Source organism: Blastocatellia bacterium, assembly GCA_035275065.1.
Classification (GTDB): domain Bacteria; phylum Acidobacteriota; class Blastocatellia; order UBA7656; family UBA7656; genus DATENM01.
The window spans coordinates 1-57,671 of record DATENM010000028.1; the positions used below are offsets into that span (position 1 = coordinate 1).

Sequence of the window (57,671 nt, forward strand, 5' to 3'; positions counted from 1 at the left end):
ACGCACAGCTGTGCGCCGGGCTGACAGTCCGCCAGCGCTCCGGGGGACCGGTGTCTCCAAGCGCCTGACACCCACACCGATGACGGGCCGCGCGGCGCGTGTGCTGACGCGCGGTTTGACTCACCGTTTCGCATCCAATAAAATCTTTAGTGGTGTCGTCGATAGGTTTGAAGGCCGGCTGTGAGCATGCCTTTGATTAAAACTGAGCGTTTATCGTAAGCCTGCTGCCCAGGGCCGCCGAGCGCGCCCGAGGCCAGCAGGCTGATTGGTCTCTAGTTTTTCTGAAGAACCTGAGGCCGGGAACTAGAAAAAATGACCGCAATAGTAAACAAAGTCGCAACGAAGATTTTTGGCAGCGCCAACGAGCGATTGCTTAAACGCTTGTGGCCCATAGTCACCCAGATCAATCAGCTTGAGGCGGAGATGAAGGGTCTGAGCGACGACGACCTGCGCGCCCGCACAATAAAGTTCCGCGAGTTCGTCGACCGCCGCGTGAGCGAGGCCGACGTCGAAAGCGGCACGTTCGAAGAGCAGAAGAAGGCTCTCCGCCAGGCGGTCGACGAGGCGCTCGAAGAGATACTGGTCGAGGCATTCGCGGTCGTACGCGAGGCGTCGCGAAGGTCTACGGGCATGCGCCACTTCGACGTACAGTTGATCGGCGGCATGGTGCTGCACCGCGGGATGATCGCCGAGATGAAGACGGGCGAGGGCAAAACCCTCGTCGCCACGCTGCCCGCCTACCTGAACGCAGTCGCCGGGCGCGGCGTCCACGTCGTCACAGTCAACGACTACCTCGCCAAGCGCGACACCGAGTGGATGGGCAAGATTTACCGCTTCCTCGGGCTAACGGTCGGCTGCATACAGCACGACATGGACGATATGGAGCGCAAAGAGGCGTACAACGCTGACATAACCTACGGGACGAACAACGAGTTCGGCTTCGACTACCTGCGCGACAACATGAAGTTCGACCCTTCGGCGATGGTGCAGCGCGGCCACTACTACGCGATAGTCGACGAAGTTGACTCGATCCTCATCGACGAGGCGCGGACGCCGCTCATCATTTCGGGCGCGTCCGAAGAGTCGACCGAGAAATACTACGTCGCCAATGACTGCATAGTGCGGCTCAAGGCCGAGCAGCAGAAGCGCGTGGCCGAGATTAAAAAAGAAGACGGGGACATCGACCTCAAACAGGACCCGCGCCTGCTTTACCACGTCGACGAAAAACAGCACTCGGCCTCGCTCACCGAAGAGGGCGTGGAGGTGGCCGAACGGTTCACGGGCGTCTCTAACCTCTACGACCCCACGAACATGGAGTTGCTGCACTGCGTCGAGCAAGGGCTGAAGGCGCACACGCTTTACAACCTCGACAAGCAGTACATAGTCAAGGACGGCGAGGTGATAATCGTAGACGAGTTCACGGGCCGCGTCATGCCGGGCCGCCGGTGGTCGGACGGGCTCCATCAGGCCGTCGAGGCGAAAGAGGGCGTGAAGATCGAGGCAGAGAACCAGACGCTCGCCACCATCACGCTTCAGAATTATTTCCGCATGTACGCCAAGCTCGCCGGGATGACGGGTACTGCCGAGACGGAGGCTTCCGAGTTCGCCAACATTTATAAGCTCGACGTGGCGGTCGTCCCCACGAACAGGGATATGGTCCGCAAAGACCACTCCGACGTTATCTACCGGACCGCGCAAGAGAAGTACGAGGCGGTCGTGCAGGAGATCAAGGAGCTTCACCAGAAGGGCCAGCCCGTACTGGTCGGCACCGTGTCGGTCGAAAACTCCGAGATGATCTCCGCCCAGCTCAAGAAGATGCGCGTGCCGCACAACGTCTTAAACGCCAAGCCCGAGCACGCCGGGCGCGAGGCCGACATCGTCGCCCAGGCGGGGCGCAAGGGCCAGGTCACCATAGCGACGAACATGGCCGGCCGCGGCACGGACATACTGCTCGGCGGCAACCCCGAGTTCCTTGCGCGCCAGTACCTGAAAGAGAAAGAGGTCAACCCGGAGGAGGCGACCGAGCAGCAGTGGGAGCAGGCCATCGAGCGAGCGCGCAAGATCACGGACGCGGAGCACGAAGAGGTAGTATCCTTGGGCGGGCTTCACATACTCGGGACCGAGCGCCATGAATCCCGGCGTATAGACAACCAGCTCCGCGGGCGCTCGGGCCGTCAGGGCGACCCCGGCTCGTCACGATTTTATCTTTCTCTTGAGGACGACCTGATGCGCATATTCGGGGGCGAGCGCATCAAGGGGCTTATGCTCAAGCTCGGGATGGAAGAAGGGGTGCCCATCGAATCCAGGCTGGTCTCTAAGCGGATCGAGGGGGCGCAGAAGTCCGTCGAAGGCCACAACTTTTCGATACGCAAACACCTGCTTGAGTACGACGACGTGATGAACAAGCAGCGCGAGGCGATCTACACCATCCGCCGCCAGTTGCTGACCGGCTACTATGGTGAGACCCCGGAACAACAGAGCCAATCGCAGCGCGAAGACATTCTCGGCCGCGCCGAAGACTTGCTCGACGATTTGATCGGACAGTATATGCCGCGCGAGCAAGCGCCGCACGAATGGGACATCACCGGCTTCAAAGAAGAGCTGCGCAAGGTCTTCGACTTCGAGGTCGATCAGGAGCACATACGGCTTGAAGAGTTGAGCCCCGAAGGGGCGCAGGAGAAGCTCTGGCAGCGGCTCGAAGCCCGCTATGCCGAGAAGGAAGTGCAGATCGGCGTCGAGGCGATGCGCAACCTTGAGCGTTACATCATGCTCAACATCGTTGACGCGCAGTGGAAGGATCACCTGCTGGCGCTCGACCACTTGAAGGAAGGCATACACCTGCGCGGCTACGGCCAGAAAGACCCGCTGGTCGAATACAAGCGCGAGTCATTCGGCCTGTTCCAGGCGATGCTCAACCGCATAGACACGGAAACCGTGCGCTACCTGTTTAACTTTCAAGTCCAGGTGACCGCCCCGGTCGAGCAGCAACTCCTGGAGCGCCGCCGCCGCCAGCGCCGCGGCCGTGTGGCGTTCACCAAAGCCAACGAGACGGCGTTTGCGGGCGGCGAAGAAGAGGTCGCCAAGCCGATGCGCCACAAAGGCCCGCGCGTCGGGCGCAACGAGCTATGCACCTGCGGCAGCGGCAAGAAGTACAAGAAGTGCTGCGGCGCATAGCCCCCCGTAGGGCGACCGGCGGGAAGTGATTAGCCGAGGAATTTATAGCCAACGCGGTGGACGGTGATGATGTACTTGGGGTCGGCGGGCACGGCTTCGACCTTCTGCCGCAGCTTGGCGATATGATTGTCGACGGTGCGCGTGAACGGGTAATTGTCATACCCCCACACATCATCGAGCAACTGGTCGCGGGTGATCGTTTCGCCGCGATGCTGGATGAAATACTTCAACAACTCGAACTCGCGCGGCGACAGCTCAAGGGCGTTGCCGCTGCGCGTCGCTTCATAGCGCTTGAAGTTCAGCGCCACTTCTCCGAAGGTGTAGGCTTCGACCTCGGCGACCTGGCGGGTGGCGCGGCGCAACTGGGCGCGCACGCGGGCGAGCAATTCTTTAATGCTGAACGGCTTGGTGACGTAATCGTCGGCGCCCATCTCCAGGCCGATGACTTTATCGATCTCCTGGCCGCGCGCCGTCAGCATGATGACCGGCGTGTCTAATCCCTGGTTGCGCAGCTCGCGGCAGACGTCGAGGCCGCTCATCTTCGGCAGCATGATGTCGAGCAGGATGACATCGGGGCGGTCTGCGAGCGCGCGCGTCAACCCTTCGCGGCCATCGCGCGCGACCGTCACATCATAGCCTTCGTACTCGAAGTTGTCTTTCAGGCCGAGCACCATGTCGGGCTCGTCTTCAATGATTAGCACCTTCTGCAACCGGATACCCTCCGTCAAACTTCACCGTCTTTGAGGCGGCTTCGGCGCCGTTGGCCGGAATCAAAATCGTAAAGCGGCTGCCGCGCCCGGGCGCGCTCTCAAGCTGAATATTGCCCTTGTGGGCCTCGACAATGTGCTTGACCAGCGCCAGCCCCAGGCCGCTGCCCTTCGTGTCATGCACCAGGCCCGTGCTGACGCGATAGAACTTCTCGAAAATCTTTTCCTGCTCCGAGCGCGGGATGCCGATGCCGTGGTCGGCCACCTCGATGGCGACAAAGCCGTCGCGGCGGCGCAAACGCACGCTGATCTTCTTGATGTCGTCGGAATACTTCACGGCGTTGTTGACCAGATTCAACAGCGCCTGCGAGATGGCGTCGCGGTCAATGGACACGGGCGGCAGGTCCGCGGCGATGTCTGTGGTCAGCTCGAAGCCGGCGCTGGTGATCTGGTACTCGTAACTCTTCAGCACGTCTTCGGCGACTTCGGCGACGTCGGATTCAACGAACTGATATTCTTTGCGGCCCGCTTCGATCTTCGAGAAGTCGAGAATGTTGTTGATGAGCTGCGTCAGCCGCCGGCTCTCGCTGTTGATGATGCGATGGTACTCGTGCGCCTTCTCGGCGTTCTTGACGCGGCCCAGTTCGAGGGTTTCGGCAAACAAGCGGATCAAGGCGAGCGGCGTCTTCAGCTCGTGCGAGACGTTCGACACAAACGTCGACTTGGCCTCGGCCAACTTCATCTCGCGCGACGTGGCGCGCAGCGTCAGAATGATCCCCAGAATTAAGATCGATAGCAGCAGCAGGGTCAGCAGCAGGTTCTTGGTGAAGTTGTCCTTCGCCAGCTGTTCGATGGTGGTGTTCTTGTAGCCGAGCGCCAGCTTCCACTGCGGGAAGACCGGCGCGAAGCTCATCTTGATTTCGTAATCGCCCTTGTCGGCCTTGTCTGTGCGGTTGGTGAAGACCTCGTTGTTCGACTCGTCAATGATCGCCAGGGCGAGCACCGAGTCATGGTCGTCAATGTCGCAGCTGCGCAGCAGGGCGGGCATCATATCCGGCAGGTAGGTGTCGGCGACGTAGCTCGGCTTGAGCGACATGCCTGAGAAAGCGATGCAGTCTTTGGGCTCGCAGCACAGCAGCGGGCGGAAGATATACTCTTGAAACTTGCTGCCGTCTTTGTTCGGCGAATCCTGGCAACACGGGGTCTGCCAGAACAGGTAATCAGCTTTGCCATCCGGCGGGCGCGAGGCGAAGGCGCGGTTGAAGGCCTTGTAGGCGGCCAGCGCCTCCGGGCTCATCATGATGGCGGGCCAGTCGAAGCGGCGCAGCCCGCCATCGCCGTAGAACAGGCAAGAATACTCTTTCGTCCGCTCGCACAGTGAAAAGGCAAAGAGCGTTTCAATCTCCGGGTCTTCCTGCTTGATGGCGGCGAAGCGCCGTTCGAGCGCCTGCGTGTCTTTCGAATCGATCTCGGCCAGGTTGATGGCGCCGAGATTCTTGCGCGCCAGCCCTTTCAAATTCTCTTCGACCTTGCGCGACACGGTCTGCAAGGTCTGCCGCATATTCGCCTGCACAGCGACTTTGGTCTTGTCTTCGAGGTCGGCCAGCGAGCGGAACTGCATGACCGACAGCACCATCGTCGGCAGCAGCAAGGCGACGGCGGCGATGGCGATCAGCCGGGTTTTTGATGACAGATTGACTTTCGGCCACTGGCGCATCATCGAGAGTATACTACGGAAATCTCAAGAACGATGCCGCGCACGGTGTAAAAAGAAGTAAAAAGTAAAAAGGCAAAAGGCAAAAGTGCGGAGCCGGATTAAGAGATAGGCCGGACTTATCTATTTACTTCCTTAGCTAACTTTTGCCTTTTGTCTTTTTACTTTTTACTTGAAATCGGCTTATCATGCGGCGGGTAACGTCGTTCAGGGGGTAAACGAATGGGACCAGTGGGGGTCGCCAGTATCCAATCGCGGCGGATTCAGCCGGGCACCGAGAAGACGGGCGCGTACACGCCCTTGCTGCCCGGCCAGACCGTCTGCACCGCCAGGGACGAAAAGGGCAAACGCTGTCAGGCCCACGTCAAGCAGTGGCAGACGGCGCCGCCCGACGCGCTCTCAAAGGCCGCGCCCGGCAACACGCTGCACCGCTGCCAGCGCTGCTACACCATCTACGAAGGCCCGCCGCAGCAGTATCTGCACCCGACCGGCAAGAAGAAGTAGCGGGCCGCTCAACCCAAAGGTGAAACCTATGATCGCTCATCACACTCGCCGGACGCGGCAACTGCTCTTAAGCGCTCTCGTCGTGATGCTCCTCGCCGTGTGCGCCGCCGCCCGCACCGCCGACGACAAGAAAGGTCAGCCCATGATCAAGCACGACTATGCGGAAGTGAACGGCGTCCGCCTGCATTATGCGACGGCGGGCCACGGCAAGAAGCTGATCGTCTTCCTGCACGGCTTCCCGGAGTTCTGGTACGAATGGAAGAATCAGCTCCTCGAATTCGGCAAAGACTACACGGCGGTGGCCCCAGACATGCGCGGCTACAACCTGTCGGCGAAGCCCGCGGAGGTTGAACAGTATCAGGTCAAGTACCTGATCGAGGACGTGCGCGCGCTTGCTGAAAAGCTCGGCCACAAGAAGTTCATTCTGGTGGCGCACGATTGGGGCGGCGCGGTCGCCTGGGCCTACGCCATCGCCCATCCGGAGACGCTGGAAAAACTGGTCATCATCAACGCGCCGCACCCCGGCGTCTTTGCCCGCGAGCTGAAAGAGAACCCGGCGCAGCAGAAGGCGTCCGGCTACATGCTGATGTTCCGCAGCCCGCAGGCCGAGCAGACGCTGTCGGCCAACAACTATGCCACGCTGGTGCAGGTCGTTCTGGGCGAAGGCTTGAAGAACGGCACCTTCACCGAGGAAGACAAGGAAGCCTACATCGCCGCGTGGTCGCAGCCGGGGGCGCTGACGGGCGGCTTGAATTACTACCGCGCCGCCCGCGTCGGCCCGCCAACCGAAGGGCAAAAGGAGGGCGCGAGCTTTGCGACTTCCTTCCCCTCGCTCAACGTCAAGGTGCCGACGCTGGTGATCTGGGGCGAGAAGGACGCGGCGCTATTGACCGGCAACCTCGTGGGCCTCGACCAGTACGTGCCGCAACTGACGATCAAGCGCATCCCCGAAGGCTCGCACTGGGTGATTCACGAAAAGCCGCAACTGATCAACGGCTACATCCGCGAGTTCATCAACGCCAAGTAGCGATATGAGTATTCACCGCAGAGGACGCAGAGGGCGCAAAGGAGTTTTATGCCTCTGCGCCCTCTGCGTCCTCTGCGGTAAGCCACAGCCAACGACGCGCACTCAATTCGCAGCATAAGCCATGAGCGAGCAGCCGCCATCATCCGACCAGCCGCACGACGAGCCCGAGACGCGCTCGTTGCCGGCGCCCGCCGTGCCGTTTGCCAGCGGGCGCGCGTACCTCAATCAGTTGCTCTCGGAAAGGAACCAGCACGCCGAGCGCGCCGCCCAGATCGACCAGCAGATTGCCCGCACTTTCGAGCGCAAGGTGGCGATCCTGACAATGGATATGTGCGGCTTCACGCAGCTCACCATGGCCTATGGCATCATTCACTTTCTCGCCATGATTCGCCAGATGGAAGAGGTGGCGCGGCCCGCCATTCAGGGCAACGGCGGGCAGGTCATCAAGCAGGAGGCTGACGACATCTTCGCCATCTTCAATGAGCCGGCGCAGGCCCTCGAAGCGGCGCTCGACATTCTGCGCGGCTTTGCCGCCATCAACAAAGTGCTGCCGCCCGAGCGCCACCTGCACGGCAGCCTCGGCATCGGCTACGGCGACACGCTGGTCATCGGCGACGAAGACCTGTTCGGCTCGGAGATGAACGTCGCATGCAAGCTCGGCGAAGACATCGCCAGCGAGGATGAGATATTACTTACGCCCGCCGCCTACACGGCGCTGCCGGCAAATCGCTACCACTGCCGGCCGGTGCATTTCGCGCTCGGCGAGCTGGACATTCACTGCTACCGCTACGAGCAGTCGCTGTTTGGGTAACCGCTCGCGCTTCCTGCCTATCGCTTCCTATTCAGATGCCAATGCGCGCCGTCAGCTCGGCAAGTCGCGGGTCGCTGCGCAGCGGGTCAAAGACCGGGCCGACGTTGATGTAGGTGAGAAAGCCGTAATGTTCTTCGCACGCCTTTTCAAGCAAGGCGAAGGCCGCATCCAGGTCGCCTATGCCAATGTGAATCATGGCGACCAGGAAGGCCGGGATATAGTGGCACTGGGCGATGCCGGTCAGCCGATTGATGATCTCGCGGGCGCGCTCGGTTTCGCCGCTCATACCATACGCGTGGCCGAGCGCCGCCAGCGATTCCACGTCATTAGGCGCAAGCTGAAGACACCTTTCATACTCGCGCCGCGCGTCACCGAAGCGCCGCTGCGATTCGTAGACCTGGCCGAGCCGCCGGTGCGCCAGCACAAAATCCTGATCCAGCTCTAGCGCCCTGCCGAGCGTCGCCAGGGCTTCGTCATCGCGCCGCGCCAGATAATAGATCCAGCCCTTGTTTGTGATGATCGGCAGCGACAGCGGGTCGAGCTGTTCGGCGCGCTCGATTTCGGCAATGGCTTCGTCCGTGCGGCGCATCGCTGCCAGGTATAAGGCGTACCACTGGTGCGCCACCGCATAGCCGGGATTGAGATCGAGGGCGCGGCGGAATTCGCGGTCGGCCTGCGCGAAGTCCCACGAATAGCCGAAGGTGACGAAGGCCATCGAGGCGTGCGCTTCGGGCAGGCGCTCGTCGAGCTGTAACGCCTTCATCGCCGCCTCGCGCGCTTTCGGAAAGGCTTCGTCGGGCGCCAGGGCGCTGTAGCTCGCCAGGATGTTGTAAGAGTCAGCCAGGCCGGCGTAGGCCAGCGCGTAGCCTGGATCGGCGGCAATCGCCTCGTTGAAATACTCGATGCCGCGCTTGAGACTGTCCGCCGTCCGCCGGTTCCAGCAGGCGCGGCCCTTGAGATAGAGCTGATAGGCTTCGGTCTTTTCGGTGTGGCGCTTCGTCAGGCGCTTCTTCTGCGCGCTGTCGAGCCGCAGGCGGAGCTTTTCGGAGATGACGCTGGAGATATCGGCTTCGATGGCGAAGATGTCGGCCAGCGGGCGATTGTAATTTTCGCCCCACAGGTGCGAGCCGTCGCCGGTGTCGACCAGCTCGACTTTGATGATCAGCGTGTCGCCGCGGCTGAGCATGCGCCCGAGCAGCACGGCGCGCACGCCAAGCTCGCGCCCGACGCTGAGCGGATCAAGGTCGCGGCCTTTGTAACGAAAGACCGTCGAGCGCGCCATGACGCGCAGCTTGGGGATTTGCGACAGGCTGTTGATGATCGATTCGGTGATGCCGTCGGCCAGATATTCGGTTTCCGCATCAAGGCTCTCGTTGGCAAGCGGCAGGATGGCCAGCGAATCAATGGCGCGCCGCGAGCGGGTCTGCCTCCCCGTCTGGCCGCTGTAGGTTTGCGTCCGCAGGCCGGAGGTCGAAAGCGTGCCGGAATCAAGATCGCGTTTGAGGTTGCGCAGATCGATGGCCAGCTCGCGCGCCGATTGATAGCGCCGGTCGCGGTCTTTCTCCATGCATTTTCTGACCAGGCGCTCCAGCTCGGCGGGCGTGTCGGTGCTGAACTGCGCCACCGGCAATGGGTCGGTGTGCAGGATGTGATCGATGATCTCGGTGGCGGTTGTCCCTTTGAACGGCAAGCGCCCGGTGAGCATCTCGTAGAGCACCACGCCGAGCGAGAAGAGGTCGCTGCGCCCGTCGAGCTGCCGGCCCAGCGCCTGTTCGGGCGACATATAAGTGACGGTGCCGAGCACCAGGCCGGCGGCGGTCTGCTGGCCGAGCGGGGTGGTGAAATCGCCGCTGTTCGCCGTGTCGCGCAGCTCGTTCATCTTGGCCAGCCCGAAGTCGAGCACCTTCACCAGGCCGCGCGGCGTCAGGATCAGGTTGGCGCTCTTAACGTCGCGGTGAATGATCCCCAGGCCGTGCGCCTCGTCGAGCGCGTCGGCGATCTGCTCGGCAATCTCGATGACTTCGCGTGCGGGGATCGGGCCACGCTCGGTGCGCGTCTGCAAGAGCTCGCCCTCGACGTACTCCATCGCAATAAACATCGTGCCGTCATGCTCGCCGATGTCATAGATGGCGGCGATATAGGGCGAACGCAGAGCCGAAGCGGCGCGCGCTTCTTTCATAAAGCGGGCGCGGCGGTCGGGATCATACTGATAAGAGGCGGGCAGAAATTTGAGCGCCACCTGCCGGCCCAGGCGACTGTCTTCGGCGAGATAGACTTCGCCCATGCCGCCCGCGCCGAGCTTCCTGCTGATGCGATAATGAGAGATGGTTTCGGCAATCACGGCCATTCACTCCGGCAATACGGGCGGTTGAGCGTCAATGGTTTTGCTCAATCCTCGCCGGTGGTCTTTTCACGCGCCGCCGGCTTCGTCTCGGTGTCGTCCGCGTGTGACGCCGGCAGATGCACATGGGTCATCGCTTTGTGCAGAATCTCTTTGCCCTTTTCGATCATCTCTTTCTCTTCTTCAGTTTCGGCGAAAAAGGTCTTCTCTTCTTCGATCACCTGGCGCTCGAAGCGGCTGATGACGTAGACGGTGGCGATGATGATCAGCGCGATCAGCAGGATGATTTGAAAGCGGTGCAGATCGCCAATCAAAGTTTGCACGCCGGTGGCGAAGGTAAAGCCCAATCCGGCAAGCAAGCCGACCCAGACGGCGCAACTTGCTAGGGTGAGCGCCGCGAATTTCAAATAGCCGAACTGCGCCAGTCCCCAGAAGATGGCGCTCGCCGTGCGCAGCCCGTAGACGTATTTGACGATGAAGACCGACAGTACGCCGAAGCGGCTCATCAGCTTCTCGATGCGCCCGCGCGCCTTCATGAAAACTTTAAGGGTGCGGGCGCGATTGCGGAAGCGCGCGCCGATAAAGTAACTGAGCGAATCGCCGACCATGCCGCCCGCCGTGCCGACCAGCAGCGCTTCGCCGAAGCTAAACAGGCCGGCGCGCGCCAACACGCCCGCCAGCAGCAGCGTCAGGTCGCCTTCGAGCATCGTGCCGAAGAAGACCGCCCATAACCCATACTCTCTTAACAGTTCGTACATGGCTTCGCGCCGGAGCCTGTGGATTGTAGCTGAACGAGGCGAAAATTGACATCCCATTCGCGCCTTTGTTATGCTCGGTAAGCCAATTCGTTGTGCAGCTTGGGCTTCAATCACCGACCGAGTGTGTCATCCCGGGCGCGCCGTCGCCGGCCCGCGGCTGACATTCGCATCTCGACCTGGACATCTGCTTTATGACAACACTTGCGACCAACGACCCTGTCTTCATTGGCCTTGACCTCGGCGGCACGACGCTGAAGGCCGCGCTGGTTTCGGCAACCGGCGAGATTCTTCACGAAACGCGCTACGATAGCGAGCAGCAGAAGGCCGACCGGCTCTTTGCGCAGATTATCGAAGCGGCGCGCGGCTTGCGCGAGAATCCGCAGGCCGGCGGGCGAGTGGCCGGCGTCGGCCTCGGCGTCCCCGGGCTCGTCAACCGCAAGACGAATCGCATCGAAGTGCTGACGAACCTGCCTGAACTGTCTCACGTTGACCTGATCGGCGAGCTATCGGCGGCGCTCGACCTGCCGGTGGTGATGGACAACGACGCCAATGCCGCCGCCTATGCCGAATTGCAGGTCGGCGCGGCGCGCGGGCGGCGCGATGTCTTCTTCGTCACACTGGGGACGGGCATCGGCTCCGGGCTGATTATCAACGGCCAGATTTATCGCGGTGCCGCCGGGTTCGCCGGCGAATTCGGCCATATGACGATTGACCCTGAAGGCATCGAGTGCGGCTGCGGCAACATCGGCTGCCTGGAAACGATTGCCTCGGGGCCGAACATCGTGCGCCGCACGCGCGAGCGCCTGTACCGCGACCGCACCTCGTCGCTCTCAAGGCTGGCCATCCCGCGCGACCGCGAGTTTACCGCCGAAGACATCGCCCGCGCCGCTCGCGAAGGCGACGAGATGGCGCAGGTCATGATGGAGCGCACGGGCATGTTCCTGGGCATTGCGCTGGCGGCGGTCATCAACCTGCTGAACATCGAGATGGTCGTGATGGGCGGCGGCGTGATGGAGGCCGGCGATTTGATCTTGAAGCCGACGATTAAAGAAACGCGCCGGCGCGCCTTCCCGCCCTCGTTCAACAGTTGCGAGATCGTCATCGCCAAAGCCGGCCCATCCGCAGGCATGATCGGCGCGGCGTTGATGGCGCGCGACCAGGCCGCCTGATTTTAGATTTTCGATTTTGGATTGGCGGGTGTTAAGCTGAATCTTAGCGGTTAGGGAGAGATCGAATGAAACGAATTGAACTCAATCCAAAATCGCCGGTGCGAAGCGCTAAGCTATGAAAATCGAAAATCCAAAATCATAATGGCCGATCACTCGAAGGTAAGAAACTTTTCCATCATCGCGCACATCGATCACGGCAAGAGCACGCTTGCCGACCGCCTGCTCGAAACCACCGGCGCGCTCTCTGAGCGCGAGATGTCCGAACAGGTCCTTGATGCAATGGATTTGGAGCGCGAGCGCGGCATCACCATCAAAGCCCACGCCGTGCGCTTGAACTATAAAGCCAAAGACGGCCAGGAATACCTGCTCAACCTGATTGACACGCCCGGCCACGTAGACTTTTCTTACGAGGTCTCGCGCTCGCTATCGGCCTGCGAAGGCGCGCTGCTGGTGGTTGACGCCTCGCAGGGCGTCGAGGCGCAGACGCTGGCAAACACCTACCTGGCGCTCGACCACAACCTGCAACTGATTCCTGTCATCAACAAGATCGATCTGCCGGGCGCCGAGCCTGAGCGCGTGATGGAAGAGATCGATCAAAGCATCGGCCTCGAAACCGATAACGTCCTGTTGATTTCAGCCAAGCAGGGCATCGGCATCGAAGAGGTGCTCGAATCCATCGTCCGCCTGGTGCCGCCGCCGACCGGCGACCCGGCGGCGCCGCTCAAGGCGCTGATCTTCGATTCGTGGTTTGATAGCTATCGCGGCGTCGTCGTCCTGATGCGCGTCATCGACGGCCAGATTCGCACGGGCATGCGCGTGCGCTTGATGAACACAGACAAGGAGTATCAGGTGGATGCCCTCGGGGTGCTGACGCCCAAGCCGCGCGAGATTGGCGAGCTCGGCACCGGCGAAGTCGGCTTCTTCACGGCGTCGATCAAGACGGTCGCCGACGTCGAGATCGGCGACACGGTGACCGAAGCGGCGCGCCCGACGACAACGCCCTTCCCCGGCTTTAAGCGTATCAAGCCGATGGTCTTTGCCGGCCTCTACCCGGTCGAATCGAACCGTTATGAAGAGTTGCGCGATGCGCTCGACAAGCTGCGCCTGAACGATTCGTCATTTTTTTATGAGCCGGAATCATCGGCGGCGCTCGGCTTCGGCTTCCGCTGCGGCTTCCTCGGATTGCTGCACATGGAGATCGTGCAGGAGCGGCTCGAACGCGAGTTCGACCTGGAGTTGATCACGACTGCGCCGAACGTGCGCTATCGCGTGACGACGACCGCCGGCGAGACCTTCGAGATAGACAGCCCGTCGCGGCTGCCCGACCCCGGCAAGATCGAGCAGATCGAAGAGCCGATCATCCGCGCCATGATTATGACGAATGATGAATTCGTCGGGCCGCTGTTCGCGCTGTTGGAAGAGCGGCGCGGCACGCAGCTTGGGTTCGAGTACCTGACACCGAAGCGCGTGCTGCTCACGTACGAGCTGCCGCTGTCAGAGATCATGTTGGATTTTTACGACCGCTTGAAATCGCTGTCGCGCGGTTATGCGTCGTTCGATTACGAGCTGACCGGCTATCGCGAAGGCGCGCTGGTCAAGCTCGACATCATGGTCGCCGGCGAGCAGGTGGATGCGCTGTCGAGCATCGTGCATCGCGACCATGCTTACCCGCGGGGCCGGGCGCTGGTCGAGAAGATGCGCCAGTTGATCCCGCGCCAGATGTTCGAGGTAGCGATTCAGGCGGCCATCGGCAGCAAGATCATCGCCCGCGAGAGCGTCAAGGCGATGGGCAAAAACGTCCTGGCGAAATGCTACGGCGGCGACATCACGCGCAAGCGCAAGCTGCTCGAAAAGCAGAAAGAAGGCAAGAAGCGCATGAAGCGCGTCGGCAAAGTCGAAATCCCACAAGAGGCGTTTCTCGCCGTGCTCAAAGTCAATGAGTGATGCGCGATGCATCTGAAGTCGGAAAACTTCACGGCCAATGCCGAGGCGGCGGTCGCTGACCTGGCGTTGCAGAAGCGGCTGCGCGTGCTAGACACCTTCACCGTTCGGCGCGCGGCGGCTTTCGCGGAGTTACCCGAAGGCGAAGCCTTGCGCGACCGCGCCCGCGCCATCAAACAGCACACGATTAATCATCTCGACCGTTACCTCGTCGAGCTTGAACGAAACGTCGAACGCCTCGGCGGCCACGTCCACTGGGCGCGCACAGGCGACGAAGCCTGCGCCATCATTCTCGACATCGCCCGCCGCAACCGCGTGCGCTCGGTCGTCAAGAGCAAGTCTATGGCGACCGAAGAGATTCACTTGAACACGGCGCTTGGGCGCGAAGGCATCGAAGCCATCGAGACAGACCTCGGCGAATACATCGTCCAGCTTGCCGACGAGCCGCCTTCGCACATTCTCGCGCCGGCCATTCACAAATCGAAGGGCGACATCGCCGCGCTGTTCGCCGATAAGCTGCGCGCCGCGAACCTGCACGAAGCCGAAGAGATTGCCGCTGTTGCCCGCCTGCGACTGCGCGGGCGCTTTCGCGCGGCGGAGATGGGCGTGACGGGCGCGAACTTTGCCGTCGCCGAAACCGGCACCATCGTGCTGCTCGAAAACGAAGGCAATATCCGGCTCAGCACCAGCCTGCCGCGCCTGCACGTCGCCGTCGTCGGCATCGAAAAACTGATCCCGCGCTTTGCCGACCTCAGCGTCTTTCTGAAAATTCTGGCGCGCAGCGCCACAGGGCAGACCATGTCGAGCTATGTGTCATTCATCACCGGCACGCGGCGTGCCGATGAGGTGGACGGCGCAGACGAGTTCCACCTTGTGCTGTTGGACAACGGGCGCACGCGGATACTTGCGGACGAGGCGAAGCGCGAATCGCTCTACTGTCTGCGCTGCGGCGCGTGCTTGAACGTCTGTCCGGTCTATCAAAAGATTGGCGGCCACGCTTATGGCACGGTCTATCCGGGACCCATCGGCTCGATCATCACGCCGCCGCTCGTCGGGCTTGAGCGGACGAAAGACCTGCCGTTCGCCTCGACCCTGTGCGGCGCGTGCCGCGAAGTCTGCCCTGTGCGCATCAACATTCCGCACGTGCTGTTGAGCCTGCGCGGCGATTGGAGCGAAGGTAAAGGCGACAAGCGACCGCGCGGGCCGTGGCTTGAGCGCATGGCGATCAAAGCCTGGGCGTGGGCGATGCGGCATCCGCGAGTCTACAACTGGTCGTTTCGTCTGCCGGCAAAATTGCAAGGACCGCTGTTGAAGGGTGGCCGCTTTGAACGTCTGCCTCTGGCCTTTGGCAACTGGACGCGCAACCGCGATTTTCCGGCCATCGCCTCGAAGCCCTTTCGCACTCTGTGGCGCGAGATGAACAAATAATGACGGCCCGCGACGAGATTCTCTCGAAAGTCAGACAGGCGCTTGGCAATCGCCACGCGGCGCACAGCGCCGGCTTGCCCGATGACATTGTGCCCGCGCCGCCGCCGCTTGCCCCGCTTAGCGAACATGAGCGCGACACCCTGGTTGAGCAGTTCGCAGTGGCGCTGGCGCGTGTCGGCGGCGGCTTTTCGGTCGCTGCCAGCGCGCAGGAGGTTGGCGAGCAGATTGCCGGCATCGCGGCTCAGGTAAAAAGCAGAAAGGCGGTCGGCTGGCATTCGCCGTGGTTCGAGCAACTCGGGCTGATGAGCCGGCTCGCCGAGATGGATGTCGAGCTCATCACCGACCGCGAACGCCCGGATAAAGCGGCCTTCATCAACGAAGCCGCTGAAGCCGGGCTCGGCGTCACGGCGGTCGATTATGCGCTGGCCGACAGCGGCACGCTCTGCCTGCTTGCGGGCAAAACCCGGCCGCGCACGGCGTCGTTACTACCGCCGGTACACGTCGCCATCCTGCGGCCCGAGCAAATCCTTCGCGGCCTCGACGACCTATTTACGCTGCTGCCTGCCGATGATCGCTTGAGCAGCGCCGTCACCTTGATCACAGGCCCCAGCCGCACCGCCGACATCGAGCTTACGCTGGTCGTCGGGGTTCACGGCCCGCAACAGCTTCACGTCATTCTTGCAGACTGGAGCTAGTGAGGTTTTATGACCGAAGTCGAACGATTAGTCGATCAATTAAAGCGCGCCTACGAAGGCGAAGCGTGGCACGGGCCGGCGCTCAAGACGATCCTTGCCGATGTGACGGCAGAGCAGGCGGCGCGGCGGCCTCTGTCGTCGGCGCATACGATCTGGGAACTGGTGCTGCACATCTCTGCGTGGGAGAGCGCCGTCACCAGCCGGCTCGAAGGCCGATACATCAGCGACCCCGACGAAGGCGATTGGCCGGCGGTGACAGAGACGACGGACGCCGCGTGGCAGGCGACGCTCGCCAGGCTCGACGCCACCCATCATAAGCTGCGCGACACGATCCGCCATTTTGATGGCGAGCGCCTGCACAAGCGATTGGCTGAAGGCAAGGAGAGCGCCAACTACGCCATCAACGGCGTCATTCAGCACACGCTCTATCACGCCGGCCAGATCATCCTGTTGAAGAGAGCCTGAGGCGCGGCGACGAAATCTTGTGTGAAAGGAATCCGCGATGTCATTGATGCTTGACGAAATCGCCGAGCAGCCGGCGGCGCTCAGGCGCACGATTGAGCAGGAGCGCGACAAAGTCGCGCGGCTCGGCGCGCACCTCCGCGGGCGCGATATTGACCTGATCGTTCTGGTGGCGCGCGGCAGCTCGGACAATGCGGCGCTGTTCGGGCGCTACCTGTTAGAGCTGACGACCGGCATCCCCGTGTCGCTAGCTGCGCCGTCGGTCTACACGCTCTACGGCGCCAAGCTGCGGCTCAGTCGGGCGCTGGTCATCGGCGTGTCGCAATCGGGCGAAGGCGAAGACATCAACCTTGTGCTGGAAGCGGCCCGCGCCGGCGGCGCTTGCACGGTCGGCATCACCAACGAAGCCGGCTCGGCGATGGTCAATCTGGTGGATGAAACGTTGCTGATGCACGGTGGGCGCGAGCGCTCGGTTGCGGCGACCAAGACTTTCACAGGCCAGATGATGCTGTTTTACATGCTGGCGGCGGCGCTCGCCGATGCCCAGGGCGAGCTGCGCTATGAGGCCGTGCCCGATTACGTCGCCGGGGCGCTCGACCACCGCGAAGCGATTCGCCAACTGGTTGAGCGCTACGTCTTCATGGAGAACTGCGTCGTCGTCGGGCGCGGCTTGCTCTACGCCAACGCTTACGAGCTGGCGTTGAAGCTGATGGAAACCTGCTATGTCGTCGCCGAGCGCTTTTCGTCGGCGGATTTCTTTCACGGCCCGCTGGCGGTCGTCGAGCGCCACTTTCCGACCATCCTGTTTTCGCAGCCGGGGGCGACCCGGCGCGGCGTCAAGGAGTTGATCGAGCGGCTCAGTGATCTGCGCGCCGACACGCTGGTGATTAGCGATGACGAGGAGCTGGCCGGTATGGGCACGCGCAGCATACGCATGCCGGCGGAGATCGAAGAGCTGCTCGCGCCCATTCCTTACATGGTGCCGGCGCAGTTGTTCGCGGCCTTGCTTGCCGATGCCAAAGGCTTGAACCCCGACATGCCGCGCTCGCTGTCGAAGGTGACGCGCACGGTCTGATTCAGAGCATCGCTCAGGCAGAAGATTTCTCTGCCCGGCGATGCAAACCGTTCTTCGGCTTTGTCCGTAGCTTCTGAACGATTCCAGAAGGTGAGCAATCAAATCGGCCCACCCGATCTCTATTCGTAACGCATTGAAAGGAACAAACCATGAGTGACCAAGAGAATATCGGTATCGTGCAGCGAGCCTATGCCAATTTTGAGAGCGGCGACATCAACGCGCTGCTCGCCCTGCTTTCAGACGATGTCCAGTGGCAATTGCCTGAAATCGCCAACATCCCGTTTGCCGGCAAGCGCCAGGGCCACGAGCAGGTGGGCCAGTTCTTTGCCAGCCTCGGCGAGCTTCAGGACGTTTTAGAGTTCACGCCGCAGAGCTTCACCGCGCAGAACGACAAAGTCGTCGTGCAAGGCCAGTACCGCTGGCGCGTCAAAGCGACCGGGCGAGAATACGGCGCCGATTGGGCGCACGTCTTCACGATCCGCGACGGCAAGGTTGTCGACTTCCACGAGTACACCGACACGGCGGCGGCGGCAGCCGCTTATCAGCAAGCCTTGAGCGCCTGATCAGATCTCGACATTCATAAAGATAAGATAAACACAGAGGCACAGAGACACGGAGGTGCACAGAGAAGACTCCGTGCCTCTGTGCCTCTGTGCCTCTGTGTTTGTTTCTCATCCTTTTTTTGCAGAACTGAATGGCCCTGCTCCGAGCCTCCGTGTTTTGCTTACCATTCGTTCTTTGCAGAACCGCGCGCCTCAGGATAGGATGAAACCTTGAGGTGAAGCGATGAGCAAAGAGAACACCGAGGCGCTGGCCAAACTGCTCGGGCTGCTCTTTAAAGCCCACCCCTGGCACGGCGTCTCCATCGGCAGCGACGCGCCCGAAGTCGTCACCGCCTACATCGAGATCGTCCCGACCGACACCGTCAAATACGAGATGCACAAGGCGACCGGCATCCTGACGATTGACCGCCCGCAGCGCTTCTCGAACGTCTGCCCGTCGCCTTACGGGCTGGTGCCGCAGACCTATTGCGGCGAGCGCGTCGCTGACCTCTTCAGCAAACGTTCGGGCCGCCTGGGAATTGTCGGCGACGGCGACCCGCTCGACATCTGTGTGGTGACCGAAAAGGTCATCTCGCACAGCGACATTCTGCTGCGCGCCGTGCCCATCGGCGGCCTCAGCATGATTGACGGCGACGAGGCCGACGACAAGATCATCGCGGTGATGAGAGACGATGTCGCTTACGGCGGCTGGCAGGACATTAAAGATTGTCCGCGCGCCGTCATTGACCGCTTGCAGCATTACTTTCTGACCTACAAGAACGCCCCCGGCGCGCTCAAGAGCAAGACCGAGATCACCCAGGTTTATGGGCGCGAAGAAGCGCTCGCGGTCATCCGCGCCAGCCATGAAGATTACCAGCGGCGCTTCCCCGACATCGAAGGCCGTTTGCTCGCAGCGTTGCGCGGATAGCGCGCCCCACAGGAGAAGAACGAACGAATGGAAACGATGATTGTCACGGGCGGCGCCGGATTTATCGGCGCAAACTTCGTCCGCTATGCGCTGGCGCAGACCGCAGCGCGGGTTGTCGTCGTTGACAAGCTAACTTACGCGGGCAATCTGGTGACGATTGCCGACGTGATGGATGACGCGCGTTTTGTCTTCGTTCAAGCCGACATCGCCGACCGTGAAGCGATGGCCGCGCTCTTCCGCGAGCATCAGCCGACGGCGCTGGTCAATTTCGCTGCCGAATCGCATGTTGACCGCTCGATTGACGATCCTAGCCCGTTCATTGAAACCAACATCCGCGGCACCTTCGTGCTGCTGGAAACGGCGCGGCGTTATTTGGCGACGCTGACTGACCGTGAGCGCGCTCAGTTTCGCTTCCTGCACGTTTCGACCGACGAAGTCTACGGCACGCTCGGGCCATCGGGGCTGTTTTCAGAGACGACCCCGTACGCGCCGAACTCGCCTTACGCGGCATCGAAGGCGGCGGCAGATCATCTGGTGCGCGCTTATCACGAGACTTATCAGTTGCCGGCGGTCGTCACCAACTGCTCGAACAACTATGGCCCATTCCAGTTCCCCGAAAAGCTGATCCCGCTCGTGACGCTCAATGCCATCGAAGGCAAGCCGCTGCCGATCTACGGTGACGGCGGCAATGTCCGCGACTGGCTCTATGTCGAAGACCACTGCGCCGGCATCCTGTTGGCGCTCAGGCGCGGGCGCGCAGGCGACAAGTACAACATCGGCGGCGCCGGCGAGCGCACCAACTTGCAGGTCGTTGATGCGATCTGCGCGGCGCTCGACGAGCTGGTGCCGGCGGCAGACAACCCGGCGCTCGCCACACAGGGCAAGCGGCGTTACGGCGAGCTGAAGACGTTTGTCCCCGACCGCCCCGGCCATGACCGGCGCTACGCGATTGACGCGACGAAGATTCGCCGCGAGCTGGGGTGGCAGGCGGCGATGGATTTCGAAGGCGGTATCGCGCGTACCGTGCTCTGGTACATCGAAAACCGCCCGTGGTGCGAGCAGGTGCAGGCCGACAAGTATCGGCGCGAGCGCCTCGGCACAGTGAACGAGTAAGCGGCCCCGCGCCGGGCGGCGGCGCGCATCAGGTAGCGCATTCATCCCTCAGAGAGTAAACTGACGGCTTAGCTAAGATGCTGAGCCTGAGCCTTATTCATTATCTGGAGACAAGCCTTTGACGACCTCTGAAGAGCGCCGCTCGACGTTGAGCGGAGTCCAAACCATTCAAGAAGCCATTCGCCTGCATGCCAAGTACACGCTCGCCAAGCGCTGGAACGATCTGACGCGGCGCGACGTGTTGCTAGCGACTGCGATGGCCGTGCGCGACTGTTTGATCGACGGCATATTAGAAACCGAAGAGCGTTACCAGCAGGCCGACGCCAAGAGCCTCTATTACCTGTCAATGGAGTTTCTGGTGGGCCGCTCGCTCGGCAACAACCTGCTCAACCTGGGATTGCTCGACGTCTGCCGCGAAGCCTTGCTCGACCTCGGCGTTGACCTTGAAGAAGTGCGCGAGACCGAGCCCGATGCGGCCTTAGGCAATGGCGGTCTGGGCCGCCTCGCCGCCTGCTTTCTGGATTCGCTGGCGACGCTCGGCATGCCGGGGTTCGGATACGGCATCAACTACGAGTACGGCCTGTTCAAACAGGAGATCGAGAACGGCTTCCAGAAAGAGAAGCCCGACCACTGGCGGGCGCACGGTAGCCCGTGGCTGGTCGAGCGCCCCGACGAAGCCTGCGTCATCCCCGTCTATGGCCGCATCGAGCATGTGCCCAATGGCCAGGACGACAAATATCATCCGGCGTGGACCGATTGGAAAGTGATGATCGGGGTGCCGGCGGACATGCCGATTGTCGGCTATGGCGGGCGGACGATCAATTACCTGCGGCTCTATTCGGCGGTCTCCGACGAAGAGTTCGACATGCAGATCTTCAACCAGGGCGATTACATCAAGGCCGTCGAGGCCAACGTCGCCGCCGAGCGCGTCTCGAAAGTCCTCTACCCGTCGGATTCAATCGAAGCCGGGCGCGAGCTGCGCCTGATGCAGGAATACTTCCTGGTCGCCTGCGCGGTGCAGGACATTATGCGCCGCTACCAGCGCAACCACACGACCTTTGACGAGTTCCCGCAGAAGGTCGCCATTCAGATGAACGACACGCACCCGGCGCTCACGGTCGCCGAGCTGATGCGCGTGCTGATTGATGAAAACCGCCTGGAGTGGGACGACGCCTGGAAGATCACGACCGCAACGCTCGGCTTTACCAATCACACGCTGATGCCGGAAGCATTGGAGCGCTGGCCCGCGCCGTTGCTTGAGCGTGTGCTGCCGCGCCACCTGCAAATCATCTTTGAGATCAACCAGCGCTTTTCGGCGCTGCTGCTTGAGAAATGGCCGGGAGATTGGGAGCGGCTGCGGCGCATGTCGATCATTGAAGAGGGCGAGCGCAAGCAGGTTCGCATGGGCCACCTGGCCATCATCGGCAGCCATTCGGTGAATGGCGTGGCCAAGCTCCATTCCGAGCTGGTGACGACGCGACTGGTGCCGGGTTTCTATCAGCTCTGGCCCGAAAAGTTCAACAACAAGACGAACGGCGTGACGCAACGCCGCTGGTTGTTGAAAGCCAACCCGCGGCTCGCCGAGCTGATCAACCGCACCGTCGGCGACGCCTGGATCACCGACCTCGACGCTTTGCACAACCTTGAGCCGTGGGCCGACGATGCGGGCTTTCAGGAGGAGTTCCGTCAGATCAAGCGCGCCAACAAAGAGCGGCTGGCGCGCGTCATCCGCGACGCCACCGAGATAGACGTTGACCCGGCAACCTTGTTCGACGTGCAGGTCAAGCGCATACACGAATACAAGCGCCAGCTCTTGAACGTGCTGCACATCATCCATGATTATGTGCGGGCGACCGATGAAGGCGAGCTGCCCGAGGTGCCGCGCACCTACGTCTTCGCCGGCAAAGCGGCGCCCGGTTATTGGGCCGCCAAGCAGATCATCAAGCTCATCAACAACGTCGGCCAGGTGATTAATGGCGACCGCCGCGTCAACGAGCTGATGAAAGTCGTCTTCATTCCCGATTACAAAGTGTCGCTTGCCGAGCGCATCATCCCGGCGGCGGATTTAAGCGAGCAGATTTCGACTGCCGGCAAAGAAGCGTCGGGAACCGGCAACATGAAATTCGCCATGAATGGCGCGCTGACCGTCGGCACCTTCGACGGCGCGAACATCGAAATCCGCGAAGAGGTCGGCCCCGAAAACATCTACATCTTCGGCTTGCGCGCCGAAGAGATCGAAACGATGCGCGAACAGCGCAGCTACAACCCGCGCGAGTATTACGAGACCAACCCGGCGATTCGCCGCGTGCTCGACGCGCTGCAATCGAATCTCTTCTGCCCGGAAGCGACGGGGCTGTTCACCTGGATATTCGACAGCCTGGTCGGCCACGACGAATACTTTCACCTCGCCGATCTACCCTCTTACATCGAAACGCAGGAGCTGGTGTCGCGCGAGTTCCTGCAACCCGACGCCTGGGCGCGCAAAGCGATTATCAACGTGGCGCGCATCGGCAAATTCTCCAGCGACCGGACGATTCGGGAATACGCCCAGGACATCTGGGAGATCGAGAGCGTGTGAGCGAAGCACGGCGACGCGGCGAAAAAGAAAGGAGAAGCCCGCTATGGAATTCGATTACTCCGACAAGGTGCAGGAGTTGCGCAAACGGCTGCTGGCGTTCATGGACGAATACATCTACCCGAACGAGCGGCGCTTCCACGAAGAGATCGCTACGGGCGACCGCTGGCAGCCGACCCGCGTTGTCGAAGAGTTGAAGGAGAAGGCGCGCGCCGCCGACCTCTGGAATCTCTTCCTGCCGGAAAGCGAGCACGGCGCAGGGCTGACGAACCTGGAATACGCGCCGCTGTGCGAGATCATGGGCCGCTCGGTGATGGCGCCCGAAGTCTTCAACTGCTCGGCGCCCGACACCGGCAATATGGAGGTGCTGGCGCGCTACGGCTCGGCGGAGCAGAAGAAGCAATGGCTGGAGCCGTTGCTGGCGGGCGAGATCCGTTCGTGCTTTGCCATGACCGAGCCCGACGTGGCTTCGAGCGACGCCACCAACATTCAAGCGAGCATCCGGCGCGACGGCGACGAGTATGTTATCAACGGGCGCAAGTGGTGGACATCGGGCGCCGGCGACCCGCGCTGTCGCATCAGTATCTTTATGGGCAAGACCGACCCGTCAGCGCCCAAGCATAAACAGCAATCCATGATTCTGGTGCCGATGGACGCGCCGGGCGTGCGCATTCTGAGGATGCTGCCGGTCTTCGGCTATGACGACGCGCCGCACGGCCACGGCGAAGTCAGCTTTGAAAACGTCCGCGTGCCGGCTTCGAACATGCTGCTGGGCGAAGGGCGCGGCTTCGAGATCGCTCAGGGCCGCCTGGGGCCTGGGCGCATTCATCATTGCATGCGCTTGATCGGCGTCGCCGAGCGCGCGCTTGAAGCGATGTGCCGGCGCGTCAAAGCGCGCGTCGCCTTCGGCAAGGCGTTAGCCGAGCAGGGCACCATCAAGGCCGACATCGCCGCGTCGCGGCTGGAGATCGATCAAGCGCGGCTGCTCGTCTTGAAAGCGGCTTATATGATGGACAAGGTCGGCAACAAAGAGGCGCGCGCCGAGATCGCGATGATTAAAGTGATCGCGCCCAACATGACGCTGCGCGTGCTTGACCGCGCCATCCAGGCGCACGGCGGCGGCGGCGTCAGCGACGACTTCTTTCTGGCTCAGGCGTGGGCGCATTCGCGGACGCTGCGCCTGGCCGACGGCCCCGACGAAGTTCACCGCGAAGCCATCGCCAAGCTTGAGCTGAAGAAATACAGCTAGAGTTCCTAAATTCAGAATGGAGATTAAACACAGGGATTCAGGATGGGGATTAAACACAGAGGCACGGAGACACGGAGGCACAGAGTCTTCTCGTACCATCTCCGTGTCTCCGTGCCTCCGTGTCTCTGTGTTTATCTTTTATTACTCAGCGCAAGCGATAGATGATGTACTTGGCCTGGTCTGAATAGAGCGGCTCGACGTACTGGCTGGTGAAGAGGTCTAAGGCCGCCCAGTTCCTGAGCTGCACATAGTAATCGGGCCGCGACTTTTCCAGCACCTTCGAGGTCATCAGCGAGGCGCTGCCGCTGCGCTTGGCGCCCCACGGAAAAATGCCTTGCGCGACTAGCAGGTGCGTAATCCCCTGCCGCTTGAGGTCATCCCTGACCTCGGCCATCGAATCGTTGTGCAACAGCAAACGCTGCCAGCCGGTGGTGTCGAGACTGGTGTCTGCGACATAGTCGCGCTGCAAGCCGTAAGACATCTGCGCGCCGATCATCATCACGCGCGCATCCCGCGGCAGCGTTCGGTTGATGAAATTGATGGCCTGATAATAAAACATTGACGACATGAAGCCGCGCCGTGATAACTGCCCGGTCAGGTACTGCGCGCCGCGCAGCTCACCGAATTGTGTGAAGCTCGTAAAGGCGAGCGGCGCAATTGCCGCGCTCAAGGCGATGGCCGCGAGCGCCTTTGAGCCGATGGCCACCCAGCGCGACCGCGCCTTCAACGCCGCCCAGTCGGTCAACCCGGTCAGCACGTAAGCCGTGACGATAGTTAATGCCGGGTACAGCGGCAGCAGGTAACGGCTGTGCCAGATCACCTGCGTCAGCAGCGCATAGAAACCGACGCTGAGCGCCACGAGCCAGATCACCCGCCGCGACTTGCGCAAGAAGAGGACGAGCGGCGCGAAGAGAAAAAGATAGTTCGGCTCGTGATAGCTTTCGGGCGCGTTATAGAGGTCGGGGTTGCTGAAGTATTCCCAGAAATGCGGCGGGTGCTGAATCTGGCGATTGGCCACGGCCTGCGCCAATTCGGCTTCGCGCGCTTTGACGAGATCGGGCAAGGCCCGCCGCGCCTGCTCAAGGTGAGCCTCTAATCGAGCTTCGTCTGCGTCAGTGAAGTAACGCGCGTGGCCGTCGCTCAGCTCGGCAACTTCGCCGGTCGCAAACGGATAGATGGGATTGTGAAACCATAACTGGTTCTTGATGAACCAGGGCGAGGCGACCAGCAGCGTAATCGCTGTATAGAGCGCGGCACGCTTGATGATCGTAAGCCGTGGAGCCGACCTGCGCCAGAAACTTTCGAGCAAAAACATGACGCCGAGCAGCAACACCCACACGGCAGCCGTGTGCTTGACGCCGAGCGCAAAGCCGGCCAGCAGCGCCGAGGCATAGAGCCAGCCGCGCCCGTTGCTCTCCAGGCTGATCATCAGCGCGTAGGTGGCCATAAACAGCATGCAGGCAAGCGTGACATCAACGCGGCAGGTGACTGAGACTTCGATCACCATGCCGGCGCCGAAGAAAGCGAACAGCGCCACGACACCCGTGCGCCGCGACAGGAAGCGCGCGCAGAACGCATAAAGCGCCAGCGCGCAGATGAGCGCAATCAGCAGGCTGAAGAGCTTCGCCGCCGTATCGCTCTTGGCCATCAGGGCGATGGCGTAGATCATCTGCGTCAGGAACGGCATATTGCCGGCGGCGTTGTCTACGAGCGGATAGACGCGCCCGTGATCGATGAAAGATTTCGTTGCCGGCAGATGATAGATCGCTTCGTCATAGGCGTGCGGCGGCGTCAGCGCCCGCAGCAGCAAGACGGCAAAGAAAGCGCAGAAGAGAATGGTGAGCGCCAGCCGCATGCGCGTCGCCATCACGGCAGCAATGCCGGCTTTTATTACGTCGGCGAGCGCCAAGGCTTCGCGCCACGACAGGCCCATCAAGACGGCGAGGGCGAGGCTAACCGGCAGCGCGGCCAGCATCCCGCCGAGCCCCAGGCCAAGCATCACGAGGCCGAGCAGGCCAACGCCCAACATGACTGAAACCGTCAGCTCTTCAGCCAGCCCTGCAAATGCGAGCCGCAAGCCCCCGGCGCAGCGCCGCCCGACACAGAAAGCGATGGCAATGAGTCCCAGCGCAAAGGTCAAATCGAATAAGCGGTCAACCGCCATCCAGGCGCTTTGGTAATTTTCGCCCCACTGAGCGATTTGGAGGTGCGCGTAAAACAACGCGCCGCCGCCGGCCAGCGCCATCAACAAAACGAAGTAGCGCGGCCTGAGCCATGCGCGCGCGCCATCTCTCGGTAAAGCTATCTCTTGCATCAAGGCTTCCTTCGCGGCTGCTGACCTCGGCAGCCGGAAATGCGGGGCGGGGTGCGGGGCAAAGGCGATTGTAACAATCGCCCATCGCGAATTCTATAGAAACTTTCCCATGCCTCGACTGAGGCGTGGGCGGCCCGGCTTGCGCGCCGCGGCGCTTTCAAGCGAAGATGACAAAAGCCGTGATTAGACGATGTGGCGCAAGCTGTTGGCTTGCGCCGCGACTCGCGCAAGCTAACCGCCTTGCGCCACATTTCCTGTGAACAACCGTCATTCACTTGCACCGCTCGACCCGCACAAGCCCATCAGCCTGGCGCTCGGCGCTGGCGGCATACGCGGCATGGCGCACGTCGGCGTGCTGGAAGCCCTCGCCGAGCGCGGCTTTCAGATCAGCGAAATGGTCGGCACCAGCGTCGGCGCGCTGATCCTCGCTTTCTATACCGCGGTCGGAATGGACGTGCCGACGCTCAGGCGTTTTGGGGCCAGCCTGACAACCAGGCACCTGCTGGCATGGGCGTGGCTGCGGCGCGCGCCGGACTTCATGCGTCGGCGGTTCCTGCACCGCGCCGGCGTCATCCCCGAATCGCTCGACCGTTTGGCCGCGGCTTCGGGTGAGCCGCTCTATCACGGCGTCGAGCGCATCGGCATGGTTGCCTATGATTTGATTGCTCGCGAAGAAGTCTTCTTTCACAACCTGCAATCGGGCTTCCCGCTCTCAGACGCGACGCGCGGCGCCGCCGCCATCCCGCATGTTTACCCGCCGCGCGATTGCCTGATGAGCGGGCGGCGCATGCGGCTGATCGATGGCGGCGTCACCAACCTGCTGCCGGTCGAGTACCTATTCACTGCGCCGTTTCGCCCGCAACAGGTTCTCGCCATAGATGTCTCGAACCGCGAGCGCCAGCGGCGGGCGAATCTCGCAAAGCTCGAAGCGTTGCGCCACGCCCATCCCGACACGCCGATCCGCGTGGTACAGCCTGAAACGCTGGGGCGCGGCACCCTGCTCTTCCGGCGCGCAGAGGTGCGAACGCTGATTGATTCGGGCCACCGCGCCGCCGCCGCGCTGTTGGCCGAGCCCCGGCTTTTGTGATTTTTTTGTTGCGCTAATTGGAAGCACTGGCGCGCTGCCGGACGCCATTCTATAATCCGTTTGCGCAGCCTGACTGCGTGTAGTCGCTTGTCCTGACCCCTTAAGGCACAACAAGCAGTTAACGATTGACGTTTAATCGCAGGCCCGGCGGTCTTGCCACCCGGCAAGATGCCGCAGGTTGGCGTGTCGTCAGAGGTGGCTTCCTCAGATGTGGACAAAAGTGATTCTTATCGTCGCCATGTTGGTGCTCCTGCCGGTGATGGCTTCGTCGTCCGGCAGCGCCAGTTTTCGCGTCACCGCGCCCGGCCCCGAGCCTTGCACATGCGCCAAAGCGCCGCGCCAGAGTTTTGAAGCGCTGCTGCCCTGCGCCTGGAAGCAAGCCCAGTTCGAAGTCGCCGGCCATTTCCCGCAGGTCGCCGAGCGCGTTTACACGATTGAGCGCTCGGCGGTCACGCTGCGCCAGGGGCGCTGGTACGACGACGAGTTCAAAGCCTACATCGTCGGCGACACCGATCTCGAACGCGACCCGCCGGTGATGATCGGCCTGACCGGCGACACGCGCTACGATTACGAGACGGCGGTTCACGAGTACAAGCACTTTGCCATTGATAGCCTGAGGCTCGGCGAAACGGCGCACGCCTGGGTTGACAGCGAAGAAGACGACAACCGCTGAAGAAGGAAAAAGTAAAAAGTAAAAAGGCAAAAGGTCGGCAGGGGATTGAATAGATAGGATCAAGCGCCTTCACCGCTCGCCTTTGCCTACCTATTGATCCGGCTCCGTCACTTTTGCCTTTTTACTTTTGCCTTTTTCCTTCCCGCCGCAGGCGGGGTGGGCGCTGATAATCGGAGAAAGACCATGCAAAGAGCAACGCGCGCTACCTATTTTGCAATCGCCTGTCTTACCGCCCTCGCCTTATTGTCGGCGCGCGCCGGCACAGCCTCTTCCGCGAACGGAGCGCCCTCGGCACAGGACGTAATGAGTCTCGACCGGCGCATCAGCACCCTCGAACAACACCTCTTCCAGATGGAATCGAACATCAGTCAGCTACAACAGCGGGTGCTATACGCGCAGCGGCAGCCGGCTACGACCGCTCCCCCCGACCCGGAAGTCGAGCGCCTGCGCCTTGAGCTGAGCCTCTTGCAGAGCCGCCTCGGCGAAGTCGAATGCGGCTTGTTGAAGCTCGACGAGCGCACGCTGCCGGCAGCCGCCCGCGCGCAGCAGTCGAAGCCGGCTGATCCGTGCCGCGCGCAGCCCAACACGCCTGTGCGACTGTCGAGCCGGCGACAGTGATTCGCCCACGAGCGATCAAAACGTGATTCGCCGGGCGGTGACCTTTCACTGCTGTGGCCATAGATTTGATTAACGACAAGGTGCGCCTGCGTCTCCTGACGGAGAGGCGGCGCACCTTGTTGTTTGGAATGAAGGCTACATTCGGCTGACGCCAGAGCGTAAAGGCGACGAAAGCGGCGACGCGCTTCCCCATGCGGGTTGAGCGCCGATGGCGACTCGCTTGAGGTCTGCTTTCAGCGGCTGATCGAGGCCGAGCGCGCCGCGACCGGGGCGACTAATTTTTGCTACCAATTCATGTAGTGACACGCTTCCACTTTCTGGCAATAATCGTAACGCCAAAGTGGAATGTGGCAGCCCCGGTCACCTTTAAGCTACTGCCCTTCCGAACAAGATGAGGAGAATTGGCTTCGCCTCGACCTGACGTATGCCCCCGCATTCGCAAGGCTCAACCGTGCATATCAAGCAACCGGATTGAAAAGGAGAATCAACGTGCGCCCAAATTCTATCTTGCGATTTACATTCTCGCTTCTGTTGATCTTCACGATGCTGGCTCCCGGCCTGCAAGCCGCGCCGCCCGTCGGCGTGACCGTCGCCATTGACCCGGTCACCCTGACGCTGCCTGCCGGCAGCACCCGCCAGTACAGTGTCAAAGTGGTCGGTGCGACGAACACTGCCGTCACCTGGACGATTAACAACCTTCCGGGAGGCGATGCCACCGTCGGCACGATCAGCGGCACGGGCTTTTACACGGCCCCCCCCGTGCCGCCCCCCAACTATACCGTCACGATCCAAGCCACCAGCGTCGCCGACCCGACGGCCTTTGCCGCCGGCACCATCACGGTGCGCAATCAGGTGCCTTATGTGACGTCTGTAGTGCCCGCGACGCTGCCGCCTGGCCCGTTCAGCCTCACCGTCAATGGCAGCCGCTTCGTCAACGGCGCGCAGGTCTTGTGGAACAACACGCCGCTCCAGACGAACTTCGTCTCGACCACACAGCTCACCGCGACCGGCAACGCCGCCCAGGTTGGCAGCTTCAACGTCACGGTCGCCAATCCCGGCCCGGCGGCGGTCTCGACGCCGCTTACGGTCAAAGTCGTTTCGACCGTGGTGGTGAATGTGACGCCGGCCTCTGTCGGTCTGGTGCCCGGCGCAGCGCAGCAGTTTCAAGCCAATGTAACCGGCACGCCGAACACGGCGGTGACCTGGAAAGTCAACGGCTCGACGGGCGGCGACCCGTCTGTAGGCACGATTACACAAAGCGGCTTGTACACCGCGCCGAACACCGTCCCGACCGCCGGCGTCGTCACCGTTTCGGCGTTGAGCCAGGCCGATAACATTACGCAGGGCACGGCCACCGTGACGATTCAAGACCCGCTGGCCATCACCTATGGCCGCTTCCTCGATCAAGCCACCTTCGGCTCGACGCCGCAACTGATGGCGCACGTCCGTCAGGTCGGCATTCAGGCGTTCCTGGATGAGCAGTTCGCGACGCCCGAATCGCCGTGGCCGTCGCTTTCGACGGCGCAACGCTCGGACGCCGTAGACGCTTTCTTTGGCAATGCCCTGAACGGCCAGGATCAACTGCGGCAGCGCGTGCTGTTCGCGCTCAGCGAAATCATCGTCGTCGCCATGAACAAAAACACCAACGGCAACGAGATTGTGCCGTGGTTGCAGGTCTTGAGCCGCAACGCCTTCGGCAATTACCGCACGCTGCTGCGCGAGATCACCCTGGACGCTTCGATGGGCAAGTACCTCGACATGGTCAACAGCGCGCGGCCCGGCATCAGCGGCGGCGCCAACGAGAACTACGCCCGCGAGGTGATGCAGTTGTTCAGCATCGGCCTGTGGAAGCTGAACCCGGACGGCTCGCAGCAGATGGACGCGCAGGGCAACCCGATGCCAACTTACACACAGACAGACGTGAAGCAGATGGCGCTGGCGCTGACCGGCTGGACGTATGGCAACTCGACGGGCATCCCGCCGGCGTATCAGAACTGGAATTATTACCCCGGCCCGATGCTGCCGATCCTGTCTTACCACGACCGCACGCAGAAGACGATCCTCGGGCAAACGCTGGCGGCGAATCAGACGAACGCGCAAGACCTCGACGGCGCGATTGATATTCTCTTCAATCACCCGAACGTCGGCCCGTTCCTTGCCACGCGCTTGATCCGCGCGCTGGTCACGAGCAATCCCAGCCCGGCTTACATCGCGCGCGTTGCCGACGCCTTCAACGACAACGGCCAGGGCGTGCGCGGCGACATGAAAGCGGTGATCCGCGCCATCCTGATGGATGCGGAAGCGCGCGACGACAACCCGCCATCGAACTTTGGCCGCCTGCGCACGCCTGTGCAGCAGACCATCGCTTACCTGCGAGCCCTGAACATGCAGACCGGCCAGCCGTCGCAGTTCGCCTACATCTTCTACACCTTCGGCGAAGGCATACTCGACGCGCCGTCGGTCTTCGGCCATTACTCGCCGATGTATCACGTGCCGAAGTCGCCACTGTTCGGGCCGGAGTTTCAAATCTATTCGCCGACCGAAGCCGTCAACCGCGCCAACTACCTGTATGGCTTTATGGCGAACCCATATCCGATTAACCCGGCCTTGCAGCCGTTCGTCAGCGTCGCCGGCAACTCGACGGCGCTCATCAACGCGGTGGACAACGCGCTGCTCTACGGCAGGATGTCGCCGCAGATGCGCACGGCGCTGATCAACGCGCTGCCGGCGATGTCCGACAATAATCAACGCGTCATGACCGTGCTTTACTTGACGGCGACGTCGGGCGATTACCTGATACAGCACTAACGCAATGAGGCAAACGATGAAAAATACACATAAGATTTCACGCCGCGGTTTCATGCAGATGGGCGCGAGCTTTGGCATGCTGGCCGCGCTCGGGCGCTTGCCTTTAGCCAGCGCCGCACCTGCTCAGGATTACAAAGCGCTCGTCTGCGTTTTTATGTTCGGCGGCAACGATGGCCACAACACCGTCGTGCCGCTCGGTAATCCACAATACAGCACCTATCAGGCGGCGCGCGGCGCGCTGGCGCTGCCGCCGAGCCAGTTGCTCGCCATTGGCGACCCTGTGCAGGGCGCGTTCGGTTTGCACTATGGCTTGCCGGAGTTGCAGAACATCTATCAGCAGGCGCGCATGGCTGTGCTTGCGAACGTCGGCATGCTGGTGCGCCCGACTTCGTACCTCGACTTTCAGAGCAACAATCAGTTGCCGACCAACCTGCGCTCGCACTCCGATCAAGTCCAGCAGATGCAGACCGGTTACCCGAACGCTTTCGGCGCGAGCGGCTGGGGCGGGCGTTCGGCAGACGCCATGCAGGCGGCGAACACCGGCACCAACTTCCCCGTGTCAATTTCGCTGAACGGCCAGGCGCTCTTCTGCACCGGCAGCGTCATCCAGTCGGCGAGCTTACAGCCGGGGAACTATCTCGACCAGAACGCCATGAGCCTCTGGCCTTCGACGGCGGCGCAGGCGCGGGCGACGGCGCAGCAGCAGATTCTCGCGGCCGGCAGCAGCAACCAGATGATCGCGGCAGCCAACAAGGCCATGAGCGATGCGCTGGCGCTCAACCCGCTGCTCAAATCGGCGGCGGGCGGCACGCCGTTTACGACGCCCTTCCCGCAGACGCAGATCGGCAACCAGTTGAAAGAGATCGCCCGCATCATCAGCCTGCGCTCGCAGCTTGGCGCGGCGCGGCAGGTTTTCTTTGCCGGGCTCGGCGGCTTCGACACGCACGGCGGGCAGTCGTATCAGCAATGGAGCTTGCTGATGCAGATCAGCGCGGCGATGGGCGCTTTCTATAACGCCACGGTCGAGATGGGCATTGCCGATCAAGTGACCAGCTTCACGCTGTCGGATTTCGGGCGGACGTTGCAGCCGTCGGGGACGGGCTCGGATCACGGCTGGGGCAGTCACCACTTCATCGTCGGCGGCGCGGTCGCGGGCGGGCGAATGTATGGCCGCTATCCGCTGATGACCAACTACAGCAACTTCAACGCGACCGGCGATGATTACGCGGACACGCGCGGCGTGATGCTGCCCGGCGTCTCGCTGGCGCAGTACGGCGCGACGCTGGCGAAGTGGTTCGGCGCAAGTGACGCGCAGCTCGACACCGTCTTTCCAACGCTCACGAATTTCGGCGTGCGCGACCTGGGATTTATGGGATAGCAGCGAGCCGCCCTGAAAGGGCGATAGTCAATAGCTGGTGGCGTTGCCACCGGAACGGAATGCCACCGGAACGGATAGACCATGACAATCTGACCCTGAAGGGGTCACAGTTCCTGACCGGCGACTGTGACCCTTTCAGGGTCGGTGTTTATCTCACTATGGCTTCCGGTGGGGTTGAATCCGGTGGCGTTGCCACCGGCTATTGACTTCATCCCCTGCGGGGATGTTTGGGCTATGACTCGGTTCGCACGTCGAAGCCGACGAACTCTTTGATCGGCACGTTGCCTTTGTATTCCATCTCCTGATGAATGCCGATCTTCGACGAGTAGTAAGCGTGGGCGGTGCGGCGCTTGATCTCGCCAAAGAAACGCTCTTCCGGCTTCTTCGGGTCTTTCTCGTTCTTCGAGATGGCTGTCAGCACCGCGATGCGCTGTTCCGCTGTCGCCTGCATGAAGGGCTTGGCGTTGATCTCCTGCGAGACCGCGTCAATCGCTTTCAAGCCTTCGCGCCACTGGGCCTTCGGCTCTTCCGTCCACGACTCGGCCAGCCGCGCGTCAATGTAAGCGGCACACTGGGCGGCGCGCGCGCCCGGCGAATGCTCGTCGGCGGGGATAATCAATTCGCTGATCTCGTCCACCATCGCGAACTCTTCGGGCGTGAAAAAGAGCGGCGCTTTTGCCGGCACGGCGCTTTCGGTCGCGGCCCCCGCCGCGTTGGCCAATCCGACGAGCGGAATGCTGATGGCCGCCGTGGCGGTCAGCTTCAACATGTCGCGACGGGTGACGTTCGTTGCGTCGCCGCTGGCGCTGTCCTGTCCGTCAACCTTTGGTTTTGCCGCTGCGTTCTCAGCGTCACTTTCTTCGATCCGCAACCCGCTATCCACTATCCGCATTTTAGAGGTTTCCTTTCTTGAACTCGTCGGCGAGGTGATCGCACGAGCGCCAGGCGAGCGCCATAATCGTCCACGTTGGGTTCTGGCACGAGGCGCTGACGTGGCTGCTGCCATCCACGACGAAGAGGTTCTTGACATCATGCGACTGTTGAAACTGGTTCAGCACCGAAGTCTTCGGGTCCGCGCCCATGCGCGCCGTGCCCAGCTCGTGGATTGACCAGCCTTCCGTAAGCACCGTGCGGTTGACGCCGATGATCTCGATGCCGGCGGCCTCGAACATCTCTTGCGCCGTCGCCGCCATGTCTTTGGCCATCTTGTGCTCGTTGTCGCCGAACTTGTAATGGAAGCGCAGCGACGGCACGCCCCACTTATCTTTCACCTCAGGGTCGAGGTCAACGTAATTCTCATAACGCGACAGCACTTCGCCGAACGCGCCCATCTCGATGAACGCGCCGGCGTACTCGCGCACGCTCGTCTTGTAGCCCTTGCCGAAGCCCGGCGTCTCGAACGCATTGTACGGGAAGATCTGCGTGCCGCTGCCGCCTTCAAAGCCATAGCCGCGGATGAAGTCGGCGTGCTTGTCCGTCAGGTTGCGGAAGCGCGGGACATAAAAGCTGCCCGGTCGCCCGTCATCATTGGTGCGTGGCTTGGCGATTTGATCTTTGACCAGCCCGGTGACGCCCGGCCCCATGATGTGCTCGCAGAAATTATGGCCGACGTGATTGCTTGAATTGCCGATGCCGTTCGGGTACTTCTCCGACTTCGACAGCAGCAGCAAGCGCGCCGATTCCAACGTCGAAGCGGCAATGACTACGACTTTGGCTTTCGCCTCGTAGGTCTTGCCGGTCTCTGAATCAATGAAGCTGACGCCCGAGGCTTTGCCGGTGTTCTTATCGACGGTGATTTCGCGGGCGATGGCGTTGGTGCGCAACGTCAGCTTGCCCGTATCCATCGCCGGGTAGATCAGCCCGGTCGGCGAATCAAAGGCCGCGTGAATGTCGCAGCCGCCCGCCCGGCGGTTGCACGCGCCGCGACCGTAACAGCGGCTGCGATACTGGTTGTGCTTCAACCCGTCGGTGGTGACGCCGGCGCGATAAGGCGTCAAGACGCGGCCCATCTTCTTGAGGCCGGCGCGCAGCTTCATCTCGGCAGCCGTCAAGCGCACGGGGCGTTGAAAGAGGCTGTCGGGCAGGTGCGGCAGGTTCTCTTTGACGCCTGATATGCCGAGGTAGAGATCAACTTTGTCGTAGTAAGGCGCGATGTCTTTGTACGCGATGGGCCAGTCTTCGCCGTAACCGTCATGGGTTTTGGCCTTGAAGTCGTAATCCGAAAGCCGCAGCGCCAGCCGCCCCCAGATGTTCGTCTTGCCGCCTAAGACGCGCGCCCGCACCCAGGCATAATTCGTCCCGGTGTATGGGTGGTCGCGCTCGTCAACGACGATGTTCTTGCTGTAATCCGAGCCGCCCCAGCCCTGCACATAAGAATAGACGTGATTGAATTTCATGTCCTTGCCATAGGGCGGCTGGCGGATGTTGTATTCGTTGAACGACAGCGCGTGCGAGTCGGGCGGCATCTGACCGCGGCGCGGGTGGTCGTAGGGCCACTCCATCGATTTCAGTTCTTTTTCGACGTTGAGTTTTTTGCCGGCTTCGAGCAGCAGGACTTTCATGCCGCGCGAAGTCAGTACGTGCGCCGCCATGCCGCCCGCCGCGCCGCTGCCGACGACGACGGCATCATAGACGGTCTTCAAATCGGCCTGGGGCTGCGCTTGCGGGACGAGACGAATCAGACTCATTGCACCCTCTCAGTTCTCAAGATTGTTTAGCTGAATCAGGACTGGATAGCCCAAGAAAGCCTATGGCCAATGGCTCCGGCTGTCAAGCGCGTTGGCCGAAGCGTGGGCGTGACGGCACATCCATTGCACACCTAGCCAGGGGGCGAGCAGGACGCCGGTTTATGTACATGATCGGTGCAGGAAGCGCGACACTTGTTCTGAAAGGATATGCCGCCGCGTATCTTTGAAGCGCTGAAGCCGGGCGGCAGACCGACGTAACCGGCAGCGCCCGGTCGTCGTACTTAATTAAAGAGCGCAAACCATATTAGCGCGGCGCATGGGTCATCGAATCACCGCGACCCGGGACGCCGCGCGATGCGTTTGGGAGAACCGATTATGCAGAGCAACGATTTTAAGAAAACCCTCCAGCGATTACGAATTCCCGATTATAAAATCATCATTCGGCGGCTGGGGCGACGCGGCTTGATTGCCGCGGCGACGCTCGCTGCGGTTATCGTCGGCTCGATTCTTTTTTCAGGCGTCTTCACCAAGAAGCAGCAGGCCGCGGGACAGTCCCAGCAGCCGCCCGCCGTGCCCGTAGCAGCAACCCAGGTGACGCTTGAGACCGTGCCGCTACAGGTCAGCGCCATAGGCCGCGCCGAGCCGGCTTCGACCGTGTCGGTCACGTCGCAGACCGAAGGACAGATCACCCGGGTCAACTTCACCGAAGGCCAGTTCGTCAAGAAAGGCGACTTGCTCTTTAATATTGATCCGCGCTCGACGCAGGCCAATCTGGCGGGCGCGGCGGCCAACCAGGCGCGCGCCGTCAACGAACAGCGGCAGGCGCAGGCTAATCTGGCTAAAGACCAGGCGCAGGCGCAGACCGCCGCCGTGCAGGCGCAGCGTTACGAGTACCTCTCCAAACAGGGCGTTGTTTCCAAAGAGCAGTATGACCAGGTGCGCACCAACGCCGAGGCGCTCGCGGCGGTCGTCAAGGCGGATCAAGCGGCGGTCGCCAGTTCCCGCGATGCCGTCAAAGCCGCGCAAGCCGCCGTGCAGTCGTCGGCGGTCGAGGCGAGCTATACAGAGATTCGCGCGCCGATTGACGGGCGGACCGGCAGCCTGATGATTCATCAGGGCAATGTCGTCAAAGCCAATGACCCGAATCCGCTGGTGGTTATCAATCAGGTCACGCCGATCAATGTCACCTTCTCGGTGCCGGAAACCCAGTTGCCCGAGATCAAGCGTTACATGGCGGCGGGCGCGGTGCCGGTCACAGGCACCCTCCCCAATGACGCGGGCCCGCCCGAACAGGGCACCCTGACTTTTGTCGATAACGCCGTAGACCCGGCGACCGGCACCGTGAAGATGAAAGCGACCTTCGCGAACGCGCAACAGCGACTGTGGCCCGGCCAGTTCGTCAACGTCGCGGTGACGTTGACCTCGCAGGCGAATGCCACGGTCGTGCCTTCGGTGGCGGTGCAGACCGGCCAGCAGGGCACTTACGTCTTCGTCGTCAAAGACGACCAGACGGTCGAGATGCGCAAGGTTGTGGTGCAGCGCACCGCGGGCGAAAAGAGCATCATCGCCAGCGGCCTTGAGCCCGGCGAAACCGTCGTCACCGATGGCCAGTTGCGCTTGCGTCCCGGTAGCCGTGTGCGGGTCACGGAAAACGCCGGACAGGACAATCCGTAGAGAGTGACAGGTGACAAGTGACAAGTGACAAGAGGGCTGCGCCTGCCGCAGCGTTCGAGGAGATCGAGTGACAACGTCTTGTCACTCGTCACTTGTCACTTGTCACTATCGGGGAAGTTATGAACATCGCCAGTCTCTTCATCCGCCGCCCGATTACGACGGGCCTCATCTGGGCGGGCATCCTCATATTCGGAATCATGGGTTATCGCCTGCTGCCCGTAAGCGAGCTGCCTAACGTTGATTACCCGACGATCAACATCAGCGCCAGCCTGCCGGGCGCAAGCCCCGAAACCATGGCCTCGTCGGTGGCGACGCCGCTCGAAAAACAGCTCTCGACCATCGCCGGCATCGATAACATGACCTCGACGAGCGCCCAGAGCTCGACCTCGATTGTCGTGCAGTTCAACTTGAGCCGTGACATTGACGCGGCGGCGCAGGACGTTCAAGCCGCCATCGCCCGCGCCTCGCGGCAATTGCCGACCGAGATGCCGACGCCGCCATCATTTCAAAAGGTCAACCCGGCGGACGCGCCGGTCTTGTTCCTGGCCTTGAGCTCGCCGACGCTGCCGCTTTCAACCGTAGACGAATATGCCGAGTCGCAACTGGCGCAGCGCATCTCGATGATCAACGGCGTCGCGCAAGTCTCCGTCTACGGCTCGCAGAAGTACGCCGTGCGCATCCAGCTCGACCCGAATCAACTGGCGTCGCGCGGCATCAGCATGGATCAAGTGCAGCAGGCCGTCGCGCAGTCGAACGCCAACCTGCCCACGGGAACGCTCGATGGCCCGAATAAATCTTTGCGCATCGCGGCGAACGGCCAGCTTCAGACTGCCGATCAGTACCGGCCCATCATCGTCGCTTATCAGAACGGCTCGCCGGTGCGCCTGAGCGAGCTGGGCCGCGTGCTCGACAGTGTGCAGAGCGACAAGGTGGCGAGCTGGTTTAACGACGAGCGCGCCATCGTGCTGGCCATCCAGCGCCAGCCCGGCACCAACACCGTCGAAGTCGTGGATAACGTTAAGAAGATCCTGCCGACCTTCCGCGAGCAGATGCCGGCGTCGGTCGATTTGAACATTCTATTCGACCGCTCGCAGAGCATCCGCGAATCGATCAGCGATGTGAAGTTCACGCTGGCGCTGACGGTCTTCCTGGTCGTGCTGGTGATCTTTCTCTTCCTGCGCAACCTGTCGGCGACGATCATCCCCAGCCTGGCCGTGCCGATGTCGCTGTTCGGCACCTTCGCGGTGATGTACCTGCTCGGCTTCACGATGGACAATCTATCGATGATGGCGCTGACGCTATCGGTTGGCTTCGTCGTTGACGACGCCATCGTCATGCTGGAAAACATCGTGCGCCACGTCGAGCTGGGCGAGCGCCCGTTTCAGGCGGCGCTCAAGGGCGCGAAAGAGATCGGCTTTACCATCGTTTCGATGACCATCAGCCTGGCCGCCGTCTTCATTCCCGTGCTGTTTATGGGCGGCATCCTGGGTCGCTTGCTGAATGAATTCGCCGTGACGATTATGGCGGCGATTCTGGTTTCGGGCCTGGTGTCGCTGACGCTGACGCCGATGCTCGGCAGCCGCTTCCTGCGCGCACACAAAGGCGAGCGGCACGGTCGGCTCTACCAAATGTCCGAGCGCGTCTTTGATGGCATGCTGGCGGCTTATCGCTGGACGCTCAGGCATGTGATGGCGCACCGGGCCGCGACGATGGCGGTTTCAGGTCTGATCCTCGTGGCGACGATTTATCTCTTCGACAAGATTCCCAAGGGCTTCATCCCCAGCGAAGACACGGGGCAGATCAACGCCACCACCGAAGCGGCGCAGGACATCTCGTTTGAATCGATGGTCAAGCACCAGCAACAGGCCGCCGCCATCATTCAACAAGACCCGAACGTCGAAGCCTTCATGTCGTCGGTCGGTTCAGGCGGCGCCAACTCAACGTCGAACAATGGGCGCTTCCTGATCCGTCTGAAGCCGCGCGGCGAGCGCCGCTTGAGCGCCGACGAAGTCATTCAAGAGCTGCGCCCGAAACTGTCGCGCATTCCCGGCCTGAACGTTTACCTGTCGAACCCACCGGCAATCAACGTCGGAGGCCGCACCAGCAAAGGCCAGTACCAGTTCACCCTGCAATCGGCAGACAACCGCGAGCTGTACGAGGCCGCGCCGCGCGTCGAAGAGACGCTGCGCCAACTGCCCATCTTGCAGGACGTGACCACGGACTTGCAGATCACCAGCCCGCAGGTGACCGTCGAGATGGATCGCGACAAGGCGCAATCCCTGGGCATCTCGGCCATCCAGTTGGAGAGCGCGCTCTACAGCGCCTACGCGCAGCGGCAGGTGACGACCATCTACACGCCGAGCAATCAGTACTGGGTGCTGATGGAAGTCGCGCCCGAATACGAAGCCGACCCGGCGGCGCTCAGCCTGCTCTACGTCAAGACTGCGAGCGGCCAGCAAGTGCCGCTCGGCACGGTGGCGACCTTGAAGCCCAGCGTCGGGCCGTTGACCGTTAATCACTCTGGCCAGTTGCCGTCGGTGACGGTCTCGTTCAACCTCAAGCCCGGCGTATCGATTGGCGATGCGGTCAATCAGGTGCAGCAGACGGTCGGCCAGATGAAGCTGCCGGAAACGATCAGCACGTCGTTTCAAGGGACGGCGCAGGTCTTCCAATCGTCGCTTCAAGGGTTGGGGATGTTGCTGCTCGTCGCGGTGCTGGTGATTTATATCGTGCTCGGCATTCTCTACGAGAGCTTGATTCACCCGCTGACGATTCTATCGGGCTTGCCTTCTGCCGGGTTCGGGGCGCTGCTGACGCTGATGGTTTTCGGCGTCGATTTGAATATTTATGCGTTTGTCGGTTTGGTGATGTTGATCGGCATCGTTAAGAAGAACGCCATCATGATGATTGACTTCGCGCTCGAAGCGCAGCGCAACGAAGGCAAGTCGCCCGAAGAGGCGATCTTTGAAGGCAGCCTGATGCGCTTCCGCCCGATTATGATGACGACGATGGCGGCGCTGCTCGGCACGCTGCCGATTGCTTTAGGGCTGGGCGCGGGCGCGGAATCGCGGCGGCCTCTGGGCTTATCGGTAGTCGGCGGCCTGCTGGTCTCGCAACTGCTGACGCTCTACATCACGCCGGTCGTCTATGTTTACATGGAGCAGTTCAAGGATTGGACGACTCATCTGTTCAAGCGCCACCCGCACCCGCCCGCGATTGAATCGCCGGCAGGCGATTAGAGCAGTTTCGATCCGATGTGGCGCAAGGCGGTTAGCTTGCGCGAGCCCCTGCGCAAGCTAACCGCTTGCGCCACAAATCGGGTCAGCTTGACTGCGGGGTGATCCTTTCGAGAACGCGCGCGACGAGGCGGTCACAGCGCGCGCCGTCGAACTGAAAGGCCGACGCGGTCGCCAGGCTGGTCTGGGCGGTGATCGTTTTGCGCAGCCGCGAGCGCGCGCGGTGCAGGCGCACTTTGACGGCCTCTTCACTGATGCCGAGACACTCGGCGGTCTCGGCTGTGCTCATCTCTTCAACCTCTCTGAGCATAAAGACCGAGCGGTAAGCCGCCGGCAGGCCGTTGATGGCGGCTTCCAGAATGATGCCGAGGGTGCGGATCAGCACCTCCTGTTCAGGGCTGGGCGTGTTGGATACCGGCATCCTGTGATCCTCGCTCGCTTCCGTGTACGCGTCCATCTCGACAAGACGGCGGCGGCGGCGCAGCCGCGCCAATGATTCGTGAACGGCAATCTTCGTCAGCCAGGTGGCAAATCGCGCCCGGCCATCGAACTGATCAAGGTGCGTGTACGCGCGCACATAAGCGTCTTGCATCACGTCTTCGGCCTCACTGGGGTCGCCGAGGATCGAGTGCGAGACGCGAAAGAGCCGCCGGTTGTAGCGCCGCATGAGGATTTCAAACCATGCGGTGTCGCCAGCGCGCACGCGCTCGACCACTTCTTCGTCCGAGAGCTTTTCCGCGCTCACAGGCACCGCGCTCACGTCTGCCATCATTTCACTCTTCCTCTCATGATAAAGAGTACGCCGCCGCCGAAAGGTTACAAGCCGTTTTTTATTTCTCCGGGTTGTAACCAATCGCCCGCCCGCGGCTCTGTACCAGTGAAGCAATGCTCCAACATCTTCTGTGGGAGGAAGAACGTGACACTAGCAGCTATCTTGTTTGCAGTCGCCGCGCTCGGCGGCGCGGTTATGGCGATCATGCGATTCAGCGGCAAAGAGCTGCCGCCGATGGGGCTGGCCATCCTGCATGGCGTGATCGCCGCGTCGGGCCTCGTGGCTTTAATCGTCGCCGTCATGGGCGGCGCCGGATCAACGAAGGCCATCATCGCGCTCGTCTTATTCGCCGGCGCGGCCATCGGCGGCTTCGTGCTCTTCTCGTACCACCTGCGGCGGCAGGCGCTGCCCAAGCCGTACGTCGCCATTCACGGCCTGGTCGCCGTCGTCGCTTTCGTGATCCTGCTGCTCGCGGTCTTTGCCGCGAAAGCATAGCCGAGGACGTATGGGCAAAGGATTGCGCGTGTTTGGCCACCCGCTGCATGCGGTCTTGAGTGACTTTCCGCTGGCGTTGCTCGGCACCTCGCTGCTCTGGGACGCAGTCGGCTGCTGGCGCGGTGAAGCCGTCTGGTGGGCCATCTCATTCTGGAATATTGCCGCGGGGCTGGCGGTTGCGCTGCTCGCGGGCATGGCGGGCGCGGCGGACTACGCGGCAATCGAAGAGCGGCCTCAAGCGCAGAAGCTGGCGACCACGCACATGATGCTGATGCTGCTTGCCGTCAGCCTCTATGCGGCCAGCCTGTTATTACGCGGCGGGCCGACGCCGCCCGAAGGCCACAGCCGCGCCGCGACGCTGGCGCTCGAAAGTCTCGGCTTGATTGTGCTGGGCGTGGGCGGCTGGTGCGGCGGCCATCTGGTCTTTCATCACGGCATCGGGCGCGACACGAATGGCGAGAGATGATCGCCTCTTAAACAAGGAGCCGCGAATGACACGAATCGCACCATCAGTCACGACGCTGAGGCACTCACCCGTTCATCGTGCCGGTCGGGGTGATTCGTGTCATTCGCGGCTAACCCGCCGCTTCACTTTGTCGCGCGCGATATCTTAACGTTTCTCCGACGAGCCGGCGCTGGCCGCGCCCGCCGCGCGCTTGATGTACTTGTCATACCAGGCGAGGTAACGCTCCAGCCGGTCGCGGTTATAGCTTGGGCGCTGAATGCCGTGGAACTCGTTCGGGTAGATCACCAGTTGGGTGTCTACGCCGAGGCTGCGCAACGCCTGATACATCTGCTGGCTGCCCTGTATGGGCACGTTGAAGTCGCGCTCGCCGCCTAAGAAAAGCGTCGGCGTCTTGATGCGGTCGGCGTGCAGCAGCGGATAAGAGAGCTTCACATAAGTCTCCCAGGCTTTCGGGTCCCAAGGCGGGCCGATCTCGTAATCATACTGAATGATGTACTGGTCGGTGCCGTAGAAAGAGACCGTGAATGCCGTGCCCGCGCCGCTGGTCGCCGCCTTGAAGCGGTTGTCGCTGGCGATCATATAATCCGTCAGAATGCCGCCATAGCTCCAGCCGCCGACGCCCAGGCGGTCAGGGTCAGCGACGCCCATCTGAATGACATGATCGACGCCGGCTTGCAGGTCTTCGACTTCGTAATGGCCCCAATCGGCAAAGATCGAGCGCGAGAATTTCTGGCCGCGCCCGCTGCTGCCGCGATAGTTCACCGCCAGCACCGCGTAGCCGTTTGCCGCGAACCATTGCCGCTCGGTGCTGAACGAATGTTGATCCTGGCCGTTCGGGCCGCCGTGGATGCGCAGCAGCAGCGGCACCCGCGTACCCTTCACATAGCCCACCGGATAAGTCAGCAAGCCATGCACTTCGGTGCCGTCCTTGCTCTTGAAGCCGACTTCTTCGGTCGGCGGAATATCAAGCTCGGCCATCAGCGCGTCGTTCTGGTGCGTGAGCTGTCGCAAGGTGCTGCCGTCCACGGCATAGACTTCCGTGGCCTTCGTGTCACCGCCCGAAAGCACTGTCGCGTGGCCCGCGGCGGTCGTCCAGCTTGAAACGACGACCGGCGGCGCAAGCAGGCGCTCGACGCTGCCGCCGGCAATCGCGGCGCGCGCCGGGTAGACCGAGCGGTCGTCGGCGACCATAAATATGATCGCTTTGCCGTCGGCGCTGAAACGCGGCGACGAGATGGCGCGGTCGAGGTCTTCGACGGCTTTGACATGCTGCGGCGCGCTGTTGCCGTCGGCGGCGACCAACACCAGATGATCCATGTTGTAGGCGCCATATTTCTTCTCATCGCCTTCAACAAAAGCGATCCAGCGACCATCCGGGCTCCACTCCAAGCGCGCCCGCCCGCCGCGGCTCGTAGCCGGCGTCAGCGCCTTTTCGGTCGCCCCGGCGCGCGCCTCGGCAACGAAGACCTGATAGGACGGCTCGCGGTCGGGGTCTTGTCCGTGGTTGCTCAAAAAGGCGATGCGGCTGCCATCGGGCGACCAGGAGGGCGCGGCTTCATCGACACGGCCTGCGGTCAGCCGCTCCAGCTTCTTTGTCGCGATGTCGTAGAGGTAGATGTAGCTGTGACGCCCTGAAAGCAGATACCCCTGTACGTCCTGCTTGAAGTGGTAGCGGTCAATGACGATGGGCTTGGGCGCTTTCGGCCTGTCGGCAGGCTTGTCGGCAGGCTTGCTCGCATCCGTAGGCGACGCGGGGTTAGCCGGTGGCGTGGCGTTAGCCGGTGGCGTCGGGTTCGGTTCTTCATCAGGGTCTGGGTCGCCGATGACCAGCGCCAGTCGCTTGGCATCGGGCGACCATTCGTAGCCCTGCAAGCGGCCTTTCAACTCTGTAAGCTGGAACGCCTCGCCGCCGCTGCGATCCATCAGCCACACCTGGCTGCCCTTGGCCTTGCCGGGCCGCCCCGACGTGAACGACAGGTATTTGCCGTCCGGTGACCAGCGCGGCGACGATTCGCTGTCGAGGCTGAAGGTAAACTGGCGGTCGCTCTTGCCGTCGTAGCTCGCCAGCCAGATGTGCGAGCTGCTCTTGTCTTCCTTGACGTCGGTGGTCGAAACCACATAAGCGACCCACTGGCCATCGGGCGAGATTTGCGGGTCGCGCACGTCGCGCATGCGGAAAACATCGTCCAGCTTGAGCGGGTGGCGCGCCGTCTGCGCCATCAAGGCGGTGGCGCAAACGAGCATGAGAATCAGCGCACGGGATAGGCGGCGAATAGACATAGGTGGTGTTTCCTCCTGCAATTTTTCAACTGTTGGTTGACGATAACGACGAGATAGATGGAACCGGAAACGGCATTATACATAATTCGCCGCCGCGGTTCTAAGAAAATCCTGGGCCTTAAAAGGGAGGAATGATTCTCGCACAGCCCGGCGCTTCAGGGTGTCTGCCATTGCTGAGACGCCGCCGAGCGCAAGAGCGCGTCAATGATGGCCATGTTCTGCACGGCGTCTTCGAGCGGATAGCGCGACGGCAGGTCTTCGCGAATCGCCTGCGAGAACCGGTCGCCTTGAATCGTGTACTGGTCAACGATGGGAAGCTCGACGGTCTCGACGCCTTCACCGAACAGGCTTGAGCCATCGTCGATGAAGATGCGCGTCGGGCGGTCGGGCGGCGCGTTGAAGGGAATCTCGATCTCGATGCGCCCGCGCGCGCCAAAGATTTGCACGCGCTGATAAGCCACCATCTGCGTGCTGCACACGAAAGTAGATTGCCCGCCGGCAAAATCGAGAATGCCTGAAGTCAGCCGATCAACCTGCATCTCAGGGTCGCGCTCGATCAAAGCCATCACGCGACGCGGCTCGCCTTGAAACAGGTAACGCGACATCGCCACCAGATAACAACCGATGTCCATCAGCGCGCCGCCGCCATATTCGGGCCGGTTACGAATGTTCTGCGGGTCGCGGTTGAAGTAGCTGAACACGCCGCTAATGGCGCGCAGCTCGCCGATGCGCCCCTGTCGCACAAGGTCGAGCGCCGCCAGCCATTGCGGGTGCGTGCGCACCATGAAGGCTTCTTCGATGCGGCGACCCGTTCGGTCGCGCACGGCGATCAACTGGCGCGCTTCGTCTGCCGACAAGGCAATCGGTTTTTCGCAAAGCACATGCTTGCCGGCTTCGGCGGCTTGAATCGTCATCGGCACATGCAGGTGATTGGGCAGCGGGATGTAGACGGCTTCGATCTGCGGGTCGGCGAGCAGTTCTTCGTAAGCGCCATAAGCGGTGGGAATGCCGAGCTCGCGGGCTGCGGCTTCGGCCCTGTGATAATCCCTTGAGGCGATGGCCCGCACCTCGGACCACGCGCCGCGCTGCATCGCCGGAATCACTTTCTGCGTTGCGATCCTGGCAACGCCCAGCACACCCCACACGACTTTCTTCATTGCACAGCCTCCGCCGCCATTAAACGGCGGTCAGCTTGCTCGGCGCAAGCACGGAATCGAGCCGGCAGATGCGCCCGGCGTCGTCTAACTCGATCTGCACGGTGTAGCGTGTGGCGCGCGTCGCCGTCGAAGCGACGTCTTCAAAAACAATCGCCGGCAAGCCGTTCAGCACCCGCCACACCGGGCGCGGCTTGCCCTTCAGCTTCAGGTTGAGCGCGGCGATCAGGCGCAACAGCTTGTCGCGCCCGCGGATGGGTTGCAGCGCCGCCTGCACTTGGCCGCCGCCGTCCGAGAGGCTGACCACATCGGCGGCGAGCAATCGCTCAAGCCCTTCGGCGTCGCGGCTGTTCAGGTAGAGCAGGAATTGTTCGAGCGCCCGCCGCGTCGCTTCGCGTTTGGCGGGACTGAGGTCGGCGCGCCGCCGGTCGTAATCTTTCATGCGCTTGCGGGCGCGGAGCAACGTGACCTTGACGTTGGCTGCCGTCAGGTCGAGCGCGGCAGCGGTTTCAGCGGTCGAATAATCGAACACGTCGCGCAGCAACAACACGGCGCGCTGCTGCGGCGTCAGGGCTTCGAGCGCCAGCAGGAAGGCGAACGAGATACTCTCCAACAGGTCATAGCGCGCCGCCGGTGAATCCGTGGAGGGCGCCGCGGGCTCAAACGATGGCAGGCTTGCTTCATCGGTCGGCACAGGCGACGGCAGCCACGGCCCCGTGTAATCGCGCCGCCGACGCCGACGCAGCAGGTCGCGGCTCAAGTTCATCGCCACGCGCACCAGCCAGGGACGCAACGGCTCATCTGTGCGGCGCGGCGGATGCTCAAGCGCGCGCACGAATGTCTCTTGCACGAGGTCTTCGGCGTCGGCGGCGTTGCCGGTCATTCTGTAACATAAGCCCCAGAGCAGTCGGCGGTCATTGTCGAGCGTTTCGGCGTAAGCAGTCATGGGTCAAGCCATCCGGTGGCGCGCTCTTCTGATTACTGGTCCATGCGATCAGCCAGCGCGCGCAGCAACGCCGCGCCATCACCGCGCCATGCACTGCCATGCATGCAGGCGAGCGTTTGCGGCTCGGTCGCCGCCAGCCGCTCAAGCATGGCGCGCGTGTTGCGCGAATGCGCAAAGTAATCGAGCTTGCCGCGCAGGGCCTCGCTCGGCTCCAAAATGTCGGACTCGGTGAGCGCCGGCATCTTCGCGCCCGGTTGCGTGAACAGGTCGCCGCACAACAGCGTGCGGGTTTCGCGCTCCATCATCAAGCCGCTCTCCCATCCATGTGGCAGGTGCGGCGTGTCGAACCATTCGACCGTGTGACGACCGAGCGTCAGCCGCTCGCCATCGGCCAGCACACGCGGCGCGCGGTCGGCCAGGTCTTCGATTGAAGTCAGGGCAGCGATACGGCTGCAAACCGGCTGGGCCTGCGGCGCTGCGGCAAGCCACTGGTTGAGCGCGCCGCATTCATCGGCTTCGACATGCGAAAAGGCGACGTAGCGCAAACGCTCGACCGGCAGAACATGCGCGACCGCTTCGCGCACCAGCGGAAAGAGCTTGCGCAGGCCCGTGTGAAACAGCAGCGGTTCTTCGTCTACGATGAGATATTGATTGAACGAAAAGCCGCCCGGAATGGCGTCAAGCGGCGTGTTGATGCGATAGATGCCTTCGGCAATCTCGGATATATTCGTGCCCGTTTGCGTGTTGGTAATCGTCATAATCTCTCCAATGATATTCAAGGATGCGCTGCGCTCAGCCGCCGCTGAGGCAAGCAGAGATTAAACGATAGCATGCGCCTTGAAAGTTCGCGCGGCGGCTACCAGCTCCGCGGCGCGCCGCGCGCTCGCAAGGCTGGCATCAACCAGCATGCCTTCCGCGCCGACCCAATCGCCGACGACGTAGAGGCCGGGCACCTCGTCAACCCGCGGGCCGGGCCTGCCTTCTGTGCCGCCTTGCGTGGCCAGCGCCACGGCGTTCATCACCGTCAGGTCAGGCAGGAAGCGGCGATGCGCCACCTCTTTGCGCCAGCCCGGCTGCACGAGGTCGAGCAGATTCTCCAGCTCGCGCTCGACCTGCGCCGCCGCGTCGTCGGCGTCGGGCGCCAGATATTTGGCCACGTGAATCAATGCGCCGCCCGCCGGGGCCAGTCGCGCCGACGCCGAATGCACGGACAGGTAGAGCGGGCGATCCATGCCGAACGCGTAAAGCGCCTTTGGCATGGGCAAGCGTGTGAGCGCGACATCCAGACATGCCGCTTTCACGGGGATGGCGGCGTCGGCCCAGCGCGCCAACCCGGTCTGCTCGCCGCGCTCGACCAGACGTGCGGCTATCTCCGGACTGGCGGCGATGATGATACTGGCGGCGCAGATGATTCGGCCATCCGCAGTGCGAACGGCGCGCGCCGCGCCATTCGGATCGCGCTCGACACGCTCGACCTTCGCGCCGGTTTCGATCTCGACACCGGCTGCGAGCGCGGCGTCACGCAACCCGTCAACAATCGTCTGCCAGCCGCCATCGAGGTAGAGGACGCCTTTGGCGAAAGCCAGTTGCAATTGCCTGAGCGCCGCGCCGGCGCTCAACCGCTCAGTGGCGTTGGTGTAGGTCGCGATGCGCAGCGCCGCGATCAAGAACTCTTGCACTTCGCTGTGCGTGATGTGGCCCTCGAGCCACTCGCGCAGGCTGACGCGCATCAGGCTTTTCGTATCGAGCTTCGGCAGTGACGCCAGCCAGCGCATGGCTTCGAGCTTTGCCGACAGCCCGAACAGGCCGGTCGTCAGCAGCGAGGTGATCCCTGAAGGGAAGGTGTGCTTCTGATTATTTTTGATGGCAAACGCGCCGGAGACCGCAGGCACGCGCCCGCTCACACGGACGCCCAGCTCGCGCAGAATCTCGATACCGCGCCCGCCGCGATAGAGCGCATGCGGCCCGATGTTGAAATGAAAACCGTCCCGCGTCTTTGTCCGTGCGCGCCCGCCGAGGCCGTGCGCTTGCTCAAACAACCTGACGCGCTTGCCCTGCCGCGCAATGAAGGTGGCGGCGGTCAGCCCTGCCACGCCGCCGCCGATAATTATGGCATCGTAAGTTTCATTTGATTGCATCTTTCCGATCTCCTTTGAAACGGTCGCTTGATCGCTAACGAGATCACGTTTGACGAAGCCGGAAAGTTACAACCTGAGTCATGCCCAGTAAAAGAGAGAGCCTCCTTAAGCTGTGAGATGTACTGGTGACAGACCGTCGGCATCATTTGCTCCGAGCGCCTGGATGGTGCCGAGGCGGATGCCGGCCGCCGCGTAGAGCGAAGGAGGCGCGGTCGTGACGTTTGCCGTGGTCTCAAGTTGCTGATCGCGAATGGCGCTGCTCGGCGAAAGCCACTCCCCTGCGCGCCAGTGGCACCCGCACCTCAATCCTCGTGCCCTGCGAGAGGCGCGAGTCAATCGAGAAGGTGCCGCCGACCAGGCGGAGACGCTCGCGCATGCCGATCAGCCCGATGCCTTTCCTGTTCGTTGTTGACTCGATGTCAAAGCCGCTTCCCGAATCGGCAATCCGCAGCCGGATTTCGGACCCGGTCCCGCGCAGCTCGACCTGCGCGTTCCTGGCGCCGCTGTGCTTGATGACGTTGTTGAGCGACTCTTGCACGATCCTGTAGAGGCAGAGCGAGAGGTCTTGGGGAAGGTCGGGGGGCAGATCGATGGCGCGAAATTCGAGACTGAGGCCGTAGACCTGCGAGAGCTCGGCGCAGAGACTCTTCAGCGCGGCGCCAACGCCGAGGTGAATCAGCTTGGAGGGGTGCAGGTCGTGCGACAGGCGGTGAATCTCGGTCATGAGTTCGAGGGTCTGCTTGAGGATGCCCTGAGCTGTCTGATGGAATTCGGCCTGGGCGGGCGGCGGGTTCTGACTGAGCAGGTCCAACTCGATAGAGATGAGAGCGATGCGCTGGCTGATGTCATCGTGCAGCTCGCGGGCGATGCGGGCGCCCTCGTCCTCGCGGGCGCGGATCAGCTTGCCGCTTAAGTCCATCAGCGCCTGTTGAGCTTCCATGCGCTCGGTGATATCAAAGTTCACGCCCGCGCCGCGCGTCGGCTGCCCGCTCTTGTCGGAGTAGAAACGCCCGCGCGCCGCCATCCAATGAATGCTGCCGTCGGGCCAGCGCACGCGGGCGTCGAATTTAAGCTCTCCGCTTACCCTGGCGCGGGCGAAGGCGGCGTCAAAAACTTCCAGGTCGTCCTCGACGATGTGACGCCGGGCGATCTCGCGGCCCCAGTTTGTCTGCGGCGTGTCATAACCAAAAATCTGGTCGTGGCGAAGATTGCGATGCCCCGAAAAATCATTGGTCAAATCCAGGTCCCATGTCCCCAGCTGCGCGGCTTCGACAGCTATCGTTAAGCTCTCTTGCGCCGCCAGCAAAGCCGCTTCGGCCTGCTTTCTTTTGCTAATGTCCAACATAATACCGCGCAGGCCGATGACCCTTCCCGCCTCATCGTAGATGCAGGTCAGGTGCGCCTCGGCCCATAACTGTCGCCCATCCCTGGTCGTCAAACGGAATTGAACCCTGCCCTCCTTGCCGCCTTCGAAGACCGCGGCGGTCTTTTCGCGGTCTTCGGGGTGAGTGATGGATTGTAAGAAGCCCGGTGTCGCCAACCACTCTTTGACGCTGTAGCCCAGCATCTTTTCGGCATACTCGCTCACAAAAGTGGCTTTCCCTGGATGGCCGTCAGGCTGTGTGAGGGCTTCCCAGACGATGCCCGGCGCGTGGGCGACCACATCGTTCAGGCGCTGGTGCTGGGCGGCGGCGAGCGAGGCAAACCGTTTGATTTCAATTTCGGCCCTTTTCCTTAGGGAACGATTGATGACGAGCACGACAATGAGCGTTGATTGAATCAGCATCACCCCGAGCACGGTTAAGACATACCACCTATACTGTTCCCAAAAGGTAGGGACACGAAAGCGGACGACGCTATCAGGCGGAAGACTCCGCGCGCTGATGCCCCAGCGTTTCAGCTCGCGCCAGTCGAACATGGGTACGAGCGGGGCCATCTGCACGGCAATGTCCTGCGCCCGCGCTCCATTGACGATGCGCAAGGCAATCTCGGCGGCTTTCGTCCCTCTCGCCTCCAACGTCAGCACCTGGCCGCCGACAATCCCCTTGCCGACCTGCCAGCTCGATAGCCCGTAGACCGGCGCGGTCGCCGAAGCGGTGACCAGGGTCAGGATATCTTTGGTTTCTAAGAGGCCACCCGCTTCGTCATAGACCTGTTGCCAGATGTAGAAGACGACAGACCGCTTCGGCAGGCTCCGCACCTTCGCGGCCAATTCCTTGGGCGCGAGGTCGGTCAGGTAATTGATCGCCACCCCGCTATCGTAGTCCTTGAGCCGCTCGCGGCACAGCTCCTCATATTTCTTGTCATGTGCGAGCGTGCCGCTAACGACGAACACATTCTCCGTGTCCGGGTGTAATTTCAGCGCCAGGTCGAGCGTTTCTCTGTACGCGCCGAGAATAATGAACCCGGTCATGCCCGGCCCTGCCGCGAGCACTTCCGCGGCGGGAACCTTGGCCGAGGCGAAAACAATTGGCGTGTGCGGGAAGAGGTCCTTGCGGTACTTGAGCAGGAATTCAAGCGGCGGATCGCCGGCGGCGACAATGACATCTACCGTGCGGTCAGCATACTTCTGCCGCAGGTGATCGCGCAGCAGCAGCTCGTAGCTCTCTCCGGGGAAGCGGTCGGTTTCAAAGTATTCGGGGTAGTATTCGATGGCTCCGCCGGAGGCTGATTGCAGCGTTGCCTGAAAGCTCTGGTCGAAGATGACATTAGCGGGGAAGTCCTTGTTGTACCAGTAGAGCACCAGAATCCCTTTCGCGTTTCTGGCTCGTTGAGCGCGCGCCGCTGCCGGCGACAAAACGATGGCCAGGCCGGCGAGCAACAGCATGGCCACGACGAGTTTCAATCCGGTTCGCATTAGACTATTCACACTCATCATCGTCCACCTTCCCGAAGCTTGCGCTGATTCTGTCGGCGCCGCTATTGGGTGTAGCGCAATCGAAAATGCTCTAAAAAATCAATTTCAAAGCGAGCTGCACCTGTCGCGACGAACCCGACTCGCCAGTGGGGAACCGCGTGCTGGTGATCCGGCCAAAACCCGGGGTGCCGACGAAGTTGCCCGGCTGCCCGAAGTTCGCGTGGTTGAACAGGTCAAAAAACTCTGCCCGAAACTGCGCTTTCACGCGGTCACTGAGCTTCGTCGACTTGATGACGGAAAAATCCGTGTTGTTGAATCCCGGCCCGATGACGACATTGCGGCCCAGATTGCCGAAGCGGGCGACGGGCATAAACGCCGAGGTGTCGAACCATCTGTCTACGCTGCCGATGATGTGGATCGGCCCGGTGACGTCGGGTCTGAGCGTCCCCGCCACGCCGTTGACGGTGCTGTTGCTGGTGACCACGTCGAACGGGTTGCCGCTCTGTGCCTGGATGATGGCGTTCAGCTGCCAGCCTTCGACGAGCCGGTTGCCGCGGAATGGCAGCTCGTACACGCCGCTGACGACGAAGCGGTGGCGCGCGTCAAAGTCTGAAAGCCCGTGATCGCCCCTGAGGTCGTAGCTGTTCTGCACGACAATCCCCTCGGTGCTGAACGAGTTGTAGTCGAGCGACTTTGACCAGGTGTAGGAGGCGTTGAAATCGAGGCCGCGTCTTAGCCGCTGCCGCGCCGTCACCCACAGCGCGTTGTAGCTTGAGTTGCCGGCACTCTCGACCTCGGTGATGTTCCCAAGCGGCGTCCCCGGCAGAATGTCGCTTGCGCCCGACAGCGCCGGGTAGGGTCGCACTCCATCAACCGGCTGATTGATGTTGCGCCGCAGAATCAGGTGTGTCCCCTTCGATCCGATATAGCCGACCCCTAGCGCAAGATCATGCATCAGCTCGCGCTGCACGTTGAAGTTCCACGATTGCACGTAGGCGTTGTCGAAGCCGTGGGCGACGCTCTGGGGGGCGAGGCCGGCGGCGCGGGCCAGGGTGATGGCGTTGCCGAGCCGGACCGCGCCGGTGTAGGTCAGCGGCGTCGCAAGCGGTGGATTCGCCGCCGTGCTTAGCACGACACTGGTCATCGGCTGGTCAGTCATCAGCGCGTAGGCCGCCCGCACAGAGGTCTTGCCGTCATTGAACGGGTCCCAGGCAAAACCGAGGCGCGGTTGAAAATTCTTGTTGTTCTGCTTGTACACCTCACTAACGTCCGTGCCGACGCGCACCAGCGCGGCGCTCGCGGGGTCGAAGACGATGAAGCGGTCATAGCGCTCGGTCGGCGTCATGTTCCATTCGTAACGCAGTCCGAGCTCGAGCGTCAGGTTAGGCCGCACCTTAAAGTTGTCCTGCGCAAAGAAGCCGAGCGCGCCTTCGGTGATGCTGCTTGATTGATTGCCCAGCGTCACGCTGAACGCGTTTGCCTGCCCGGCGAGGAAAGCGGCGACCGTCGGGAAATTGAACGAGCCGGTGCCGAGCCGATAATTATTGTTGAGAAACTGTCGGAACTCGCCCCCGGCTTTGAGCGAGTGAGACCCAATCAGGCGGGTCAGCGTGTCGGCGACGACAAAGGTCGTGTCGCCTCGCCCGGACGGGAAATTGGCCGGCCCGCCGAAGTTGAGGCTGCCGCCCGCGACGTTGATTTGGGGCAGTCCAATCGGCTCGTTATGGCCATTGAGAATGCCGAAGTCAGCCGGGTTGAGCTGCGCATCCGGCGTCGTCGCCGAACGGAAGCGGTTGAAGCCGAAGCGAACTTCGTTGACCGCGGCGGGGCCAAAAGTATGCGTCTCGCTCAACGTAAAGATCTGCCGCCGCACCCGAACCGAGTTGCCAAAGCCGGGGATCGTGTTGCCGGATCGCGTCGGCTCGCGGCTTTCGGTGCGGAGAAGGTTGTAGAACCCGTGGAACCGCTCGTTTGCACTGCGAGTGTAGCCGATGTCTAGCGACCACTGGTCGTAATTGACCGGCGCACTGGCCGCGCCAACGAAGCGAGAAGTGCCGGACGAGTCCACGAGGTTGGCATGCGGAATCAGGTCAATCAGCCGCTTGATCACCGGGTCGGTCGCAGAAGCGCGTTGCGCCTCGCTGAGGACGAGGCTGTCGAGGTTAAGCCCTTGCCGCTGCCGCAGCCCTTCGTAAGAGAAGAAAAAGAATGCCCTGTTTTTGACGATGGGGCCGCCGAGATTGCCGCCAAACTGGTTGCGCTTAAAGGGTGGCGGCTCGGCCGACGTGAAGGTGAAGAAGTTGCGGGCATCGAGGGCGTCGTTGCGAAGAAACTCGAACAGCTCGCCGTGGAATGCATTGCCGCCCGAGCGCGTGGCGAGGTTGACCACCGCGCCTGAGCTTTGACCGTATTCGGCGCTCAAGGTCGAGTTGTCGACCTTGAACTCTTGAATGCTGTTGATCGAAGGCTGGAAGCTGATCGAGCTGAAGGTCAGATTGTTGAGGGTTATGCCATTGACCAGGTAGTTGACGGCTTCCTCGCGGTTGCCGGCGGTATTGATTGCGAGCGACCCCAGGCCGCGCATGGGCGCCGCCGAGAACGCGCTTTGCGGCGGGGTCACTGAGCCGGGAACGAGCAGTCCGAGGTCGAGGAAGTAGCGACCGTTTAGCGGAATATCCCGGACCATCCGCCTGTCGGTCACATAGCCGACGGAGATGGTCGTCCGCTCCACCGCCTGCGAGTCGGGCTTAACCAGCATCTCCTGCGTGATGTCGCCGGGATGAAGCTGAAAGTTTTGCGCCGCCGACCGTCCGACTTCGATGGTCACGTCCTCGACGATTTCTGTCTGGAAGCCAGGGGCGCGGACTTCAACGCGGTACATGCCGACGGGCAGGGCGGCCAACTGGTAATTGCCCTCGCTGTCAGTTTGCGCAATCTGTTGCAGGCTGGTTGCGGGATTGCGCACGGTGACGATGGCGTCGGCCACGACCGCGCCGGTCGAGTCCGTCACTCTACCTTGAAGTGCGGCGGCAGATTGGGCGCGCGCCGGTGCGCAGGTCGCCAGGAGCAAGATCAAGTTGAGCAGGCCCGCCAAGAAGTTCATTGTGAGCGAACACGAGCGCATAAGGACTCCAGTGGGCTCTCCTGACTGGAATGGATGGGCACCCGAATGAACATGACCCGGCGTATAAAAACGTGAGCGGAACCTATACCGCTTTGAAACGTGAAGGCGAACACTCGCCAAGACGCGACCCCTTCCCTCAAACAAGTAGAGGTCACTCACATCCGCCGGATAGATAAAGACAATAATCGATCATGAAAATCCCACGTTTATGACCTTTTATAAAGGGAATGTGGATTTATCGCCGTGCCACCTCAGCCTGCTTGTTCGAGCCCCGCAATATCCATCAAGCAAGCCGTCTGGCAACCATGAGATTCCAGGGACCAATACTTACATACCAACCAAACACTTATATTCCACATTGCGCCGGGTGGATACTGTCAATTCTTACAGGGGCTATCAGGAATTTCCCTAACCGCGCAGGTCTACTTATCAATTCCGGTGAGGGCAATGGGATAGGCGGAGCGAGAGGCTTGATGCTCAAAGACATTTCACGGTGCAGCCATCTCAACACGGTTTGGCGGCCAGTGAGGGTGAGATAAAACACCTGCCGGCCATGACTTCCCTGATGGCGGGTCGCAGGTCACTCGCCAGTCGCCGCTTGATCACATAGCCGAGCGCGCCGGTGGCCAGCGCCGCCTGCACCCACTCGGGCTCCTCGTGCATGGTCAGGAAAATCACCTTGGCCTTCGAGCAACGCTGTTTAAGCTGAGCGGCGGCCTCGATGCCGCTCATTATTGGCATTGAGATGTCAAGAATGACGACGTCGGGGCTGATCCTGGATTCCGCGTCGATGGCGTCCTGGCCATTCGCTACCGAAGCGACCACCGAGAATTCCACCTCCAGGAAGCGAACCACTCGGTCACGCATGGGCGCATGGTTTTCAGCAACAAGTAGGCGAATCATCCGCCCTCCGTCCTTTTCGCCGCCCATTGACGACGACATCACACGGTTTTTTCCTTGGGTGGCCCTATTATAGGCGGATTCACCTGTAAAGGAAACTATATAAACTTGCAGGTCAGAGAAGAACAGACAGAGACTGGTTATTTTAGCCGCACCACGCGGGCCATACTTCCGGGCAGGAATTCAGATCAGGCAGGACCTAAAGCGGATGGCAATCGGGTGTGGCGCAATCTAATGCGCATTAGATTACGCAGCGCCTAGCGCAAGCTAACCGATTGCGCTACAACGCAAACGCAATCGAAAACGGCTTTAGGTGGCGACAATGGAATTTCTAATGGCATATTGAATCAATTCCGCACTGGTCTTTACCTGGAGTTGCTCCATCATCGTGTACTTGTGGAAGGCAACCGTCCGTGGGGTGATGTTGAGCGTATAGGCGATCTCCTTCATCGAGCAGCCTTCAGCCAACAACTGCAACACCTCTTTTTGACGCAACGTCAGCTCATGCGGCGGCGGCCAGTGCTTGAACTTCTGGATGAACGAGCCGACCATATCTTTGGTCATCAGCGGGGTCACATAAGACCTGCCGCGCAGCACCTCGCGGATCGCATGGATCAACTCGGTGGCCGCCGAAGTCTTGAGCAGATAGCCCGACGCGCCGCAGCGAAACGCCTCGGCGGCGAGCTCGGGGTCCTGATTCATCGTCAGGAAGATCAGCTTGACCGTCGGCAACAGTTGCTTGAGCCGCTGGCCGGCATTCAAGCCATTCATCAACGGCATCCCGATATCGAGGACGGTGATGTCAGGCATTAGCCCCGGGGCCGCCTCGACCAGCGCATGGCCATCGGTAAAGGTTGCGACCACTTCGAACTCTGGTTCGAGCAGGTTCTTGATCGTGTCTGACAGCAAAGTATGATCATCGGCGAGGATGATGCGTGTGCGTTTCATAATGCTTTCACTCGCTCATCAAACCGCTAGGGGATGCCATTGGCGGCCACCTTCAGGGACACCTCAGTGATGCAAGCGGCGAGCTTCTCCTCTCGTCTTTGGTTATTCCCCAGCCTGTATTCGGGCTGAATTCGCCAAGGGAACTGAGACCGCTATATGTGTGCCCCGCGAAGGTTGCGAATCGATGAAGATTTCGCCGCCAACCAGGCGCAAACGCTCTCGCATGCTGATCAAGCCGAGTCCCATTGCCGCCCCTGCCGATCCGACGTTGAACCCACACCCATTATCTGTAACGGAAAGGTGGATCGCCTGATCAGTTCTCTCCAGCATGACGTGGCATTCGTCAGCGCCGCTGTGTTTGACGACATTGTGTAGGGATTCCTGCGCGATCCGGAAGACGCACAGCGCGATATCTTGGGGAACCGCCGCCGGAAAGCCGCGGTGCCGGAACTCAATCTTCGGGCTCTGGCGTTCGGAGACTTCGTCACAGAAGTCCTTCACGGCGGCCATCAGGCCAAGATGCTCCAGCTTGGAAGGGTGCAGTTGATAAGACAGGCGATGGATCTCGGCAGAGGTCTCCTGGGCGCTTGCCCACAAGCCCTGGATGCGATTCCGAAGCGCGCGGTGGCGCCTCGGAATCGCCTGGTCGAGCTGTTGCAACCCGATAGAGAGAATCGCCATCCGCTGGTTCAAGTCGTCGTGAAGCTCCCTGGCGATGCGTCGCCGTTCCGCCTCCTGGACGCTAATCAGCCGTCCGCTGAGGTCGCGCAACGCCTCTTCCATGCATTTGCGCTCGCTGATGTCGACGGCAGAGGCGACCAGTTGCGTCACCTTCCCGTCGTCGTCTTTGACCGGCGCGAGCATGAAATCGAGGCTCACCTTGCGGCCCTCCGCCATACTGAC

The 57,671-nt window shown here is 61.7% G+C and carries 42 protein-coding genes (1 of these 42 running past the window's edge); 24 read left to right on the top strand and 18 right to left on the bottom strand.

What is annotated here, in order from left to right; genetic code table 11:
• Window positions 1-312: 312 nt before the first annotated feature.
• Complete coding sequence (gene secA, locus VJ464_05035; GenBank protein HKQ04471.1) at window positions 313-3,174, top strand: preprotein translocase subunit SecA; 2,862 nt, start codon at window positions 313-315, stop codon at window positions 3,172-3,174.
• 29 nt (window positions 3,175-3,203) lie between these two features.
• Here secA and VJ464_05040 read toward each other — a convergent pair whose 3' ends face one another.
• Complete coding sequence (locus tag VJ464_05040; protein ID HKQ04472.1) at window positions 3,204-3,875, bottom strand: response regulator transcription factor; 672 nt, start codon at window positions 3,873-3,875, stop codon at window positions 3,204-3,206.
• Entirely contained in the window at window positions 3,862-5,601 is a 1,740-nt protein-coding gene (locus tag VJ464_05045; GenBank protein HKQ04473.1) for a HAMP domain-containing sensor histidine kinase, read from the bottom strand. Before VJ464_05045 ends, VJ464_05040 begins: the two co-directional genes overlap by 14 nt.
• Before the next feature lie 216 nt (window positions 5,602-5,817).
• On the opposite strand from VJ464_05045, the gene VJ464_05050 reads away from it, so the two are divergent.
• From VJ464_05050 to VJ464_05060, 3 genes are all read left to right on the top strand, one after another.
• Window positions 5,818-6,099: a hypothetical protein gene (locus VJ464_05050; protein HKQ04474.1), complete on the top strand. Its 282-nt coding sequence runs from the start codon at window positions 5,818-5,820 to the stop codon at window positions 6,097-6,099.
• A 28-nt stretch (window positions 6,100-6,127) separates the two neighbouring features.
• On the top strand, window positions 6,128-7,126 hold the full coding sequence (locus tag VJ464_05055; protein HKQ04475.1) for an alpha/beta hydrolase: 999 nt from the start codon (window positions 6,128-6,130) through the stop codon (window positions 7,124-7,126).
• Window positions 7,127-7,247: 121 nt separating this feature from the next.
• Window positions 7,248-7,937 carry an adenylate/guanylate cyclase domain-containing protein gene (locus VJ464_05060; protein ID HKQ04476.1) on the top strand — a complete coding sequence of 230 codons (690 nt, stop codon included), beginning with the start codon at window positions 7,248-7,250 and terminating at the stop codon, window positions 7,935-7,937.
• Window positions 7,938-7,968: 31 nt separating this feature from the next.
• On the opposite strand, the gene VJ464_05065 is transcribed toward VJ464_05060, so the two are convergent.
• Both VJ464_05065 and VJ464_05070 read right to left on the bottom strand, forming a co-directional pair.
• Window positions 7,969-10,284, bottom strand: coding sequence for a protein kinase (locus VJ464_05065; protein ID HKQ04477.1), 2,316 nt, complete (start codon window positions 10,282-10,284; stop codon window positions 7,969-7,971).
• A gap of 41 nt (window positions 10,285-10,325) precedes the next feature.
• Window positions 10,326-11,036 (bottom strand): DedA family protein, encoded by a 711-nt coding sequence (locus VJ464_05070; GenBank protein HKQ04478.1) that lies wholly within the window; start codon window positions 11,034-11,036, stop codon window positions 10,326-10,328.
• A gap of 191 nt (window positions 11,037-11,227) precedes the next feature.
• Between VJ464_05070 and VJ464_05075 the strand changes: the two genes are divergently transcribed.
• The 11 genes from VJ464_05075 to VJ464_05125 all read left to right on the top strand — a co-directional run bounded on the left by VJ464_05075 (window position 11,228) and on the right by VJ464_05125 (window position 24,213).
• A complete protein-coding gene (locus VJ464_05075; protein HKQ04479.1) occupies window positions 11,228-12,205 on the top strand; it encodes an ROK family protein in 978 nt (325 codons plus the stop codon).
• Window positions 12,206-12,346: 141 nt separating this feature from the next.
• Complete coding sequence (lepA, locus tag VJ464_05080) at window positions 12,347-14,149, top strand: translation elongation factor 4 (GenBank protein HKQ04480.1); 1,803 nt, start codon at window positions 12,347-12,349, stop codon at window positions 14,147-14,149.
• Window positions 14,150-14,155: 6 nt separating this feature from the next.
• Window positions 14,156-15,574, top strand: coding sequence for a LutB/LldF family L-lactate oxidation iron-sulfur protein (locus VJ464_05085; GenBank protein HKQ04481.1), 1,419 nt, complete (start codon window positions 14,156-14,158; stop codon window positions 15,572-15,574).
• Window positions 15,574-16,269: a lactate utilization protein C gene (locus tag VJ464_05090; protein HKQ04482.1), complete on the top strand. Its 696-nt coding sequence runs from the start codon at window positions 15,574-15,576 to the stop codon at window positions 16,267-16,269. Before VJ464_05085 ends, VJ464_05090 begins: the two co-directional genes overlap by 1 nt.
• A 9-nt stretch (window positions 16,270-16,278) precedes the next feature.
• Window positions 16,279-16,734 carry a DinB family protein gene (locus tag VJ464_05095; protein HKQ04483.1) on the top strand — a complete coding sequence of 152 codons (456 nt, stop codon included), beginning with the start codon at window positions 16,279-16,281 and terminating at the stop codon, window positions 16,732-16,734.
• 37 nt (window positions 16,735-16,771) lie between these two features.
• Window positions 16,772-17,806, top strand: a complete 1,035-nt coding sequence (locus VJ464_05100) for an SIS domain-containing protein (protein HKQ04484.1) — start codon at window positions 16,772-16,774, stop codon at window positions 17,804-17,806.
• Window positions 17,807-17,955: 149 nt separating this feature from the next.
• Window positions 17,956-18,369: a nuclear transport factor 2 family protein gene (locus tag VJ464_05105; protein HKQ04485.1), complete on the top strand. Its 414-nt coding sequence runs from the start codon at window positions 17,956-17,958 to the stop codon at window positions 18,367-18,369.
• Window positions 18,370-18,592: 223 nt separating this feature from the next.
• Window positions 18,593-19,276, top strand: coding sequence for an inorganic pyrophosphatase (locus VJ464_05110; protein HKQ04486.1), 684 nt, complete (start codon window positions 18,593-18,595; stop codon window positions 19,274-19,276).
• A gap of 27 nt (window positions 19,277-19,303) precedes the next feature.
• Window positions 19,304-20,389 (top strand): dTDP-glucose 4,6-dehydratase, encoded by a 1,086-nt coding sequence (gene rfbB / locus VJ464_05115; GenBank protein HKQ04487.1) that lies wholly within the window; start codon window positions 19,304-19,306, stop codon window positions 20,387-20,389.
• Window positions 20,390-20,507: 118 nt separating this feature from the next.
• On the top strand, window positions 20,508-22,967 hold the full coding sequence (locus tag VJ464_05120) for a glycogen/starch/alpha-glucan phosphorylase (protein ID HKQ04488.1): 2,460 nt from the start codon (window positions 20,508-20,510) through the stop codon (window positions 22,965-22,967).
• Window positions 22,968-23,010: 43 nt separating this feature from the next.
• Entirely contained in the window at window positions 23,011-24,213 is a 1,203-nt protein-coding gene (locus VJ464_05125; GenBank protein ID HKQ04489.1) for an acyl-CoA dehydrogenase, read from the top strand.
• A gap of 145 nt (window positions 24,214-24,358) precedes the next feature.
• Here the strand turns inward: VJ464_05125 and VJ464_05130 are convergent, their stop codons facing one another.
• Window positions 24,359-26,527, bottom strand: a complete 2,169-nt coding sequence (locus VJ464_05130; protein ID HKQ04490.1) for a glycosyltransferase family 39 protein — start codon at window positions 26,525-26,527, stop codon at window positions 24,359-24,361.
• A 256-nt stretch (window positions 26,528-26,783) separates the two neighbouring features.
• Between VJ464_05130 and VJ464_05135 the strand changes: the two genes are divergently transcribed.
• From VJ464_05135 to VJ464_05155, 5 genes are all read left to right on the top strand, one after another.
• Window positions 26,784-27,614, top strand: a complete 831-nt coding sequence (locus VJ464_05135; GenBank protein ID HKQ04491.1) for a patatin-like phospholipase family protein — start codon at window positions 26,784-26,786, stop codon at window positions 27,612-27,614.
• Window positions 27,615-27,822: 208 nt separating this feature from the next.
• Window positions 27,823-28,287 (top strand): hypothetical protein, encoded by a 465-nt coding sequence (locus VJ464_05140; GenBank protein ID HKQ04492.1) that lies wholly within the window; start codon window positions 27,823-27,825, stop codon window positions 28,285-28,287.
• Window positions 28,288-28,470: 183 nt separating this feature from the next.
• Window positions 28,471-28,905 carry a hypothetical protein gene (locus VJ464_05145; GenBank protein HKQ04493.1) on the top strand — a complete coding sequence of 145 codons (435 nt, stop codon included), beginning with the start codon at window positions 28,471-28,473 and terminating at the stop codon, window positions 28,903-28,905.
• Between the two features lie 489 nt (window positions 28,906-29,394).
• Window positions 29,395-31,713 carry a DUF1800 family protein gene (locus tag VJ464_05150; protein ID HKQ04494.1) on the top strand — a complete coding sequence of 773 codons (2,319 nt, stop codon included), beginning with the start codon at window positions 29,395-29,397 and terminating at the stop codon, window positions 31,711-31,713.
• 16 nt (window positions 31,714-31,729) lie between these two features.
• Window positions 31,730-33,091 (top strand): DUF1501 domain-containing protein, encoded by a 1,362-nt coding sequence (locus tag VJ464_05155; GenBank protein ID HKQ04495.1) that lies wholly within the window; start codon window positions 31,730-31,732, stop codon window positions 33,089-33,091.
• 232 nt (window positions 33,092-33,323) lie between these two features.
• On the opposite strand, the gene VJ464_05160 is transcribed toward VJ464_05155, so the two are convergent.
• Together VJ464_05160 and VJ464_05165 are read right to left on the bottom strand one after the other, a co-directional pair.
• Window positions 33,324-33,983 carry a gluconate 2-dehydrogenase subunit 3 family protein gene (locus VJ464_05160; GenBank protein HKQ04496.1) on the bottom strand — a complete coding sequence of 220 codons (660 nt, stop codon included), beginning with the start codon at window positions 33,981-33,983 and terminating at the stop codon, window positions 33,324-33,326.
• Between the two features lies 1 nt (window position 33,984).
• On the bottom strand, window positions 33,985-35,778 hold the full coding sequence (locus VJ464_05165) for a GMC family oxidoreductase (GenBank protein ID HKQ04497.1): 1,794 nt from the start codon (window positions 35,776-35,778) through the stop codon (window positions 33,985-33,987).
• Between the two features lie 375 nt (window positions 35,779-36,153).
• On the opposite strand from VJ464_05165, the gene VJ464_05170 reads away from it, so the two are divergent.
• A complete protein-coding gene (locus tag VJ464_05170) occupies window positions 36,154-37,452 on the top strand; it encodes an efflux RND transporter periplasmic adaptor subunit (protein HKQ04498.1) in 1,299 nt (432 codons plus the stop codon).
• Between the two features lie 119 nt (window positions 37,453-37,571).
• The gene (locus tag VJ464_05175) at window positions 37,572-40,691 is read left to right on the top strand and encodes a multidrug efflux RND transporter permease subunit (protein ID HKQ04499.1); all 3,120 of its coding nucleotides are present in this window, start codon (window positions 37,572-37,574) and stop codon (window positions 40,689-40,691) included.
• Between the two features lie 82 nt (window positions 40,692-40,773).
• Here VJ464_05175 and VJ464_05180 read toward each other — a convergent pair whose 3' ends face one another.
• Window positions 40,774-41,460 (bottom strand): RNA polymerase sigma factor, encoded by a 687-nt coding sequence (locus VJ464_05180; protein HKQ04500.1) that lies wholly within the window; start codon window positions 41,458-41,460, stop codon window positions 40,774-40,776.
• A gap of 144 nt (window positions 41,461-41,604) precedes the next feature.
• Between VJ464_05180 and VJ464_05185 the strand changes: the two genes are divergently transcribed.
• Both VJ464_05185 and VJ464_05190 read left to right on the top strand, forming a co-directional pair.
• A complete protein-coding gene (locus VJ464_05185; GenBank protein ID HKQ04501.1) occupies window positions 41,605-41,955 on the top strand; it encodes a hypothetical protein in 351 nt (116 codons plus the stop codon).
• Window positions 41,956-41,965: 10 nt separating this feature from the next.
• Window positions 41,966-42,421: a DUF2231 domain-containing protein gene (locus VJ464_05190; GenBank protein HKQ04502.1), complete on the top strand. Its 456-nt coding sequence runs from the start codon at window positions 41,966-41,968 to the stop codon at window positions 42,419-42,421.
• 144 nt (window positions 42,422-42,565) lie between these two features.
• On the opposite strand, the gene VJ464_05195 is transcribed toward VJ464_05190, so the two are convergent.
• The 10 genes from VJ464_05195 to VJ464_05240 all read right to left on the bottom strand — a co-directional run.
• Entirely contained in the window at window positions 42,566-44,701 is a 2,136-nt protein-coding gene (locus tag VJ464_05195) for a S9 family peptidase (GenBank protein ID HKQ04503.1), read from the bottom strand.
• Between the two features lie 155 nt (window positions 44,702-44,856).
• Window positions 44,857-45,858, bottom strand: coding sequence for a Gfo/Idh/MocA family oxidoreductase (locus VJ464_05200; protein ID HKQ04504.1), 1,002 nt, complete (start codon window positions 45,856-45,858; stop codon window positions 44,857-44,859).
• Between the two features lie 19 nt (window positions 45,859-45,877).
• Complete coding sequence (locus VJ464_05205) at window positions 45,878-46,801, bottom strand: sigma-70 family RNA polymerase sigma factor (GenBank protein HKQ04505.1); 924 nt, start codon at window positions 46,799-46,801, stop codon at window positions 45,878-45,880.
• Between the two features lie 32 nt (window positions 46,802-46,833).
• Window positions 46,834-47,559, bottom strand: coding sequence for an FprA family A-type flavoprotein (locus tag VJ464_05210; GenBank protein HKQ04506.1), 726 nt, complete (start codon window positions 47,557-47,559; stop codon window positions 46,834-46,836).
• A gap of 60 nt (window positions 47,560-47,619) precedes the next feature.
• On the bottom strand, window positions 47,620-48,939 hold the full coding sequence (locus VJ464_05215) for an NAD(P)/FAD-dependent oxidoreductase (protein HKQ04507.1): 1,320 nt from the start codon (window positions 48,937-48,939) through the stop codon (window positions 47,620-47,622).
• A 232-nt stretch (window positions 48,940-49,171) separates the two neighbouring features.
• On the bottom strand, window positions 49,172-51,796 hold the full coding sequence (locus VJ464_05220; GenBank protein HKQ04508.1) for a PAS domain-containing protein: 2,625 nt from the start codon (window positions 51,794-51,796) through the stop codon (window positions 49,172-49,174).
• A 91-nt stretch (window positions 51,797-51,887) separates the two neighbouring features.
• Entirely contained in the window at window positions 51,888-54,899 is a 3,012-nt protein-coding gene (locus VJ464_05225; GenBank protein ID HKQ04509.1) for a TonB-dependent receptor, read from the bottom strand.
• A 525-nt stretch (window positions 54,900-55,424) separates the two neighbouring features.
• Window positions 55,425-55,862 (bottom strand): response regulator transcription factor, encoded by a 438-nt coding sequence (locus VJ464_05230; GenBank protein ID HKQ04510.1) that lies wholly within the window; start codon window positions 55,860-55,862, stop codon window positions 55,425-55,427.
• 267 nt (window positions 55,863-56,129) lie between these two features.
• On the bottom strand, window positions 56,130-56,768 hold the full coding sequence (locus VJ464_05235; protein HKQ04511.1) for a response regulator transcription factor: 639 nt from the start codon (window positions 56,766-56,768) through the stop codon (window positions 56,130-56,132).
• Window positions 56,769-56,870: 102 nt separating this feature from the next.
• Window positions 56,871-57,671, bottom strand: the 3' end of a protein-coding gene (locus VJ464_05240; protein ID HKQ04512.1) for a PAS domain-containing protein. The gene runs 882 nt beyond the window's last position; only the last 801 of its 1,683 coding nucleotides appear in the window; the start codon falls outside the window, past its right edge; the stop codon is at window positions 56,871-56,873.

Coding starts and splice junctions, on each gene's coding strand:
- VJ464_05075 (HKQ04479.1), top strand. CDS start 11,228: ATGACAACACTTGCGACCAACGACCCTGTCTTCATTGGCCTTGACCTC.
- VJ464_05055 (HKQ04475.1), top strand. CDS start 6,128: ATGATCGCTCATCACACTCGCCGGACGCGGCAACTGCTCTTAAGCGCT.
- rfbB (HKQ04487.1), top strand. CDS start 19,304: ATGGAAACGATGATTGTCACGGGCGGCGCCGGATTTATCGGCGCAAAC.
- VJ464_05100 (HKQ04484.1), top strand. CDS start 16,772: ATGTCATTGATGCTTGACGAAATCGCCGAGCAGCCGGCGGCGCTCAGG.
- VJ464_05125 (HKQ04489.1), top strand. CDS start 23,011: ATGGAATTCGATTACTCCGACAAGGTGCAGGAGTTGCGCAAACGGCTG.
- VJ464_05060 (HKQ04476.1), top strand. CDS start 7,248: ATGAGCGAGCAGCCGCCATCATCCGACCAGCCGCACGACGAGCCCGAG.
- VJ464_05225 (HKQ04509.1), bottom strand. CDS start 54,899: ATGAACTTCTTGGCGGGCCTGCTCAACTTGATCTTGCTCCTGGCGACC.
- VJ464_05235 (HKQ04511.1), bottom strand. CDS start 56,768: ATGAAACGCACACGCATCATCCTCGCCGATGATCATACTTTGCTGTCA.
- VJ464_05070 (HKQ04478.1), bottom strand. CDS start 11,036: ATGTACGAACTGTTAAGAGAGTATGGGTTATGGGCGGTCTTCTTCGGC.
- VJ464_05095 (HKQ04483.1), top strand. CDS start 16,279: ATGACCGAAGTCGAACGATTAGTCGATCAATTAAAGCGCGCCTACGAA.
- VJ464_05160 (HKQ04496.1), bottom strand. CDS start 33,983: ATGCGGATAGTGGATAGCGGGTTGCGGATCGAAGAAAGTGACGCTGAG.
- VJ464_05165 (HKQ04497.1), bottom strand. CDS start 35,778: ATGAGTCTGATTCGTCTCGTCCCGCAAGCGCAGCCCCAGGCCGATTTG.
- VJ464_05210 (HKQ04506.1), bottom strand. CDS start 47,559: ATGACGATTACCAACACGCAAACGGGCACGAATATATCCGAGATTGCC.
- VJ464_05215 (HKQ04507.1), bottom strand. CDS start 48,939: ATGCAATCAAATGAAACTTACGATGCCATAATTATCGGCGGCGGCGTG.
- VJ464_05090 (HKQ04482.1), top strand. CDS start 15,574: ATGACGGCCCGCGACGAGATTCTCTCGAAAGTCAGACAGGCGCTTGGC.
- VJ464_05105 (HKQ04485.1), top strand. CDS start 17,956: ATGAGTGACCAAGAGAATATCGGTATCGTGCAGCGAGCCTATGCCAAT.
- VJ464_05170 (HKQ04498.1), top strand. CDS start 36,154: ATGCAGAGCAACGATTTTAAGAAAACCCTCCAGCGATTACGAATTCCC.
- VJ464_05110 (HKQ04486.1), top strand. CDS start 18,593: ATGAGCAAAGAGAACACCGAGGCGCTGGCCAAACTGCTCGGGCTGCTC.
- VJ464_05140 (HKQ04492.1), top strand. CDS start 27,823: ATGTGGACAAAAGTGATTCTTATCGTCGCCATGTTGGTGCTCCTGCCG.
- secA (HKQ04471.1), top strand. CDS start 313: ATGACCGCAATAGTAAACAAAGTCGCAACGAAGATTTTTGGCAGCGCC.
- VJ464_05195 (HKQ04503.1), bottom strand. CDS start 44,701: ATGTCTATTCGCCGCCTATCCCGTGCGCTGATTCTCATGCTCGTTTGC.
- VJ464_05050 (HKQ04474.1), top strand. CDS start 5,818: ATGGGACCAGTGGGGGTCGCCAGTATCCAATCGCGGCGGATTCAGCCG.
- VJ464_05175 (HKQ04499.1), top strand. CDS start 37,572: ATGAACATCGCCAGTCTCTTCATCCGCCGCCCGATTACGACGGGCCTC.
- VJ464_05180 (HKQ04500.1), bottom strand. CDS start 41,460: ATGATGGCAGACGTGAGCGCGGTGCCTGTGAGCGCGGAAAAGCTCTCG.
- VJ464_05065 (HKQ04477.1), bottom strand. CDS start 10,284: ATGGCCGTGATTGCCGAAACCATCTCTCATTATCGCATCAGCAGGAAG.
- lepA (HKQ04480.1), top strand. CDS start 12,347: ATGGCCGATCACTCGAAGGTAAGAAACTTTTCCATCATCGCGCACATC.
- VJ464_05230 (HKQ04510.1), bottom strand. CDS start 55,862: ATGTCGTCGTCAATGGGCGGCGAAAAGGACGGAGGGCGGATGATTCGC.
- VJ464_05130 (HKQ04490.1), bottom strand. CDS start 26,527: ATGCAAGAGATAGCTTTACCGAGAGATGGCGCGCGCGCATGGCTCAGG.
- VJ464_05205 (HKQ04505.1), bottom strand. CDS start 46,801: ATGACTGCTTACGCCGAAACGCTCGACAATGACCGCCGACTGCTCTGG.
- VJ464_05145 (HKQ04493.1), top strand. CDS start 28,471: ATGCAAAGAGCAACGCGCGCTACCTATTTTGCAATCGCCTGTCTTACC.
- VJ464_05155 (HKQ04495.1), top strand. CDS start 31,730: ATGAAAAATACACATAAGATTTCACGCCGCGGTTTCATGCAGATGGGC.
- VJ464_05190 (HKQ04502.1), top strand. CDS start 41,966: ATGGGCAAAGGATTGCGCGTGTTTGGCCACCCGCTGCATGCGGTCTTG.
- VJ464_05220 (HKQ04508.1), bottom strand. CDS start 51,796: ATGCGAACCGGATTGAAACTCGTCGTGGCCATGCTGTTGCTCGCCGGC.
- VJ464_05045 (HKQ04473.1), bottom strand. CDS start 5,601: ATGATGCGCCAGTGGCCGAAAGTCAATCTGTCATCAAAAACCCGGCTG.
- VJ464_05200 (HKQ04504.1), bottom strand. CDS start 45,858: ATGAAGAAAGTCGTGTGGGGTGTGCTGGGCGTTGCCAGGATCGCAACG.
- VJ464_05085 (HKQ04481.1), top strand. CDS start 14,156: ATGCATCTGAAGTCGGAAAACTTCACGGCCAATGCCGAGGCGGCGGTC.